Below are 57,671 nucleotides of genomic sequence, written 5' to 3' on the forward strand. Positions count from 1 at the left end.
TGTTTGGGGGTGAAACAATAGAAGACCCTAGCTAGGAAGCTAGAGTCTGCAACGGAATGTGAATTCCGAGAAGCTTAGATTGAGGAATGGAGGGGAATTTGATACGGTTTGGGCGGAGAAATCGTAGCCGGGGATTGTCTTTTTATCCAAGCGTGATATAATAATAGATAAATGGAAATGTGCGGAAGAACCGCCCTGATGGATCTTGCTTTAAGCAGGATCCCAGGGCGGTTTTTGCATTTTCGCAGCATGTATCCAATCTTGCGAAGGGCTTGTCATTCAGCGGGCAAGTCTGATTTACAGTACTGGAGGTAGCGATAACTATGGACAGATGGTTCGGAACGAAAGGGATCTGGTTTTTTTCATTGATGCCCGTTGCCTTGCTTGGATTTTTATTGTTTACGAGATTGTATGATGCCGGGGAATGGGAACCCTTCAGCTCAGTCAATGATGAAGTGAAGTCTTTGCTGGCCTCGGATTGGGCGGGTTCTGCAGATGAAGGCCAATCGTTGAACTCGGGCGGAGAAGGAGGCAGCCAAGCTCCGAATCCCTCTGCCGCCCCGGATACTACAGGCAAGCCTGACGGGATGACGAGCGATTCTGATTCGCAGGTGGCAGCCGTTGAAGATTCTAATGGAACCTCAGCTGCTCAAGCTCCGAATGCGGGTAACCCGCCCCCTAATGATGTAAATCCGGGGTCTACGCATCAGCCATCGGCGGTTTCCGCGGACTCGTCCTTGATTGATATCAACACGGCTTCCGTTACGGAGTTAACGGCTTTGCCGGGAATAGGTCCGAGCAAGGCTAACGCTATCGTAACGTACCGCCAGCAGAACCAAGGGTTTAAATCCATTAACGATCTTATGGAAGTGAAAGGGATCGGACAGAAAACCTTCGAGAAGCTGAAAGATCTGATTACGGTGAGCCCTTATCCCGGCGCCTCTTGATGGAGCCATTATCCTTCCGCCCGGCCTAACATTTATAAAGAAGGATTTGTAGGGAAATCTCTTTTATTTTTGTATAAATTGTGAGAATATAGGATTAGGCTACTAAAAAGGGAGGAATTCATTGAAATGTCAGAAGAACGTCAATTAGCACTGGAAACTTTGGCGATTCACGCCGGTCAGGAGATCGATCCGACAACACTGTCCAGGGCTGTACCGCTTTATCAAACGACATCCTACGGTTTCCGCGATACCGATCATGCGGCTGATTTGTTTGCCCTTAAGGAATTCGGCAACATTTATACCCGCCTCATGAATCCGACTACGGACGTGTTCGAGAAGCGTGTGGCCGCTTTGGAGGGCGGAGTGGGCGCTTTGGCGACAGCCTCCGGTCAGGCCGCCATTACTTACGCCATTCTTAATATTGCCGGCTCCGGCGATGAAATCGTATCCTCATCCAGTTTGTATGGCGGAACTTATAATCTGTTTTCGACAACGTTATCTAAAATCGGAATTGACGTCAAATTCGTGGATTCTTCCGATCCCGAAAATTTCCGCAAGGCCATCACTCCCAAGACTAAGGCGGTGTTTGCCGAATCGATCGGGAATCCGAAGGGCGACATTCTGGATATAGAAGCCGTTGCCAAAATCGCGCACGAGAACGGGATTCCTCTTATTGTCGACAATACGTTCCCGAGCCCTTACTTGCTGCGTCCGATTGAGCATGGAGCCGATATCGTGGTTCATTCCGCGACCAAGTTCATCGGCGGACACGGAACATCCATCGGAGGCGTTATCGTGGACGGCGGCAAGTTTGATTGGAAAGCGAGCGGCAAATTCCCGGGATTGGTTGAACCGGATCCGAGCTACCACGGTGTAATTTATACGGACGCGGTTGGCCCGATGGCTTATATTATCAAGGCCCGTGTTCAATTGCTGCGTGATATGGGAGCCGCCATTTCTCCATTTAACTCGTTCCTGCTGCTGCAAGGACTGGAGACCCTCCACTTGCGGATGGAGCGTCACAGCAGCAACGCACTTGAAGTTGCCAAATATTTGGAGGCGCATCCGTCTGTTGAATGGGTCAACTATCCCGGGCTGCCAAGCCACCCCTCCTATTCGCTGGCACAGAAATATTTGCCGAAGGGTCAGGGAGCGATTATGACCTTCGGGATCAAGGGAGGACTGGAAGCCGGACGCAAGGTGATCAACCATGTCAAGCTGTTTTCCCATCTGGCGAATGTTGGAGATTCGAAGTCGCTGATTATTCATCCGGCAAGCACAACTCACCAGCAGCTTTCTGAGGAAGAGCAGCGTTCGGCCGGTGTAGCTCCCGGAATGATTCGGCTTTCGATCGGTACAGAAGCGATTGCCGATATTCTGCATGATTTGGAACAAGCGATCCAGGCCAGCCAGAAGTAGGAGCAGACGATGAGCACTCGTAAAGATTGGGATACCTACTTCATGGATATTGCTTACATGGCCTCTACTCGATCCCAGTGTCCCCGCCGGCACGTTGGAGCTGTGCTTGTTCAAGGCAAGAAGCTGTTGGGGACGGCTTACAACGGTGCACCGATGGGAGTACCGGATTGCTCGGAAGCGGGCTGTATGCTTGTTGAGGAGTATGAGATGACTAACGTTGACGGCGAAGAGCGGATGGTCAAGAAGCAAAGATGTATTCGGACGATTCACGCCGAACAGAATTTGCTGCTCTTCACCGATCGGACGGACCGTGAAGGCTCTACGGTTTATGTTACCGATCAGCCCTGCTGGACGTGTTCCAACATGCTCGCGAATAGCGGGATTAAGGAAATTGTCTATCACCGTCCCTATCCTAAGGACGCAGATAAAGTAATGGAATTAATGCAAGCAAGGGGAATTGTAATCCGCACTCTGGAACGTTATGAGCCTCCCGCGGATACCGTTATGAACGTTACAGATTGACGAATCTGTCGGCCTACGATTTAGTTGTGCCGGACCTGCGGATGTTAAGAAGCCGTTCAGAATGAATTCCTATAAAAGTATATAAATGAGGAAGAACCTCTTTTATCGCGCTAAGCGAAGAGAGGTTCTTCTTTTTTGATAATTTTATAAGTTCCGGGGCTCCCCGCAAAGTATTGTATAAACCTTTATCGAAGTAAAGTCATGAAGAGCGACCGCGTTTAGAGGAAGGTTTAGACGCCGACTCCGTTGGAGTGGGGACGGAATACGCTTCGAAGGTCACATGTCACTTTGTGGGGTTATGAAAGGGGGGAGCATTTTGGTGCAGTTGGTATACAGCAGACCGCTGCTTACCGTTGCTTGTCTTTGGGTCATTGGTGGAGCGGCCGCCCTTCAGCTTGAGCATATAGGCATTCCATTAATAGCCGCCTTGTTGGCGGCAGCGTTAACCGCAAGTTTGTGGCTGCTCAAAATACCGGCGCGCAAACCGCTTTCCCTGATCCTGGTGCTGTTTACTTCCTTCAGTTATATTCAATGGTACGATGAGCGGAACCATTCCTCCTTGGGAGAAGAATGGGCAGATGCGGAAGTGAATATATCCGGCCAAATTATTTCTCCTGTGACCGTTGACGGTGACCGCGCCTCCTTCACGGTTAAGGTTCGGGAAATATCCCCTTTATCTCCGCTTAATTCGCAGGAGGCTTCGGATACGTTAAGTCCAATGCCGCACCTTCGGGAGAAAATGCAGGTATCGATTCGGCTCGTGAAGCCATCGGAGCAGGTTATAGCCTCTCAATGGAGCAGAGGGGATGAAATCAAGCTGGCCGGAAAGCTGCTTCTGCCGTCAGGAGCAAGAAATTTCGGCGGCTTTGATTACCGCAGTTATATGCGGTTTCAGCATATTCATTGGCAGATAACGGAGAAGGGGACGGAACGGATAGTTGTAACGGATAGCAAGCATTGGGACGTCATGACGGTTCTCCGCTGGAACGATCAGTTCCGGGCCCGTCTGGCCGGTGTATTGGACGGGCTATTTCCGGACAAGCAAGCCGGTTATATGAAAGGGATGCTGGTCGGGCTTCGCGAGGATCTGGATCCGGAACAATTCCAGCAATTTTCCCAGCTTGGGCTGACTCATATTTTGGCTATATCAGGACTGCATGTGGCCGTTTTTACGGGCGCAATACTAACGGTTCTTGGCTGGCTCCGACTAACCAGAGAGACGAAGCTGCTGATCGCGATTCTTCTGCTTCCTTTCTATATTGTTGTGACCGGTTCGGCCCCCTCCGTCGTTCGGGCAGGCATTATGGCTATGATAGCGCTATACGCCGCGAGAGCAAACAAACTTAAAGACGGACTCAGCTTGATCAGTCTGGTCGGACTTCTGATGATCGTTTGGAACCCTTATTATCTGGTCAATGTCAGCTTTCAGCTTTCTTTTCTGGTGACGATCGGGCTTATTGTCGGCGTTCCTCGGTTAAATGCCTTTCTTCCTAACCGCTACCCTGCCTTGAGCGGAACGCTCTCGGTGACTTTGGTGGCACAAGCGGCTTCTTTCCCGCTCTCGGTTTACTATTTTAATCAATTTTCGCTTATATCCTGGCTGGCTAATTTTATTGTTGTTCCGGTTGTCAGCATGGCAGTCATCCCTTTAGGATTTGTCTCTCTCGTCATCGGTTCTTTGTGGAGCTCGATTGGCCAATGGCCTGCATGGGTAGCGGCACGGATTAATGAACTGTGCTTTCAACTGGTCGATTGGCTGGACGGCTGGAGGTCGTTTCATCTTATTTGGCCCTCCCCATCTATTGGGTGGATGCTGGCGTATTATGGGCTATGGGCAGCGATAGTGGTCCAGGCCAACCGGATTCGGCAAAGGAAGAAGGAAGAGAATGGGCCGATGCTAACCGTCGAGCCGGGGACCTCCGAAATATCTCACAGGCGCAGACTTTATGCGCTTTGCGCTGTTCTGCTTCTCCTCCTTTTATACGGTTATAGCCCCGATTTTTGGAAGAGGGAAGGGGTCATTCAATTTCTGGATGTTGGCCAGGGGGATTCGATCCTTATTCGTACACCGGAACACAGGCATATCCTGATCGATGGAGGGGGGACGATGCGATTTTCCAAGCCGGGAGAAGAATGGAAGCAAAGATCGCGGCCTTACGAGGTCGGAGAGAGGTTGGTTGTGCCGCTTCTTAAACAAAGAGGAGTTCATCGCCTGGATTGGCTGATCATTTCTCATGCGGATACGGATCATATCGGCGGGCTGCAGGCGGTCATTGAGCAAATCCCCGTGGACCGTCTGTTGTTTAACGGGAGCTTGAAGGATAATGAAGGCACCCGTAAATTATTCCAAACGGCATTGGATAAAAATATTCCCATGCATGCGGCGGAAGCCGGGCAGAACATTCCGCTGGACCGATATTCAGCGCTGTATCTTCTCTATCCTGACCATAAGAAGGATGAGGGGGTTAGTTATTCCGCAGAGCAAAATGAACATTCCGTCGTGTTTATGCTGGACATGTATCAAGCGAGGGTATTGTTTACCGGGGATGTTGAGAAGCTGGGGGAATATGACATTCTGCATTCGCTGAAGGAGAGCCGTCTCGGCCCCCATAGCGGAATAGACGGGGCTGCCCTGGAGGAGAGATTGAGGCCTGTCGATGTGCTGAAGGTGGCGCACCACGGCAGCAAAACATCCACTACCGAGCAGTGGCTCGATTATTGGCAGCCTCGCCATGCGGTCATTTCCGCCGGGGTCAATAACCCGTATAGGCACCCTTCCCCGGTAGTGGTGGACCGACTGGAGAGCCGCGGCGTAAATCTGTTTCGAACCGACCTGCAAGGGGAGGTGCAAATGATCATCCGCAAGCAAGGCTACCGCTTCCGGACGATGCTGCAGTAAACGAATGAGTGCCGATGGGAATGAAAGGAACAATGTGTTATTTTATCGTAATAGGGATTGAAGTATCTATCACTTTCTTCATGCCGTTAGAGCTAAAGCTTGCTTTGACGCCAATCTCATAGTTTCCGGGACTTAATGATTCGGGAGCGGGGGATTTTTCCAAAAAGGTTCTGTAGTCTTTTAGCCCGCTTTTATCGTAGTTGAACGCCGAGACTAATCCGGAAGGAAAGCTCTTTTTATATTTTTGATTGGGTGTAATAGATTCAGTGGTATTCGAATCCAAGGTTGCCATTTCCCGGTAATTTCCAACTTCATCTTTGATATAGTAGACAATTAGAGGGTTGGCATGTTGAACTTCTATTGTTGTACTTCCCGAATAAATAAGCTCTGCCCATATATTTATGGCTTCATTACGAGTGTATTCTTTTTTTTGCGAGGCAAGAGATAGAGAGAAAGATCCTTCTTGTTTAACCGAGTTTAATTCAGAGAAGCGATTTTGATCTTCGGCATATTTTATGGATATTTGATTCAATTGCCCATCATAGCTTATTTCTCCGCCCATGTTTTCTACGATGTACCGAATGGGGACATAAGCATGGCCATTATAGTTCAATATAGTGTAATCATTACCGAGAACTTTGTTTTGGCCATTAAATTCGATCTTAACCGGAAATAAGAGTGCTTGAACATAATCAGAAGCATAAGCAACTGATGCTCCTAGAGAAACAACCCCGGCACAAGCGATACCGATCCAAAATTTTTTCATGGAAATCCTCCTCCCTCAATAAAATTATTTTTTAATTATCAAAATTCTATCTAGGGCTAGCTGAAAGTAACTATACTCGAACGGGCAATAAAAGCACAAAGCTTAGCAAAAGGTAATTTCTCTTTAGTCTTACGACACAACCTATGATATTCGATTGACTGTAAAATTAAGGTTCATTTAACCGCAGCGTGGCCCCTGGAATGATTATTTTCTTCTAAAGATTACTTTAGTAAGGCGGATACATTGTAATTTGTTCTCTGTTAGAAATAGAAAAAATTCAATCGTTCAAGGCGTACTTATTGACTCCGTCCAGTTTTAATCAGGATCAACTTCCGTTTCATCTTACCGGTTGGTTCAACGAATGAGATGCAATCCTTTTCCATATAGCTCTCCTCTACGGCCCGGTTCAGCAAGCCTCATTTATATAGACTCCATTAAACTTAATAATGTTTCGGTGCTTTTTTAGAACTATCTTTATTAAGTCTAAGATCTGCTGCCTTGCTGGAACTACTTTTATAATTGATGCATGCTGATATTATTGCAAGGTTACAGTCTAGGGTGGAATTATGATGGCATCTTATTTGTTATAATCTTTCTGAGAAACAAGTGTCCCTTTGAAGGAAATGTGTGCGAGAAAAATGAAGAAGAAATTTAACAGATGGCTTGATATCACAATACATTAAAGTGTGGTAAAAAATGAAAAAAAGGCTAATTGGAAATAAGGAGTGAGTCCAATCAAAAGTAACATTCCCTTTATTCAAATCCCCTTGCCGGAATGGTTTGAGCCGGTAGTGCGGACTGTTTGGGATAAAATGAAGCGCGATTCCACAGGACATGATTTTTTCCATGCGGTTCGGGTAATGGAACTGGCAGTGGAGATGTCGGACGAGCTGGCTGCGGATCGTGAAATCGCGATGACCGCAGGATTGCTGCATGATTATTATCGTGAGGAGGAGAAGGAAAGCGGCCTGCTATTCATGCGAAACTCCTGCACGGTTTTGGTTTTAACGGAACCAGATGACCTTAATCGCTCCAAAAGGGCCTTTCGGTCATTTTAACGGAACCAGATGACCTTATTCCCTAGAAATGCTCGCGAAAGTAGGATAATTCTATGAAATAAGCGCGTCTGGTTCCGTTAGTTTAAAAAAACGGCCTATTTTGACGAAATAGGGTCTCCCAGTTCCGTTACATTTTCGCTGTTGGACTTTTCACTAGTACAACATCCTGTTGTAATACCATTCCCACAATGAATCGACAGCCTTGGTTTTCCCGTTAGTTTTCGTTTTTCGCTCAAATAGGGCAAACTAGCTGCATGAAAGAGGCTGTCGATTTAATGTGGACACATTTTATTAATTACAAAATCGCCTCTAAATCGCCCTCTTATACGGATTTTTAATGCAGGTAAATCTCTTGTCGAAAAGAAAATCGATCTGAGGGCATTTGAGAAGCAAGTTAGAAAACTGTCCACAGTTAATAGACAGCCTCTGAAATCCAGTTAGCTATCCTGCTTCCTATCAGAAAGGCATCAGGCGGATGCTCCGGCAATAAAATTTCAACCGCCTAACGCATATAATCAGTTCAATCCATAGAGGACGCATCCAGGTCCTCCGAGAGCAAGGCTTGATTTTTCCGGAACTCCGTGGGGGAGGTTCCCGTCCATTTTTTGAACATCCGGTTGAAGGAAGTGACATTGCGATAGCCGATTTGCTGGCTGATTTCCGTTACGGTTAACGCCGTACTCGCCAGCAGCTCCTTGGCCTTCTGCATCCGGATGCCGTTCATATGATCAATGAAATTGATCCCGGTCTTCTCTTTAATATAAACCGATAGATAGGCGCTGGACATGTTCAGCTTGTCGGCGAGCATATCCAGGGAAATGTCTTCGCTGTACTTCGTGGACAGCCACTCCATAATATAGTCGATAATCGGATCTTGCTGCTCTTTCTTCGATTGGACAATCGAGGCTACCGCAGATATAAATTGGCGGAAATACTCCTTATATTCTTCGAGAGTATGGCAATCCCTCGGCTTGGATAAGAAATGGTCCAAATCCTCCGTCTTGTCGGAATCGAGATGATAGGTATCCAGGATCAGCAATGTCTTGGCCGCGATGCTTTCAGCCAATTGGCTGTACTGATGCACTGCCGCCTGTTTCTTGAACATCGTGTCGAGCATTCGGTTAATGATGGCCAGACAAGCGCTTTCGTTGCCTTCCTGCAGGTGATTGTACAGCTCCTGCTCCTGAGAGGGCGTCAGAACGAACGGTCGGCTCGGCGGCTTCGGTTCGTACAGCAATTGGGTTTCATCCAACAGCTCCGCTTGTCTGACCAAGGTCAGCACCTCTTGATAGGCCTCGTTGAACTGGGAGGTGCGGTCATAAGTGGAGCTGACGGCGATGAACGCGAAGCAGTAGGTTTTGTCCCTGTCGAGAATCTGCTTAAGCAGCTCCAGCATTTCCCTCAGTTCCTCGGGCTTGTGCTTCCCGCTTAACACGGTCAGGATCTGATCCTTCTCGATTTGGAACGTATGAGATCCCGGCAGGCGCTTGGACATCATTAACCGGATATGCTCCTGAATATAGTTGGCCGCTTTGTCCGGCTTCATATCGCTCTCCGCAAAAGATGCAGAACGGAAGACCAATTGATAGAGGACGATCGTAAATTCCTCTTCAGCGGCCATAAATTCCTTCCACTCATTTAAATCCGAATTAATCATTTTCAGCTTGTTGATATAGTTGTAACTCGTCAAGAAGGACTGGTTATGAACGAGTTCATTCTCGATTACTTCCTTCTCCTTGATCAAATCGTGCACCTTTTGATTAATGAATGCGAATTCCTGGATGCTGCTCTGCAGCTTGTCCGGATTCCGTTCCATAATGGACGATATGATTTGTTTGACCGGAGAATTGATCTTTTTGCTCAGGAAGAACGAGACGACCATTCCGATTGCGACCGATACAGCCAGCATCAAAGCCAGCACGAAGTTCAGCTTGCGCACCTGTGCCGCAATGTTCGAATAGGGGACGACGGACAGGAACGTCAGCTTGGTCCCCTCGTCCTGTTCTTTAAAATAATAATATTGGTCCGCCAGCTTGTAATCTGTGATGTCCGCCGCGGACGGCATTGATTCGGGCACCGTGCCGGACGAGCTGTAGATCACGTCCTCTTCTTCGTTCAATATAATGAAATGGGCGTTTTTATGCTCGCCATGGAACGCCTGAAGAAGTTTCTCTACTTCTATTAAAGCGACGATTTGATAATTGCTTCCCGGAATTAATAAAGAAAGCGGAATCATCTCACGGGTGCCGGAATCGTTCGAAGAGTGAATTCGGAATTCCGAAGCGGGATAGATTTTATAATTTTCCTGCCGGTCAAATTGCTGCAGCCAGAACGAATACGGATATCGGCTGCTGGCATAGAAGCTCGAGAAGAGCTCCTCGGCATCGCTGCTGCCTTCTTTCTCAATGGCGTACCCGTTGGAATGAAAGAAGATGATAATATTATCCAAATAATGAAGCGGATTATAGACATCGGACCGCAAGCTTTTCATAATATCGCCCGTGAGCAAATAATTGATCTCCAGTTCATTTTTGGTCAGTAGCTGGCGGTTGAAGGCAGCAAGCTTGTCATTATGATAAAGGTCAAATAAGAGCGTTTTCAAACGGGAGAAGTGAACTCCGTACCGTTCTGCCGCGTTTTGCAGAATCAACTGGTTGTATTGAATAATTTCCTTCTGGATGGTCGTTCTGAAAAAGGTGAAAGAAAGCAAGTTAAAAGAAGACAGCAGAATGATAACGATTAGAAAGCTGAAGAAGATTTTAACAAATAAAGAATTTTTTCTCTGTAACCACAACAACGGAATGGTCCCCCTTCATCGATAACCGAAACATACATTTAATCTGTTTTGCTATTCTTTCGGGTCGCGGTCAGCGCCCGTTTTTTTGTTTTTAAACTTTTTCAGTCCTTCCCGGCTCCCCGCAAGTACTATATTATCCTTTTTCGAAGCAAATCAAGAAGAGCGACCGCGATAATAGGATGGTTTACACGCTGCCCTGTTAATGGCCGGTATCGTTCAGGGTGAGCATGGAATAAGCTTCGAACGGTATGCGTCATTTGTGGGGCTATTTGCTGTTTTTTCGCGTAAAATGGCGGAGTTTAGCCGTTTTTTATAACCCTGCCTTTCCATTGGAATCTAAAAAAAATCAAGGAATCTAATAAAGTGTAAATTCAATTTTAACCCTGTTTCACTTATGATCGGGCTTATCGGCAGCTCCGCAAAACTACGAAAGCAGGTGAATCGCAATTTGGAACAAGCATCACTACGAATGAACACGACCAACCGTACCAAAAAATCATTCGCTTCACAAGTCCTAAAAAATTTAAGAAGAAACTGGAGCTTATATGTTTTATTTCTGCCCGTCATCATTTATTTTGCCGTTTTCCAGTATTTCCCGATGTACGGCGTGCAGATTGCTTTCAAAGATTTTATCGCGACTAAAGGAATTTGGGGGAGTCCTTGGGTAGGTTTCAAGCATTTTGAGCGTTTCTTTGACAGCTATTACTTCTGGCGGTTGATCAAGAACACCTTGGGAATCGGATTGTACGAGCTGGCTGTCGGTTTTCCCGTGCCGATCCTTCTGGCCTTAATGATTAATGAGGTTCGGTCGAAAACTTATCGGAGGTTCGTGCAAACGGTTACGTATGCTCCACACTTTCTATCAACCGTCGTCATAGTCGGAATGGTTCTTATTTTCCTGTCTCCGCAAAGCGGGCTCGTTAACCAAATAATTAAAGCGTTCGGCGGAGATCCGATTTCCTTTATGACCCAGCCGGGCTGGTTTAAGACGATTTATGTGTTTTCCGGCGTATGGCAGCATATGGGCTGGAGCTCGATTATTTATCTGGCCGCATTGTCGGGGATCGATCCGCAATTGCATGAAGCGGCCCGGGTGGACGGCGCCAGTCGGCTGCAGAGAATATGGCACATCAATATTCCGGGAATTATGCCCACCATCGTGATTTTGCTCATTCTGAACATGGGTTCCGTCCTCAGCGTCGGCTTCGAGAAGGTCTTCTTGATGCAGAACGACTTGAATATGCCGGCATCCGACGTTATATCGACGCATGTTTACCGCAGCGGTATTCTCGGAGCGCAGTACAGCTTCTCGGCAGCGGTCGGATTGTTCAATTCCGTTATCAATTTCATAATGCTGATTACAGTCAACTTCATTGCCCGGAAGGTCAATGAGACGAGTCTTTGGTAGGGAGGCAGCCAGATGGTAGAGACAACACAGGACCGGATATTTAACATCATTAATTATTCTCTTCTCATTATTATATCGATCATTGTCCTTTATCCTCTTTTCTTTGTCGTAATCGCTTCTATCAGCAGCCCGGGAGCCGTTATGCGGGGAGAAGTATGGCTATGGCCCAAGGATCTGACCTGGGTAGGCTACAAGCGCGTGTTCGCGAACAAGGAAATCCTGATGGGGTATTGGAACACCATTCTCTACACCGTCATTGGAACCGCCATCAATTTGGTGATGACGGTCGCGGCGGCATATCCTTTGTCCCGCAAAGACTTTATGCTGCGCAATACGTTCACGGCCATGATCGTCTTCACGATGTTCTTCAGCGGAGGAATGATTCCTACTTACCTGCTGATCAAAAACCTGGGCATGCTCAACTCCTTCTGGGTTATGGTTATTCCCGGAGCCGTCTCGGTTTGGAACATTCTGATCATGAGAACGTTTTTCCAGAACGGGATTCCTTACGAGATGCAGGAGGCGGCTTCCATTGACGGATGCACAAACATGCAGATTCTGACGCGCATCGTTCTGCCCTTGTCTATGCCGATCATAGCGGTCATGATTCTGTTCTACAGCGTCGGACACTGGAATTCGTATTTCACGGCTTTGATCTACTTGACCGATCGCGCCAAATATCCGCTGCAGCTCTTCCTCCGGGAGATTCTGGTACAGGGGCAGATGCAGGAAATGCTCGATATCAGTGCGGATTCGTTATCCAACAGCCTGATGGATGCGGAGGCGATCAAATACGCGATTGTTATTGTGGCCAATCTTCCGATTCTGCTGCTGTATCCTTTCTTGCAGAAGTATTTTGTCAAAGGAGTTATGATTGGGGCCATTAAAGGCTGACCCGGATTGGGCTTTCCGTAAAGTGCCGTATAAAACTTATTCGAAGCCAAGCCAAGAGGAGCGAGCGCGCTTAGAGGAAAGCTGGACGCCGACCTTATCAGGATGCAGACGAATGCTCTTCGAAGGCCATACGTCACTTTGCGGGATTATTCATAGATCACCGGCGCTAGGGCTGGCAAGGATGCGAGGCTTTAATGCCGGGGATACAACCCAAGATTCAAACATAAAAAAGGGAGGAAACTAACATGAACAAATGGAGTAAATGGACTTCAGTAGCGCTGACCGCGTCTCTCGGCGCCGGCTTATTGTCAGGCTGTGGAGGCAATGATAACGGCGGGAACGCCGGAAATAAAGGTGCAGAGGGAGGCGCGGAAGTCGCCAATCTGAACAAAACGGGCTTTCCCATTGTCAATGAGCCCATTGAGCTGACGTTCTTTACCGGTAAATCGGCCACTAACGGCAATAAGTTTGAAGAGACGCTCGTATGGAGCGAATATGAGAAAATGTCCAATATGAAAATCAAATTCGACCTGATCCCGTTTGACAGCCTGACGGAAAAGAGAAATCTGATCCTGGCCGGCGGAGATTATCCCGATGCTTTCTATTCCGCCCGGTTAGGCTCGGCCGATTTGATGAGGTACGGTCAGCAAGGGGTTTTCATTAAATTGAATGACCTGATCGACGAATATGCTCCGAATTTCAAGAAGCTGCTGGACACCTATCCGGATCTGAGGAAAGGACTGACGATGCCGGACGGCAACATTTATTCCTTCCCGTCCTTCTACGACCCGGATTTTCTGCCGATGCTGATTGGAACTCCGCTGTGGATCAAGCAGGAGTGGCTGGAAAAATTAAATATGTCCGAGCCGCAAACGACCGAGGAGTTCTATCAATACTTGAAGGCCGTTAAGGAAACGGATTTAAACGGTAACGGACAAGCGGATGAAATTCCATTCAGCGGTGCGGGTATCGGGCCTTTGCTCGATCATCTCAAAGGGGCCTGGGGCCTGGGGAATCGCGGTTTAGGCCATAAATTTGTGGATGTCGATCCGGAAACGAATGAGCTCCGGTTCATCAAGACGGATCCGAAGTACAAGGAATTGCTGGAATATGTGAATAAGCTTTATCAGGAAGGGCTGATTGACAGTGAAATTTTCACTATCAAGTCAAGCAATCTGTATGCCAAAGGGGGAGAAGGGACATTCGGCTCCACCATTATGCCCAATCCGAAAACATTAATGAACCAGGACGGTTATGTCGGACTGGGTGCTCTTAAAGGGCCGCATGGAGACCAGATGTACACTCATATTAAAGTCCCTATGGTTCATATCGGAGCTTTTGCCATTACCGATAAGAACAAGCATCCGGAAGCAACGGTCCGCTGGATGGATCATTTCTTCGGCGAAGAAGGAGCCCGATTCTACTTCATGGGACAGAAGGATGTCACTTATAAAGAGACGGCCGATGGCAAGCTGGAGTACGTTGACGAGATTACAAACAATCCGAATGGCCTGACCTATGACCAGGCGCTGGCGAAATATTTTACCTGGCTGGGCGGCAGCTATCCCGGATATGTCAAGGAGCAATATTTCAAAGGTTCGGAAACCCTTCCCGAATCCATAGCCACTGGCGAGAAAGCCGAGCCTCACAGAGTGCCGGAGATTTGGAACAACTTCAACTATACGGAGGAAGAAACCGAATTCATGTCTTCGATCGGTAAGGATATCACTTCCTACGTCAATGAAGCGGAAGCGAAATTCATCAACGGTTCCATGCCATTCAGTGAATGGGATAACTATGTCAAGACCGTTGAGAAGATGGGGCTGGAAGAATACATGCGAGTGTACAAACAAGCCTACGAAAGATACAATAAATAAACAGACATCCGTTGAAAGACAGCAATCGGGGAGGACGAGATGGTATGACAAAACAAAGATATGCGGCGGGGCTGGCCATAACAGTTCTGCTGTCCGGAGTCCTTCTCTCGTGCGATAATGATTCGAAGCCGCGGGATAAGGCGGGTGACCGGTCGGGCATGACTGGAGCGGATCTGGTTAACCTTACAGGCATGCCTATTGTTAAAGAGCCGATTACTTTGCATATTTTTGCAGGTAAATCTCCTACCTCTCACCCCGATTGGAATCAGGTAAGAATCTGGCAAGAATATGAGAGAATGACGCAAATTCATACGCAATTTCAGATGGTTCCGTTCGACCAGTTATCTTCGAGGAGAAATCTGGTATTGGCGGACGGGGACTATCCGGATGCGTTCATGACGTCCCGTCTGAGCTCGGCCGATCTGCTCCGGTATGGTCAGCAAGGGGTTTTCATCCGCTTGAATGATCTGATTGACGAATACGCCCCCAATTTCAAGCGGCTGCTGGAGAAATATCCGGAAATTCGCAAAGGGCTGACGATGGCGGATGGAAATATATATTCGTTTCCTTCCTTCTATGATCCCGATTTTATGTCCATGCTGATCGGTTATCCATTGTGGGTCAAGGCGGATTGGCTGGACAAGCTGGGCATGGAACCGCCGGAAACGACGGAGGAGTTTTATCAGTATTTGAAGGCGGTTAAAGAGACGGACCTGAACGGCAATGGCAAGGCGGATGAAATTCCTTACGGATCTGTCGGCACGAGTGCTCTCCTCAATCACCTTAAGGGAGCCTGGGGGCTGGGAAACCGGGGGATGGGCCATTCCAGGGTGGATATGGATCCGGAAACGAACGAGCTTCGCTTTATCCCTGCCGATCCGCGTTATAAAGAATTGCTGCAGTATGTTCACAAGCTCTATGCGGAAGGGCTGTTGGAGAAAGATATTTTCACCGTCAAAAGCAGCGCGTTATATGCTAATGGTACAAGAGGGGTCTACGGTTCGCTGCTGGTTCCCTCTCCCTTCACCTTAATGAACCAGACCGGATACGTAGGGCTTCCCGTGCTGGAGGGCCCTCATGGCGACCGCCTGTACTCCCACGTCAAGACTCCTTTGATCCATGTGGGCGCGTTCGTCATCACAGATCGCAATCCCTATCCGGAAGCAACGGTTCGTTGGATCGATTATTTCTTCGGCGATGAGGGCAGCAAAATGTTCTTCATGGGCATAGAAGGAGAGTCCTACGTTGAAACTCCGGACGGTGAAGTGGTCTACACCGACTCGATTCTTAACAACAAGAGCGGCAGGACATTCGAGCAGGAGCTCAGCAAATATGTCGTTTGGCTGGGAGGCAGCTATCCGGGCTTTGTTACCAAAAAGTACTTTAAAGGCTCGGAAAGCCTGCCCGAGTCGATAGAGGCGGCAGAAAGAGTGAGGCCATACGTAGTCAAGGAAATATGGCCGCCATTCACCTATACCCAGGAGGAAACGGAGAGAATGTCGATTCTGAGTGCGGACATTCATCCCTATGTGGATGAAATGGTAGCCAGATTCATTAACGGCTCGGTTTCCTTCAGCGAATGGGATAGTTATGTCAGCACTTTGAAGCAGATGGGGCTGGACGAATATATGAGGATCTACCGCTCGGGATACGAAAGGTATATGCAGGGCTCCAAGTGAACTTGTTTAAACGAAATCATAAAGTCCTATTCGGACAAAATCAGGCGAATCGGCTGTTCTTAACCGACAAAGCATCAAATGGATTCTAAAAAAGAGCGAGGCTAGCGGACAAATTTCCACTAACACTCGCTCTTACTCTTTCATCGTTACCCGCTTCGGTAATTGGCTTACGCTCGGTACAATTTGGAGAAGCTCTCCATTTTGCCTAAAATGACCGAAAACCGATGAGAATCAGTGCTTTTCGGCGACCATACGGTTGGTCAATTGACCCAGTTTCTCGATTTGAATAGTGACTGTATCGCCATCCTGCAGATAAACCTGCTTGTCTTCCGGATAACCGAGCACGACACCTTCCGGAGTTCCGGTCAGAATAATGTCTCCGGGCTCCAGCGTCATATATTGGGAGATATAGCTGACGATCTCGTCACAATGGAAAATCATATCTGCCGTATTGGAGCTTTGACGCACTTCTCCGTTAACATAGCATTCGATTTTCAAATCATTCGGATTTCCGACTTCATCGGAAGTGACCAGGTAAGGGCCGAGCGGACTGAAGCCGTCGCATGTTTTGCCCAGGAGCCACTGGGGGGTACGGAGCTGCAGATCGCGAGCCGACAAATCGTTGACATTGCAGTAGCCGAATACATGGGACAAAGCCTGCTCCTTGGAAACATCCTTCGTCTTCTTGCCGATGACGATGACAAGCTCGGCTTCGTAATCCACCTTCGTGCTTACCTTAGGCAGTGTGACATCATGACCATGTCCGGTCAGCGTATTATTAAACTTATTAAATAAGATAGGATATTTCGGGATAGGCGCATTCGTCTCTTCCGCATGCTTGCGGTAGTTCAAGCCTACACAAATAATTTTGTTAGGGTGAGTGACACAGGGACCAAATTCCAGCTTGCTCTCGTCCAGCAGGTAGGGCTGGTCTTCACCCTTGGAAGCGACGGTCTCGATTAGCTTCGATATAGCGCTGACCGCATCCTCGCCCCATGTAATCGCATCCATAATTGTGGCGGGAAGCTTGTTATCATTATAACCGCTATGAGCGGCTGCCGCCTGCACGTCGATGACCCCTGCCTCTGTCTTTACTCCTAAACGATACTCCCCATCAAGCCTGAAAGTTAACAGTTTCATTAAGTTGAACCTCCCACAGTTTGAGTAATGTTCAATGGGCTAAAACTATTTTCCCAAAATGGAACAACTTTACTAATCGTAACATGGCCGCCTATAGGGGTCAATCTTCCTTTCTTCCAAAATATCACTGCCAGATGGCCGAAGACTATAGGATGTCTCCCTTAAATCTGGTATTCTATATAGGTCCATAATGAATAAACTAGCATGCCGGATAATTAGTTTTCGTAGAATGCAACATTTTGCGGCGGCACGCCGTCTATATGTATGCAAGGGAGGGGGATCCCAGACTTGGTATCGCCAGAATTGATCCAAGCTGCTCAAGCGGGCGATCGCGACGCTCTGATAACTCTTTTGCGCGAAATAGAAACTCATGTTTACCGAACGGCCTACTATATTTTAGGCAACCAGGAGGACGCCTTGGATGCTTCGCAGGAAGCTCTAATTAGAATTTATACGAAAATTCACACATATGAGGAAAAGGCGCTTTTCAAAACATGGGTCCAGCGGATTGTAACCAATCTTTGCATGGATAAGTTCCGAAAAGCCAGGCCAGCGGTATCCATTGACGAGCACGAATTGGACTTCCATGCAGCGGATAACGTTGAAGATGAGGTTGTATCCCAATATGTAGCGAAGGATATCCAAGAAGCGATCAACAAGCTGCCGGAACATCATCGCACAGTGGTGGTGCTGCGTTATTTACAGCATTTTTCTTATAACGAAATAGCCGAATCCCTTGATTTGCCCATTAATACGGTTAAATCTTATTTGTTCAGGGCCAGAAAGCAGCTTCAAATTTACCTCCAAGAATATCAGAAAGGGGGTGTTCGAGGATGAAATGCCATGAGGTGGAAGAACTGCTGCAGAGACATCTGGATTCGGATTTGTCGCCGGAAGAAGAGATCAAGCTGTTTACCCATACCGAACAGTGTGAAAGCTGCGCGGCGCAATTGAAGATGCTCGAGAAATTGTCCGCCGGGCTGGAGTCTCTTCCGGAGGTTACGCCCCCAATTGGTATTGTCGATTCCATCCTGCCCAAGCTTATGGAGTTGGAGCCGGCAGCGAATCCCCAACAGGCGGAACCCGGGCTGCACGGCCGCCCCGAGATTTCAGCGAAGCCCCGTACAACAGGGAAGAGACCTCGAAGGCTGCTGTGGACCGCGGTTAGCGGAGTTGCCGCGGCGGGAATTGCCCTGGGAATTTATATCTTTGACCTGCCCGAGACCGGCACTCAGCGCGCCGATTTACCGCTTAGGGAGGAAGCGAGCCGCACGTATCATCTTCCTGCCCAATCTGAATCTGATGCCGGTACGAGTTCTTCATCACAACAACAAGAGAGCGAAGGTCACCAATCACCGGTTATGGGCGATCTATCGAAGGAGATCGGGCCTGCTCCGGCAGAGACGCCTTCTCCCGATACGGATACCAGTCAACAGAATAAGTTGGAGGAAGAACCCGAGATAGGGCTGCAGGAGCGGAGCATTACCGGGATGCGGAATCAGCAGCAGGAGAAGAATGACCCGGCTGCCAAGCTGCCGCGGGATAACCCGCCTGCGGAGCCTGAACCGAAGATGGATCAACCGGAAGGACCGGATTTTGCGGCCAGCCAACAAGTTCCGAATAACCTGACAAGTCAAGACGGGATTCAGGAGATGAAGGAAAAGTCATCTTACGGTCAGGATACGCCTCCGGCGGAAGCGGAGCGGGATGAGCTGTCCGATTCTACGGAGCAGGCTCCTATCGTCGAGAAGTCATTAGCGGGTGAAGCGAGCGAAGCGGATGCCGGCCAATACAGCTTTGGCAGCATGTCTATGGGAGCGGAGACGGAGAAGCTTCCTTCCCCCGATGGAAGCTCTGTTGCGGTGATTGAGGACCGGAGAGTAACCGTGAAGGATACGGAGGGCAATCTGCTGTTCAAATCGGTCCGTGAGTGGAAGCCGGAAGATCAACTGCGTCTGGTGAAATGGCTGGATGATCGCCAGTTGATTTACGAAGTCGAATCAGAGTCGGGAACGACCAGCTATACTGTAGATATCCTCGAACAAACCGAAGCAAAAAATTAGCCCATTTTGCGCACAAGGAGCGACCGGTGGACATATAGTATAGTAAAAAACGGTATCCGGATTGGACCTGATGCGGTTAGGCCGCCCGGGGGAAGGTTTCTAGAGCCTTCACCCAGGTGTTTATATACACAGCAGTCCATTGGGACAAAGGGAAGACGCAAAATCCATGGATTTTGACGTCTTCCCTTTGTTGCTGTTATGATGAACTTTGAGGTGGGAGCATGGATTACAGATCGATAGTCAAGGAGATTGAACAGGGCAAGCTGATGCCCGTTTATGTTTGCTACGGCCCCGAAGCGTTCCGGCGCCGCGAATTCATCCGGTTCATGCTGGGGAAGCTGGTGGAGCCCGAGCATGAAGAGTTTGCGGTGACCCGCTATGATCTTAACGAAACTCCGCTGGATGTAGTTCTCGACGATTCGGAGACGGTCCCGTTTCTCGTACCTAAGAAAGTGATCATCGCGGAGAATGCCCAATTTCTGACCGGGGCGAAAGAGAACTCCAAGGTGGAGCACCGATTGGAGCGGCTGACCGAGTATTTGAAAAATCCTGTCGATTATACCGTCCTTATCCTGATTGTCGACGCCGAGAAGCTGGACGAGAGGAAGAAGCTCGTCAAAGCTCTCAAGGAACGCAAATGCCTGCTGGCGTTTCAGACCTTGACGGCCGAGGAGCTGGCTGATTGGGCAGCACGCAGAGCCAATCGTCTCGGAATGACCTTCGGTTCCGGTGCCTTGGAGAAGTTCTTGCTGTACGGCGGCACGGATTTGCAGAGTCTCGCCATGGAGCTGGACAAGCTGTCGCTGTACGTGGGCAGCGGGGGAGAAGTGACGGCAGACCTGGTGGAGCAGATGGTGGCCCGGACGACGGAGCAGAACGTCTTCATTCTGATTGACGAATTGGTCAAGATGAATACGGGGAAAGCTCTGGAGATTCTGCAGGATTTATATAAGCAGAAAGAAGAGCCGATCAAGATTGTCGCTTTAATGGCGCGGCAGTACAGATTGATCGCCCAGGTGAAGGAGCTGGTTCAGACCGGTTATTCTCATCAGCAGATTGCCGGAGCTGTCGGGGCTCATCCTTATGCGGTTAAACTGGCGGCGGAGCAAGCGAGGAAATATGATGTCAACCGGCTTAACCGGATCCTGTCCAGGCTTGCGGATCTGGATTATCAGATGAAGAGCGGTCAAATCGATAAGAGCTTCGGACTGGAGCTTCTGCTACTGAATATGACCGTCTAGCGGGCAACAAGGATATGGGCAGGGTGGGAGGACTGCCCAACGCATGCCCCTGCAACGATCAGAGGCATGCCGACCGCCGGCTCATCTATCAAGGATAAACGGCTATCGCCGTCCTTAGGACGGGCGCGTTTACCGATGAAATAGAAGAACAGGGATAGATGAAAACCTATACTTATATTTTAAAAAAGTCCAAAGGGCTTCGATTAAGAAGTCTTTGGACTTTGCTCGTTTTATTAAGGTAAGCTGCTTCTTAAGAAGCGGTTACGCATTAAGCTTGCGCACTGATTTCGTTAAACTTTTTCGCCAGGCGAGATTTCTTGCGGTTGGCTGCATTTTTATGAATCAGGCCTTTGGTTACTGCCTTGTCTAATTTTTTAATGGCAACCTTCAGGGTTTGTTGAGCGTTCTCCACGTTGTTGCTGTTAGCTGCTTGCTCAAAAGCTTTCACTGCCGTACGGAGTGCGGACTTTTGGGAAGCGTTCTGCAAACGACGCTTTTCGTTCGTTTTAACCCGTTTAATAGCGGATTTAATATTTGGCATTGCGTTCACCTCCTAGTTCCAGAAAACCAGTTCGATCAAGTGGTTCACCCAAGTTTCTTGACAACTTTCAATATTTTATCACGGTGCCGGGCAAAAATCAATAGCGAACGTGCCGCTGCATAATAGAATCAAGTTTAAGACACAATAGGAAAAATTGGACAGCCAACAGATGCTTTGAAGGGAGATTCGAGAGAATGGATTTAAGCGCCTATTCGGTTAGAACCGATCTAGCGTTGGAAGCAAAGGAAATGGCCGCCAATGAGCTTGGCGATAATATTCCGGGCCTGGAGTCGGAAACGGATGAGCACGAAGGTATCCGCATTACTAAAATCAAGGTAGCATCTCCCGAAGCCGGCCAGGCCATCGGCAAGCTTCCCGGTCAATATATAACAATTGAAGTACCTAAGCTGAGGGAAAAGGATAGTGACCTGCAAAACCGCGTTACAACGAAGCTTGCTCAGGAGTTTGCGGCTTTTCTCCAAGAAATCGGCGTGACAAAGGAGCATAAGGTGCTCATTATCGGGTTGGGCAACTGGAACGTAACGCCGGACTCTCTAGGGCCGCTTGTGGTTGAGAATTGTTTGGTGACGCGCCACTATTTCGAGCTGATTCCGGATCAAGTGAGTCCGGGTTACCGTCAGGTAAGCGCGGTGGCTCCGGGAGTGCTCGGGATAACCGGCATTGAGAGCAGCGAAATTGTTAAAGGGATTGTAGAGATGACTAAGCCGGACCTCGTGATCGCGATCGATGCGCTGGCTTCAAGGTCATTGGAGCGAGTAAATACGACCATCCAAATTGCCGACACCGGAATACATCCGGGATCGGGGATTGGAAACAAGCGGAAGGGTTTGACGGAGGAGATCCTCGGGGTTCCCGTTATCGCCATAGGCGTTCCGACTGTAGTATATGCTTCAACGATAGTCAATAACAGCATTGATCTTATGGCCAGCCATTTCCACCGGTTGACGGATCAGACCGGGCAAATTCTCGGCATGCTGGACCAACTGCAGGAACAGGAGCGGCTGCAGCTGGTGAAGGAGGTTCTCGCTCCGCTCGGACATGATCTGTTAGTCACTCCCAAGGAAATCGATCAATTTATCGAAGATATCGCCCATATCATCGCCAGCGGCCTCAATGCCGCCTTACATGAGGCTGTCGATATGGAGAATGTTTCGGCCTATACCCATTGATGAATACGGAAGCTTAAGCAGAAACAGATGCAGAAGCGGAGCGGATTGAAGCTCTGCTTCTTTTTTTATCACATTAGAACTGCCGGATCTGAGGTTGGATTGGTCGGTTGATATCAATGAAACGGAACGCTATGCATACTACTGATATGGAAAATTTCTCATAAAAAATTTACACAAGCTTAACTTAATATGTCATTGAATGTGTCAGTGACATATAGTAAGTTCATGTTAGATCGAGCCGGATCATTAAAGATCATGCGCCGGTCTGCCAGTATGACAAAAAAGAGGAATGTCTCGAGATGAAACCCATTTCTTCGTCCAAAAGTACAAAACAACAATTGTATTTACAAGTAGCAGACAAGGTGCTGGCCATCATTGAAAGCCGCAAGCTTCAACCGCATGATCCCGTCCCTTCGGAAGGAGAGCTTGCGAAGCTGTTTGGTGTCAGCCGAATGACGAGCAAGCTGGCATTGGAACGGTTGGCGGAGCAAGGTCTGGTCTACCGACTGCCAAGAAGAGGTACGTTCCTTGCCGGAAATCGGGAAGGAGGAGTCAGCGTTGGCGAAGGCTCTAAGCAGCAGTCGCCGGCTAGCGCCGAGCGGAAATCAAGCAAACAGATCGCGCTCATCTTACCCCACATGTCCGACTACACTTCCAGAATTATTACGGCTGTCGAAAATGAGGTGCTGAAGCATGACTGCGACCTTATTCTGAAATTCAGCAAGGATAAGGACGACGAAGACCGTTATTTGCAGAGACTCGTCGACAGGGGTGTCGATGGCATGATTTTGTTCCCTCAGGGCCGCAAAACTTGCAGCGACCAGGTGCTCAAAATGAAGCTGGAGCGGATTCCGATCGTCATCATCGACCGCATCTTTCGCGAGGTGCAGATCGATTGCGTCTATCACGACCATTTTCGGGGCTCGTACGAGATGGCACAGTATCTGATCGCTAAAGGTCATCGGGAAATCGGGTATACCTCCAACGCGATAGAGAACATAACAAGCCGGGAGGAACGCTATCAGGGGTATATTCAGGCGCTGCTCGATCACGGGATACCGGTCAAAAACCAATATATCCATTTCCGCAGCGTGCCCTGCGACCCAAGCCGCGTCAACGAAATGGATCCGGAACAGGCACAGTTCATTGGCAGCAATCCGCTGATGACAGCGGTCATGTGCGGGGACGATCATGTGGCGATTTCCACTTTGTTTACAGCGCTTCACATGAGCGTCCCGGTGCCGGAGCGGCTATCGATCGTCGGATTTTCCGACATCAAGCTGTCGGCGTTGACGCCGGTTCCGTTGACTACGGTTCGGCAAGATACGGGACGGTTGGCCCGTTCGGCCGTTGAGCTGCTGATGAAGCGTGTGAACCGTTCGAAAGAGAAGCAGCTTACTATCAAAATCCAGACCGAAATTATAGAAAGAAAATCAGTGTCAGACAAAGGAGTTACTGTATGAAAGTTCATTTTCTCGGAAAGACGCCTCTCGGAGCCATCGTCTCCGGTACACTGGCCAAGAAGGAAGAGCAGTATAAAGTGAAGGCCGGCATCGTCAGTCCGGACATCGGCGTTCCGATGATCGTTGAACAGATCGCCATTGTGAACGGCACGAAGAAGCAGGCGACGGCAGAACGGTTCGTCGAGTGGATGGGCTCCGCCGAAGTGCAGGGCGAATTTGCCGCACAATTCGACGCAATGCCTGCGAATACGAAGGCAGTCGAGCGTGCCAACGAATCCGTTAAAGAGCTGTACGCCAATTTAAAGGCGCAGCCTCTCGATTGGGGCTTCATAGCGGACAATGTCGAGCTATGGGTCGAGAAAATTGAATTGCAGATCATGAAATAGACTAAGAAGCAGGGATAAAGATGATTACATTTCGAGATATACAAATTCATTTTGGGTCGTTCCATGCTGTGAAAAACCTCAATTTGAGCATTAACGAAGGCGAGTTCTTTACATTCCTCGGCCCGTCGGGCTGCGGCAAGACGACGATTCTCCGCAGCCTGGTCGGATTCATCGCGCCTTCCGGCGGAAGCATCCTGTTGAACGGCCGGGACATTACCCATGTTCCGATCGAGAAAAGGGGCATTGGCATGGTGTTTCAGAGCTACGCCCTGTTTCCGACCATGAATGTATACGAGAATATCGCTTTCGGCATGCGTGTCAAGAAAGCATCGAAAGACGAAATGGACAGGGATGTGCGGGAAATAGCCCGCAAGGTCGATCTTACGGACGATCAGTTGTTCAAGAAGGTATCCGAACTGTCCGGCGGTCAGCAGCAGCGCGTAGCGATCGCCAGAGCGCTTGTACTGAAGCCGGCCATCCTCGCGCTGGACGAACCGTTGTCTAACCTGGACGCCAAGCTGAGGGTGCAGTTGCGGAATGAACTGAAGCTGCTTCAGAAACAGTTCGGCATTACGACGATTTATGTCACGCACGATCAGGAAGAAGCACTGACCTTGTCCGACCGCATTGCGGTGTTCAACAACGGCAATGTCGAGCAGGTCGGAACTCCGCAAGAAGTATACGATCGTTCGCAGACGGAGTTCGTGTGCAATTTTATCGGTGACATCAACCGAATCGCGCCGGAACTTATTCTCGGCAGCAGCTTGCGGGAGAGGATCGCCCCGGGCAAAACGGCCTATATCCGGAATGAGAAGGTAAGCCTGCTCCCTCTGTCCGGCCCGGACGTCATCCATCTGCAGGGGACAGTGGCCGACCGCGAATTCTATGGACTATATAGCAAATATGTTTTGCAAGTGGCCGGAGGGGGCCTGCTCAAAACGATCGAGAAGGAAAGCGGGCTGGATCAGCGTAAGGTCGGCGACGCCGTTGATATTTTTATCCGATCAGGCGATATTTTGCAGTATTGAGGGACTGGGGGTAGGACTTTGAACGCGCAAACATGGAGGAACAGACTCGGGTCCATTCATCCGGCCGCGCTCATCATGTACGGTCTGATTGCTTGGTTCGTCGTGGCATTTCTGATTTACCCGAATTTGAACATTTATTATGAAATTTTTTTCAAGGGCGGCACCTTTTCGTTCGAGCCGGTGGAGAAGCTGCTGTCGTCCAAGCGGGCGATGACAAGTTTGTATAACAGCTTTCTGCTGGCTGTGTCGCTGGTCATTACGGTTAACATTGTCGGCATCACACTGGTGCTCATTTCAGAGTACTTCGCTATCAAAGGTGCGAAAATATTGCGGCTCGGCTACTTTACGACCTTGATCTACGGCGGCGTCGTGCTGGTATCGGGATATAAGTTCGTCTATGGAGAAAACGGTTTCATGACGAAGCTGCTGTCGAGCGTGTTTCCTTCCTTCGATACGACCTGGTTCCACGGTTACTGGGCGGTGCTCTTCGTCATGACGTTCGCCTGCACGTCAAACCATGTGTTGTTTTTGGGCAATGCAATTCGGAAAATTGATTATCAAACGATTGAAGCGGCAAGAAATATGGGGGCTTCCACATTCTATATTTTGTGGCGGGTCGTTCTCCCTGTACTAAAACCGACCTTGTTCGCGCTCACGATTTTGGTTTTCCTAACAGGTCTGGCCGCGACGTCCGCTCCTTTAATTCTGGGCGGTACCGAGTTCCAAACGATTACGCCGATGATTTTGACATTCTCCAAGAGCATGACCTCCAGAGATTTGGCCGCCTTGCTGGCGCTCATTCTCGGCTTGGCTACGCTCATTTTGCTGACGATTATGATTCGTCTCGAACGTAGGGGCAACTTTATGTCGGTTTCCAAAGTCAAGTCGGAGCTGGTCAAACAGAAAATCGAAAACAAGTTTGCCAATATCGCTGCTCATGCGCTTGCGTACTTTCTGTTTATTCTATACATCATACCTGTCGTGCTGATCGTTATTTTCTCGTTTAGCGATGCGCACAGCATCGCGACGGCTACACTGAGCCTGAGCAGCTTCTCCTTGGATAACTATGTGCTGGTGTTCTCGAATATGGCTGCGTTCAAGCCTTACCTGGTAAGCATCGCGTATGCCGCATCCGCGTCCATCGCCGTTGTCGTACTTACTTTGGCCGCTTCGCGTATTTTGCACAAGTATAAAAACAAGTGGGCAACAGCTTTGGAATATGCGCTGCTGATTCCGTGGATGCTGCCGTCTACGTTGATCGCCATCGGCCTGATCGTCACCTTCAATGAGCCGCGGCTTGTCATCGGGAATTCGGTGCTGGTAGGAACCGTCTGGATGCTGTTTCTCGGCTATGTGATCGTACACATCCCGTTCACGCTGCGGATGGTCAAAGCGTCTTTCTTCAGCCTGGACAGCAACCTGGAGGATGCGGCAAGAAATTTGGGGGCGAAGACGTTCTACACCTTCCGCAGAGTGCTGCTGCCGATTATCCTGCCGTCGACGCTCGCCGTTCTGGCGCTAAACTTCAACAACACGTTGGCCGATTACGATTTGACCGTATTCCTGTACCATCCGTTGTACCAGCCGCTCGGCATCGTCATCAAAAACAGCACGGACGCGCAGGCGCTGGCCGATACGAAGGCATTGACGCTCGTCTATTCCGTCATCTTGATGATTATGTCCGCCATAACGCTCTATTTTGTGTACGGAAGAAGGAAAAGTTCGTAAGAAGGGACAAAGAAGCAGAATAGTCTGCTTTTGATTTGGCCAAGTCAACCGTTTGAGGAGGACTGGAAGGTTGCGGGTTTTGCAATATTCATGGCTTAGGTTTCCAAGCACTCTACGGGTGGCTTGCGGCGGGTTTGCATAACTGTGCAGACACCGCCTATTTTATTGTCTCCTGCCTCTGTATGGATTTCCCCGGTTTCCGGGTGCCGTCTCACTTTTCTCCGTTTGATCCTCCGAGTACTGTATAAACCACTATCGAAGCGAAGCAAGAAGATCGACCTCGTTTAGAGGAAGGTTTAGACGTCGACTCCAAGTAGAGTGCGGACGGAAGGAATACGCTTCTAAGGCCACACGTCTCTGTAGGGGGACTCAATCTGTGGCTTCGGATGACCGCAAAACAGGGCGGGACAAAATAATGGATTTTACATTGGAAGAGGAAATATTTTAGAATATGGTATATTCTAATCTTTTAGCCGGCCATTCAGATAGCAGATTAAGGAGATAGAATCATGACCAAGCAAACATTATTATTCGATCTGGACGATACATTGATCCATTGCAATAAATACTTTCAAGGGGTTATCGATCATTTTGCCGAGCAGCTGGCCCTGTGGTTTGCAGAATACCGGCTCGGCATAGACGAAATCAAGCAGAAGCAGCTGGATATCGACATTTCCGGAGTCACCCGGTTTGGGTTTACTCTGGAGCATTTTCCGCAATCGCTGGTGGACACTTATTTGCACTTCGCCGCGGTTTATGGGCGGCCGGTCTCGGAACGGGAAACCGCTTGGCTGAAGGAACTGGGATGGTCGGTTTACGATCAGGATGCCGAGCCTTATCCGTACATGGCGGAAACTCTGGAGGAGCTGCGGACCGACGGGCATCAGCTATGCTTGTATACCGGCGGGGTTCCGGCCGTCCAGCAGAAGAAGGTGAAGAAGGCGGGGCTGGAAGCTTTCTTCGAAAACCGCATGTTCGTCCGCCGGCACAAAAATACAGAGGCGCTAGACGAAATATTGAAATCCGGACCCTTTGACCGCAAGCGGACCTGGATGATAGGCAACTCTATAAGAACCGATGTGCTTCCCGCCCTGGAAAACGGGATTCATTCCATCTATTTGCCTTCTCCCAACGATTGGGAGTTTAATCTGGTAGAGGTAAATGCCGAGCCGCAGGGAGCTTTCCTTACTCTATCCTCGTTAAAAGAAATCCGGTATGCCATCAGAGAGTATACAAGCTCCGGATAGGGGTGTTCCCGAAAGCAGCCATTTGGTTAAATACCGCTTTTCTGCTGGTGCCGTGCAAGCGGAATGGCGCGTCTAACTGTATTTTGTACAGGTAGATTCAAGCGAATGGGCGAAAATGATCAAACTAACTGGATAAACTACAGTTAAAATGGGCAACTTTGGGCGAAACGGCTGTTTTGGCGCAAACTAGCTGTAGGTTTTCCAGTTAGTTTCCATATTTCTTCCGAATATAGAAATCTAACTGTATGGAATCCATTTAGTTTTCAAATTTCACACTATTGAAGCAATTCAACTCTATTCTACCTGGAAAATCCATCCATTTTCATCATCTGATGGTGTCGCGGTCAGCGGCATGGGGGTCTAGATGGAAAAAATGTACTTAGAATCGAGTTTTTTTACTGATATCGTCCTTTTAGCACAAACTAGCTGGAGGTTTTCCCGTTAGTTTTCTTTTTTTACCTGAAAGGAGCAAAACTAACTGGATGAAATCCAGTTAGCCCCCCCAGGCCTCTTTATCTACTTAAACAGTGGATTTGGAGGTTTTTTTTGGCCTGTTAAGCTCGATTCCTGAAGTCTCATAATCTCTCAATAATTTGTCCGGGCCGGTTCTATCTTCCGTTTTCGTTTCATAGATTGCTTAGTAGACAAACAGCTGCAGCATTCTACGAGACTAACTAACGGGATCGGAGGAAGTAATATGAAATGGACAGCGTTCACGATGGATTTAAGCAAAATACGCAAAACCGCGCAAAATGTCCGGGTAATGAGCAAAAATCTGATGATTCTATCTCTCAGTACGCTGTTATTTTTTCTATTTCTGGGATTGGCGGGCTATGCTCAAACCTATTTGAAGAACTCTCCGCTCTCCTCTATGAAAGGATTGGCGGCGCAGGTTTCCAACGATTTCTTTATCGACATGATCGGACTGGAGATTCCGCAGCTTAACCGGGAGAGGGAATCTACCTTTTCGGGGGAGAATGTGTTCGGGTTTCTGTTTCGTTTGGTTACCGATATTAACCCGAAGGATCCCAAAACCTTGCTGGCGAGAGAAGTTCCCGGCTTAGGGAATGCGAGCGCAACACCCATCCGGGGAACCGGTACAGGAGCTCCGCCCCAGGATTATGGCCCGCCTCCGGCTGACGACAAACCGGGTTCGCAAGGTGAGAATCCTGCCGTTCAGCCCCCGGAAGAGTCGCCGAGCCCTGCTCCATCGCCGGAGCCTTCATCCCAGCCTCCGCAGGAGAAGCCGACGACAGGGGATAAGAAAGTGGTGCTCATCTATCACACTCATTATGAAGAGTCTTGGGTGCCGGAGTTAGGGATCGAAGAAGCGGATAAGGCTTACGACGAGAAGCTCAACATTACGCTAGTAGGCAAGAGATTGGCCGAGAAGCTCGAGGAGAAGGGGGTAGGGGCAGTCGATTACAGCCCCGAATACAAGAAAACACAGGCGGACTACAGCTGGTATAAATCCTACAAATATTCCCGAAATACCGTGAAGGAAGCTTTTGCCGCGCATCCGGAAATTAATTTCGTGTTCGATATTCACAGAGATTCCCTTCCCCGCGAGAAAACGACAGCCCGAATTGACGGCGTAGATTATGCCCAGGTCTATTTCATCATCGGACAGAAAAATCCGGATTGGGAAAAGAACGAACAGTTCGCCTCCCGCATTCACGACAAGCTGGAGCAGAAAATGCCCGGGCTGTCCCGGGGAATCTGGGGGAAATCGGCTCACCAGGGAGATGCCGAGTATAACCAGTCCTTGACCCCTAACAGTGTGCTCATTGAGATTGGCGGTCCCTTCAATACGTTGGAGGAAAGCTACCGCACGGCAGATATATTGGCCGACGTGATTTCCGAAATCTATTGGGATGCGGAGAAGGTGGATGCTCCCGCCGGCGCGTCCAACGGATGAGGTGGCAGGATGAAGCGCTTCTCGTACCGCTTGTTATTCGTAGCTTTAGTGTTCGCTGCAGGTATTTTCTACGGGATAGATGTGGTATCTACGGACCATGAACCGGCCGGAGCGGCGCGCTTGCTAGAACCCGACCGGCCGCCCGGCGGCTCTGCTACCTCGCCTTCGGATGCCGCAGCGGCTTCCTCCGTCCGTTCGGAGGGAACGAACTCCTCAAGCTCTCCCGGCGGTGTCCGTACCTCTGATACGGGCCGCCAGCCTCAAGACGGATCAGCCTCCTCATCCGCAGCCAAGAATGAATTCGGCAGGGAGGGGGCTTCCCCGGCCGGGCCGTTCCGCCCGGAGCCGGAGCTTAAGATTAGCGAATCCTTCTTGAACAAGCTGCTGAACAAAATCGGGGAAGCGGTCCGTTGGCTTTCCGAGTTGGGCATGAGAGCGGTTATCGGGTTAGTGGATTGGATATTTGGTTGAAGCTATTCGGCTAAAGCTATTCGGTCAATAGCCTCTTTTTTGCAATTTCATTGATGCGGGTTCCCCCGGCATGCTATAATGATTGTCATTGTATATTGCTCTTTTGGGGGTAAGCATGACGGACATTCGTGTAAGACAACAAAACATTAGAAATTTTTCAATCATTGCGCATATCGACCACGGGAAATCGACGCTGGCCGACCGGATTTTGGAATATACCGGAGCATTGACGACGAGGGAAATGCAGGATCAGGTGCTTGATCAGATGGATCTGGAACGGGAAAGAGGAATTACGATCAAGCTGCATGCCGTCCGCTTGAACTATAAGGCGGATGACGGCAATGTCTACATTCTCAATCTGATCGATACTCCCGGACACGTAGACTTTACTTATGAGGTGTCCCGAAGCCTGGCCGCCTGTGAAGGGGCTCTGCTGGTCGTCGATGCGGCGCAGGGAATCGAAGCCCAGACTTTGGCTAACGTGTATCTGGCGTTGGACAATGATCTGGAAATTCTGCCGGTCATTAACAAGATTGACCTGCCCAGCGCCGAACCGGAGCGGATTAAGCAGGAAATTGAGGATGTCATCGGTCTGGATGCCAGCGAAGCGGTGTTGGCTTCCGCCAAGGCCGGGATCGGGATCAAGGAAATTCTCGAGCAGATCGTGACCAAGGTTCCCGCTCCCCAGGGAGATCCGGATGAGCCGCTTAAAGCGCTTATCTTCGACTCTCATTACGACCCTTACAAAGGGGTTATCGTCTACGTCAGGGTTGTGAACGGATCGATCAAGGCCGGGTCCAAAATCAAATTCATGGCGACGAACAAAACGTTCGAAGTCATTGAGGTCGGAGCGTTTATGCCGAGGATGTCGATCGTGGACGAGCTCTATGTCGGCGATGTCGGGTTCATTGTGGCCGGGATCAAGAATGTTAAGGATACACGGGTAGGGGATACGGTCACCGATGCCAAGAATCCGACGGCCGAGCCGCTGCCCGGCTACCGCCGCATCAATCCGATGGTGTTCTGCGGAATGTATCCGATTGAAACATCCGATTACGATGATCTGCGCGAAGCCTTGGAGCGTCTGGAACTGAATGACGCCTCCCTCAGCTACGAGCCCGAAACCTCTTCGGCGCTCGGCTTCGGATTCCGGTGCGGATTCCTCGGTTTGCTTCATATGGAGATTATTCAGGAACGGATCGAGCGAGAGTTCAATATTCCGCTGATCACAACGGCCCCGAGCGTTGTCTTCAAGGTGACGCTGACCAGCGGGCAGACGGTCGAAATCGATAATCCTTCCAATTATCCCGAGCAAGGGAAGATCGAATACGTGGAAGAGCCGTTCGTTAAAGCTTCGATTATCGTTCCCAATGATTTTGTCGGTGCGATTATGGAGCTGTGCCAAGGCAAGCGCGGGGAATTCATCAATATGGAATACCTGGATACCAACCGGGTAACGTTGACCTATGACATCCCGCTGTCCGAAATCGTCTACGATTTCTTCGACCGGCTGAAATCGTCCACCAAAGGCTACGCTTCGTTCGACTATGATTTCTCCGGTTACAAGCGTTCCAATCTGGTGAAGATGGATATCTTGCTAAATGGAGAGCAGGTAGACGCATTGTCGTTCATCGTGCACCGCGACCGGGCATACCATCGCGGGCGCCAAATCTGCGAGAAGCTGAAGGAACTGATCCCGCGCCAAATGTTCGAAGTGCCTATTCAGGCGGCGATCGGCCAGAAGGTGCTTGCCAGGGAGACGGTTAAGGCGATGAGGAAGAACGTATTGGCGAAATGTTACGGTGGGGATATTTCCCGTAAACGTAAATTGTTGGAGAAACAGAAAGAAGGAAAGAAGCGGATGAAACAGGTCGGAAGTGTAGAAGTGCCGCAGGAGGCGTTCATGGCGGTTCTCAGCCTGGACGACAATTGACGGTAGACACACCGGCTGCCGCTGCTGTTCCGGCAGGAGGCTTACAGCCTTCCTGCCTTTTTGTTAGTATGGATCCATTCAAGCAGGATTCCATCTAATCTATGCTTCCAGTCAGAAGCAATCCCGAGGAAAGTGAGGATGCCCTTATGAAGCCGTTCTTCACCCCCGCTTCGGCGGTATATATTCATATCCCATTCTGCACCAATAAATGTCACTATTGTGATTTCAACTCTTATGTGCTTAAAGGACAGCCTGTGACCGAATACCTGGATGCGCTGGAACGGGAAATGGCGATGACGGTAGAGCGTTTCCCCGCCGGGAGGGTGGAAACCGTATTTGTAGGCGGCGGTACTCCTACGGTATTGCTGCCTGATCAGATGGAGCGGTTTCTGGGCCTGGTGCAGACGTACTTTCCGGATCGGACGGACCGTTTCGAATTTACGATGGAGGCCAATCCCGGCACGACCGATGCAGAGAAGCTTGCGGTCATGAAAGCCGGCGGGGTTAACCGGATCAGCTTCGGGGTCCAATCCTTCGATCCTGAATTGCTGAAACGGATCGGTCGTATCCACTCGGTGGACGATGTATATGAAAGCATTGAGAATGCGAAACGGATCGGCTTCTCCAATCTGTCCATCGACTTGATGCTCGGTCTGCCGAAGCAAACGGTCGGGATGATGAGCGATTCCCTGGACAAGGCGCTTGAGCTGGATTTGCAGCATTATTCGATATATGCGCTCAAGGTGGAGGAGAATACCTTATTCCACAAGCTGTATCAGAGAAATGAGCTGCCGCTTCCCGAAGAAGAGGAAGAGCTGTCCATGTACTTGATGACGATGAACAAGCTGAAGCAGGCCGGATATGCCCAATATGAAATCAGCAACTTTGCCATTCCCGGATTCGAAAGTCGGCATAATTTAATGTACTGGCATAATCGCAGCTACTACGGATTAGGAGCCGGTGCGCACGGTTATATGGAAGGGGTGCGGCATATTAATGTCAAAGGCATCCAGCCCTATATCGACGCAACCCGGCAAGGGCTTCCGATTCTGGAGGCCAATGAAGTCAGCCGCGGCGAAGCGATGGAGGATTTTATGATGGTCGGCTTGAGGGTGCTGAGCGGGGTCTCGGAAGACGATTTTGCCGATCAATTCGGCGAAAGCCTGATGGAAGTGTTCGGCCCGGTTATTAACCGTCTGACAGAGCAGGGGTTGCTGGAAGCAGACGAAGGCAGAGTCCGGTTATCCGATAAAGGAATACTGCTTGGCAATGAAGTTTTCGCCGAATTCATCGGAATTTTATCTTGAATTGATTATTCATAGTGTTGTATATTTATACGTAACTCTTTTAAAAGTTCAGGAAAAGGATTTCAAATATTCAAGAGCAAATTCAAGAGAAAGCCAAGGGAAATCCAACGGATAACGGGCCAAGACTTTCTCTTACTCGGATCTGGTCGAAGCAGTCTGATAATCCTCCGGACTTCTAAATAAGAACGTTGTAACAGTATTTGGATTTGGCGGTGATGACGATGGCTGTAATCTGTAGAAAAGCGGCGGAGCATGATTTGGATGCTTTATATCAGCTAATTGACGGCTATGCCCAACAAGGAATTATGCTGCCCCGTTCCAAGGAACTGCTTAAATATTCCCTAGACAGTTTTGTCATTGCGGAAGAGGAAGGCCGTTTGCTGGGCTGCGGCTCCCTGTGCCAGTTAGGACAGGAGTTGGTTGAAATCCGTTCTCTGGGAGTGGCCGAGGGCTGCAAGGGCCGGGGAATTGGCCGAAAGCTGGTCGATTATTTAATCCGGGAAGCGAGAGAGGAAAAAATTCCCAAGATTATGGCTTTAACCTACGAGGTCGCTTTTTTTGAAAAAATGGGCTTCACGGTTGTACCAAAGGATATTTTCCCGGAAAAGGTATGGACCGACTGCATTCATTGCAAAAAGCAGCATTGCTGTGACGAAATTGCCGTGCTCAAACGCTTGGATTAACTTGACAACTTGCGTTTGGGTCTGGTATTTTTGTAGTATCACTTAGCACTCGTTTGAGTGGAGTGCTAACGAAGGACGCGGCAGCTTATCCGCGCCTATAACGGCTAACCGCACTCGCAACTGCATGGGAGGGATTGACATGTTGTCCGAGCGCCAGAGAAAAATATTGAACGCCATCGTTGATGATTACATTCGATCCGCTGAGCCTGTCGGCTCCAGAAGCATTTCCAAGCGGGGAGATGTGGCTTTCAGCCCGGCAACGATCCGTAACGAGATGTCCGATTTGGAGGAAATGGGTTATTTGGAGCAGCCGCACACTTCTGCGGGCCGAATCCCATCCCATAAGGGATACCGTTATTATGTAGACCATCTAGTCAAGTATGGAACCTTATCCAGTCACGAGCTGAATGTGATGAAGGTTTTTTTTGCTGAGAAAATACAGGAGATGGAACAGATCTTCCAGCATGCGGCAACCATTCTTTCCGGATTGACCAATTATACGTCCATTGTTCTCGGACCCGAGGTGTTCAGCACTACGCTGAAGCATCTGCAAATCATTCCGCTGGATGAAAGGACCGGGGTGGCGATTTTTGTCACGAATACCGGGCATGTGGAGAACCGCATTGTCCAAATTCCGGATGGCATGTCGATCTCGGAAATCGAGAAGGCGGTTAACATCCTGAATGCCAAGCTGACCCAGGTCCCGCTCTTTCAGCTGAAATCCAAGCTGTATAACGAGATAGGCGCCGAGCTGAGCAAGCATGTCACCCAATACGAAGAGCTCATCCGCACGGTCGAATCCGCTCTGGAACATAACGAGCAGGATCGAATCTATATGAGCGGGGCAACCAATATGCTGATCCAGCCGGAGTTTAAGGACGTCGATCAAGTCAAGCTCATTCTCGATACATTGGGAGAAACTCCGGCGATCATGAAGCTGCTGGACGACCTGCCGGAAGGGATTCAGGTCCGGATCGGAAGCGAGAACTCGCTGGAGGCGATGAGCAACTGCAGTCTGATCACAGCCACTTACTCCTTGGACGGACAATGTCTCGGAACGGTTGGAATTCTCGGCCCGACCCGAATGGAGTACGGCAAGGTAATCAGCTTGCTCGATTACGTCTCCAAGGATATGGCGCTGCTGCTGGCGCGTTGGTATAAATAATAGAGGAAGGATACCAGGCGAATGAGTCAAACGAAGCAAGGCCATTCCGAAGGAGAGGAACGGCATTCCGCGCTGTTGAACAATGCGGGTGCCGTAAGGGCCATTTGTTCGGCCGTAGAGGGAACGCTCGGCCCCAAAGGGCTTGATACGATGCTCGTGGGCGGTCAGGGAGATGTCCTGATTACGAACGACGGCGCGACGATTCTCGAGCAGATGGATGTCTCCCATCCCGCCGCCCGGCTGATGGTGCAGGTCGCCCGGTCGCAGCAGCTGTTGGTTGGCGATGGCACGACAACGGCTACCGTGCTGTCGGGAGCGTTGGTCGCCGAAGGAATCGCCGAGGTGCTGAAGGGGGTTCCCGTGGCTAAGGTGGTAGCCGGAATTCAGGAAGGAGTTCGGCTTGCCATCGGCTATTTGCGGGAGCGGACACGTCAAGTGTCCGGCACGGACGATCCGATTTTATACCGGATCGCGTATGTGGCGGGCCGTGAGCGCGAAGAGATCGCCAACCTGGTGATCCGGGCCGCCCAATATGCCGGCACCCGAAGATTGTGTGAGGAAACCTACCGGCTGGCGGATGCCGTCGTTCCATCCGCAGCCGAACACAGCGAAGTATGGCCGGGAATCCTGATCAACCGGCAGCCGTCCATGCTGCCATGGCTTGCAGAATTGCCGGAACAGCGAATCCTGGTCCTTCAGGATGCGCTGGAGCCCGAACAAACCGAGGAAGAAGCTTTAAAGACCGAATCGGGATTTAAAGAATATATGCTCCGAAGGAACAGATTCCGAAGCCAGCTTGAACAATTGGCGAAGCTGGGGATCGGCGTCATCGCGGTCGACCGCGGTGCCGATCCGGAAGCGGAACAATTTTGCGCCGACCGCGGAATCTTCCTACTGACACGGGTTCCCCGCCGGGAGCTGCGGTTATTGTGTGAATTTACCGGAGCCAGGCCGGTCCGCCGCGCCGCTTTGGAGAAATCACCGGAAGAATTAGAGGTCTTTCTTGGCCGCGCCGGCAAAATCGGGTATGACGAGCGGCTGGAGAAGGTTAAAATAGCAGAAGGCGGAGGCCGTCCGGCCGTCTCGATTCTGGTGGGAGCCAGCACCCGCGAAGTCGGCGGCGAGCTGTCACGGATCGCGATGGATGCGGCCGCTGCAGTCCAGGCCGCACTTCGCGGGGGGTATGTACCCGGCGGAGGAACCATCGAGCTGGCAGCCGCAAGGGAAATCGAACGGTATCGCGAGACGGTTCACGGAATGGAGGCGTTCGGCTTGTCGGCCGTCGCCCGCGCTCTGCGCAAGCCTCTTGCACAAATAGTCGTTAACGCAGGCTACAACCCGCTGGAGAAGGTGGAGCTGGCCAAGGCTAGCCAAGCGGAGACGAATTCCGATGCCATCGGTATCGATTGCGATACCGGGGAGCTGATCGATTGTCTCGAGAGGGAGATTGTCGATCCGGCTTTGGTCAAGATCCATGCCATCCAAGCGGCGGGGGAAGTAGCTTCGGCCATTCTAAGAATTCATACCGTTGTTAAGATGAAGCCGGGTTACACGGAACGTGATTAAGTCAGAAATTCTGGAATGTGGAAGTCGGATTTATAGCGTTGGAAAAGTTCTATAAATCATCAATGCTTCCAGTGTAACGCTATTAAGGAGGTGAAACATTCGTGAGTGAACAAGAGAAAGATGCAGCCGTTATAGAAGAGGATAACAACCTGAAGAAGGATAACATAGAAGGTGAAGCCGGATCAGACAAGCCGGAGGACAGCCGGACGGAAGCCGCTTCGGACGGGTCGGCCCAGGCAAGCTCTGCCGGAGAGCAGGCAGATGCCGAGGAGGGCGCCGACGAACGTATGGAGGAGCTTCGCAGGCAGGCGGAGGAAAACTACCAGCGCTATCTGAGAGCCCAGGCCGATTTCGATAATTTCCGCAGAAGAACCCGTCAAGAGAAAGAGGAGTTTGCCAAATATGCTTCTTTGAATCTGATCGAGCAGCTTCTGCCGGTTGTCGATAATTTCGAACGGGCGATCGAATCCAGCAAGGGAACTAAAGATTTCGATGCGCTCGTCAAAGGACTGGAGATGACCTTCCGCCAATTGGATCAAGTGCTTCAACAGGAAGGACTGAAGCCGATTGAAGCGGTAGGCCAGCCTTTTAATCCGGAGTACCACCAGGCGGTTATGCAGGTGGAATCGGAAGAATATGAAGAAGGAATCGTTGTTGAAGAATTGCAGAAGGGCTACGTGCTGAAAGAAAAGGTTATTCGTCCTTCCATGGTCAAGGTCAGCATGTAAGCTTTTCGTGCACTAAGCGGCATTCAACGGCATATGACATATTTGAGGAGGTAGGAGTAGTATGAGTAAAGTAATCGGTATTGACTTGGGAACAACAAACTCATGCGTGGCTGTAATGGAGGGCGGCGAAGCGGTTGTTATTCCTAACCCGGAAGGAAACCGCACCACACCTTCGGTCGTCGGCTTCAAGAAGGACGGCGAACGACTGGTCGGTGAAAGCGCCAAGCGTCAGGCGATTACCAACCCTGATGGAACAGTCGCATCCATTAAGCGCTATATGGGGACTAACCATAAAGTGAGCATTGGCGGCAAAGACTACACAGCTCCGGAAATTTCCGCGATGATTCTGCAGAAGCTCAAGGCCGACGCAGAAGCTTATTTGGGAAGCACGGTATCGCAAGCCGTCATTACCGTACCTGCTTATTTTAACGACAGCCAGCGTCAGGCAACCAAGGATGCGGGCAAAATTGCAGGACTTGAAGTGCTGCGTATCGTCAACGAGCCGACAGCCGCAGCTCTGGCCTATGGTCTGGAGAAAGAAGAGGAGACCATCCTGGTTTATGACTTGGGCGGAGGAACGTTCGACGTGTCCATTCTCGAACTGGGCGATGGAACTTTCGAAGTGCTGGCCACCAGCGGTGATAACAAGCTGGGCGGAGACGATTTTGACCAAGCGATCATGGATTATATGGTTGCAGAATTCAAGAAAGAGCAGGGCGTTGATCTAAGCAAGGACAAAGCCGCTGTTCAACGGCTGAAGGATGCGGCGGAGAAAGCGAAGAAAGAGTTGTCCGGCGTGCTGACGACGACAATCTCTCTTCCGTTTATTACGATGGTGGACGGAGTGCCTCAGCACTTCGAGATGAATCTGTCCCGCGCCAAGTTCGAGGAATTGACAGCTCATTTGGTAGAGAGAACTCTCGGACCGACCCGCCAAGCGTTAAGCGATGCCGGCCTCAGCGCTAACGATATTCAGAAGGTCGTACTGGTCGGAGGCTCAACGCGTATACCGGCCGTTCAGGAGGCAATTAAGAAATTGACCGGCAAAGAGCCTCACAAAGGAGTTAACCCGGACGAAGTGGTTGCACTGGGTGCAGCGATTCAAGCGGGCGTATTGACAGGTGATGTCAAAGATGTCGTTCTTCTCGACGTTACTCCGCTTTCCCTTGGAATCGAAACCGCAGGCGGCGTCTTCACCAAGATGATCGACCGCAATACGACGATTCCGACCAGCAAATCGCAAATTTTCAGCACCTACGCAGATAATCAGACGAGTGTGGAAATCCACGTTCTGCAAGGGGAAAGAGCAATGGCAGCGGACAATAAAACGCTGGGCCGATTCATGCTCGGAGATATCCCTCCTGCACCGCGCGGCATTCCGCAAATCGAAGTTACGTTCAATATCGATGCCAACGGTATTGTGAACGTATCTGCATTGGATAAAGGCACGGGTAAAAGCCAGAAGATTACCATTACATCTTCCAGCGGTTTGACGGATGAAGAAATCGACCGCATGATGAAGGAAGCTGAAGCGCATGAGGAGGAAGACCGCAAGCGCAAAGAAATGGTGGAAGCGCGCAACGAAGCGGATCAATTGGTATACACAGTCGACAAAACGATCAAAGATTTGGGAGATAAGGTAGACCAGTCTGAAATCGACAAAGCCAACCAAGCGAAGGATAAAGTAAAGCAGGCTCTGGAAGGCAATGATATAGATGCGATTAAGAAAGCGACCGAAGAGCTGACCCAGGTTGTTCAACAATTGTCGGTTAAGCTGTATGAACAGGCTCAACAGGCTCAAGCCGGACAGAATCCGGAGCAAGGGGCTAAAGAAGAGGCCAAAGGCAGAGAGAATGTAGTGGACGCCGATTACGAAGTGGTGGACGACAAGGATAAAAAGTAATATCCGAATTGTTCTTTGGTTGTGGATTTGACTGAAGGAGGTCAAAGTCGGGACCGGCCTGACTTTGACTTTCCTTGCTGTAGGGAGCTTTTTTGACATTCTGTCATCATTCTTAGGATAAGGCAGCCTCCAGAACACCGGCGGAAAGAGGTGAACAAGTGAGTAAACGCGACTATTATGAAGTGCTTGGGGTGGATCGTAACGCGACTCCCGAGGAGATCAAGAAATCGTTCCGGAAATTGGCGAGACAATACCACCCGGACGTGAATAAAGAAGCGGATGCGGAAGAGAAGTTTAAAGAAGTTAAGGAAGCTTATGATGTTCTGAGCGATTCCCAGAAACGGGCCACTTACGACCAGTTCGGCCATGTAGATCCTAACCAGGGAATGGGTGGCGGCGGTTTCGAAGGAATGGATTTCGGAGGCTTCGGAGATATCTTCGATATGTTCTTCGGCGGAGGCGGCAGAAGGAATCCTAACGCCCCCCAACGAGGCAGCGACCTTCAATATTCCATGACGATCGAGTTCAAAGAGGCGGTATTCGGGAAAGAGACCGACATCGAAATCCCGCGGACGGAATCCTGTGATCATTGCCATGGCTCCGGGGCAAAGCCGGGAACGCGGCCGGACACCTGTCCGGGCTGTAAGGGAACCGGTCAGCAGGAAGTCATTCAGAATACGGCGTTCGGACGTATTGTCAACCGAAGGGTCTGCTCGCAGTGTAATGGGCAAGGGCAGATCATTCGGGAAAAATGCGGCGAGTGCCACGGTACGGGCAAAGTGAAAAAACGGAGAAAAATTCACGTTAAAATCCCGGCCGGTGTGGATGAAGGTGCTCAGCTTCGGGTATCGGGCGAAGGGGAGCCCGGAACGCGCGGAGGCCCGCCTGGAGATTTGTACATCGTTATTCGTGTGAAGCCTCATGAATTTTTCGAGCGTGAGGGCGACGATATCTATTGTGAGGTTCCCCTCACCTTCACCCAGGCCGCGCTGGGCGATGAAATAGAAATTCCTACACTGACGGAGAAGGTTAAGCTGAAAATCCCGGCGGGAACACAGACAGACACCTATTTCCGATTAAGAGGCAAAGGGGTTCCGAGATTGCGGGGCTACGGCCAGGGAGACCAGCATGTGAAGGTCGTTGTGGTCACTCCGACCCATCTGAACGAAGAACAGAAGGAATTGCTTCGCGCCTTCTCCAAGCTTAGCGGAGAGAAGACGCACGAGCAGAATCAATCGATTTTCGAGCGGATGAAGAAAGCATTCCTCGGGGATTAATAGCGGAATCATTGAAGGGACCGGTCGTCTTGGACGATTCGGTCCTTTTTGCATGGATTTGAAACCCTAGCATGATTATGAGCCTTGTGTGTCTCGCCAAGGAAAACGAATCGGGCGGATCTTGTCAACGAACTAAATAAGCTGGTCCGCATTCCGACGAACAGGAATTTCACATCGTTCATTTGGCTTCCCTAAGTTATCCTTCAACAAGCACTTATAGAACAAGAGCCTGCTCACCGACAGCCATCCTTGTTAGTTGATTTTGCCTCAATTGGACAGATTATTGCATGAACCGGGGAAGGGAAGGTTAAACTATGCGGGATCAGGGAAATCCGCCCCGGCAGAGGCCATTGCAAACCCAGGGAAATCTAAATGTCATGACAAAGATAGTGAAAAGTCCAACAGCGAAAATGTAACGGAACCGGGAGACCCTATTTCGTCAAAATAGGCGTTTTTTTAAAATATAAGAAAGTATAAGTTTTCATCTATACCTGTTCTTATATTTCATCGGTAAACGTGCCCGTCCTAAGGACGGCGATAGCCGTTTATCCTTGGATTAACGGACACAGCTGCGCTTATTGCTTGGAATTCTCCTACTTTCGTGTGAATTTCTTGGGAATAGGGTCATTCGAGTCCGTTAAAATTACCGAAAGACCATTCTGGAGCCATTAAGGTTTCTAGGGTCCGTTAAAACTCCTATACATCGTTATAAGCGATACCGGAAGGCGGCAGGCATAATGGAACAAAAGCGGCGCGAAGTTTTTAACTTAAGCAGGATGCCGCTGGTCTCAGAGATTTAGAGGAAACAGTGATAAGGGAGGATGGACAAAGTGATGAAGGAAAGAGAAAACCCGCAAGACCTGCAAACAATGAATGACAAGAACTTGCCGATAGCCAGAAATGAGGATGTTGAATTCTCGAGAGAGCTCGCCGATGAAGACGATCTGGAGGCTTTGGCAAGAGCGGAAGCGGCGGACGAAAGGGCGGAGTCCTGATGGCGGAGAAAAATATTTTGGCCTATTTCAAAAGCCCGGAGGAAGCCGAGGAAGTGGCGTCCAAACTAAAGGCGATGCGTGCGGTCGACGTGCAGATCGATCGGATCAGCCGGTTTCCCGGCGAGCCGGTGGAAGAAACGTTCAATCCTCTAACGGGGAATGTCAGCGGACTTGGAGCTCTGACCTCCGATGCCGATGTGTCCAATAAGGATGTGGGTGTACTGATTGCGGCCGATGTAACCGCAAGCGGAATGAGCGACGGCCGCCAGGAGGATGTGGTTACGGGCAGGGATATTTTGCTCACGGCCGTCGTTGAGGAAGATATTCACCAGCAAGCTTTAAAAGTAATCGAGGAAAGCGGCGGCCTTGTTTGAGAGCCGTAGGGGCCCTATATTGGAAAACAGAGAAACGGATGCTCGGCATTCTCCTTACCCAGATGCTCTAAATCATTAAAGACGGACGAAGGCAGGCTTATCGAAGCGCATCCCCCTCATGCTGCAGGCATGTCAATCTGTCAAAACCGGGGTTTTTCCCCGGTTTTCTTCAAATATAAGACAGGTATAAGTTCACCTTATACCTGTCTTATATTTCATCGGTAAACGCGCCAGTCCAAAGGACGGCGATAACCGTTTATCCTTGTGCCGTAACAAACATTAGCTCCTATATGCCATATTCATATTTATCTGCCAAAAAAGTTTTACTGGTGTATAGGATGTAGTACAATAGACCTTAATGTATTTCCCGGCGTAGTTGCCGAATGGATAGGAGGGTTTTCATGCGTTGGCATGAAGTTACGGTAGATACGACAGAAGAAGCCGTTGAAATGATTACTAATTTTTTGCATGAGCTTGGGGCGGGTGGAGTTTCGATTGAGGAATCCGGAACGCTCAACAAGCCTCGCGACACATCGTTGGGGCAATGGTATGAGCTTCCTTTGAACGATATTCCGGAGGGCCGGGCCATCATTAAAGGCTACTATCCCGAAGGAACGGACATGGATAGCCTGTTGGCGAAGCTGAAGCAATCGGTAGCGCAATTGGAAGAGTTCGAAATTGACACAGGCTCGCCCGTATTCGGGCATACCCTTGTGGATGACGAGGATTGGGCCACTGCCTGGAAGCAGTACTATAAGCCTTTGCGGATTTCGGACCGATTGACGGTCAAGCCAACGTGGGAAGACTATACTCCGTCTCCCGGGGAAATTGTTCTGGAGCTGGATCCCGGTATGGCCTTCGGTACGGGAACGCATGCGACAACGGCTCTTTGTCTTAGAACATTGGACAAGGTCATTCGCGGCGGTGAGGATGTGATCGATGTCGGCACCGGCTCCGGAGTGCTTGCGATTGCCGCAGCCAAGCTGGGAGCGAGAGCAGTGCTCGCGCTTGATCTGGATCCTGTGGCCGTTTCCAGTGCGGCGGAGAATTCCAGATTGAACGGTCTGGAGGAGCAGATTCACGTCATGCAAAGCGATCTTCTCGGGGCTTTGAAAGGACAAGCCCCGGCTTCGGAGGCAGCGCAGGTCCGGCTCCCGGTGCAGGTGGTGGTAGCCAATATATTGGCGGAAATCATTTTGCAATTCGTAGGGGATGTTTACGAAGCCCTGCAGCCCGGAGGAGTCTATATCGCATCCGGGATCATAGCGCCCAAGCAGGCGGCAGTGGAACAAGCGCTGACAGAGCATGGCTTTGTTATAGAGGCAACTTACCAGGAACAAGATTGGGTCGCTCTTGTTGCGCGAAAATTGTAGAGGGCGGAGGGACCCGTTTTGGAAAATTTTTTGAGATTTCCGCTGGAGCAAATTCCGTTTGTTTTTCTCGTGCTCCTGATCGCTTTCACGCTGCACGAGTTCGCGCATGCTTACGCCGCCGACAGATTCGGCGATCCGACCCCGCGCTCGATGGGCCGGGTCACATTAAACCCAAAGGTTCATCTGGATCTTCTCGGGACCATCCTTATCTTTCTGGTCGGCTTCGGCTGGGCCAAGCCGGTGCTTGTCAGGCGAAGCAGCTTCCGCAAACCGCGTTTAATGAGCATCATTGTTTCCGCCGTCGGGCCGCTTGCCAATCTGGTCATAGCTTTTATCGGTATTCTATTAACATATCTATTGGCTTATTTCGGCTTGTTTGACCTGATGAGCCCCGGTGTATTCGAGGCGGTGCGAGTCTTTTTGAGCCTCTTGATCTTTATGAACCTGATTCTGTTTCTGTTCAATCTGCTGCCCTTGCCGCCTCTCGACGGATACCGGATCGTGCAGGAGTTCCTTCCGGTCCATACCCGGTTGAAGCTGCAGCAATTTGAGCAGTGGGCCTTCTTTCTCTTTTTGCTTATTGTTTTCATCCGACCGCTGTACAACGTCACCTTGGGGCCGTTTTTCTCTTTATGGGTGCCCCTGTTGTTCGGGATGGACTCTGTTTTTCAGGTCATCTTCGGCAAGGCCATCCATTGGGCCACTTTTCTTAAGATCGGTTGATTCGGGAGTAAGCTTGGCCCTCGTTCCGCAAGAGTAGAGAGGACCGGCCTTCGTTCGTCGGCTTCCAGCCCGTTTTCGACACGGCGCTGGGAAGCCCCCTTCCGGTTGAAATTGGTACGCGATACGGGACACTGGCAGTAGCATTTAAGGCTCAAAAGTTGTATGATGAAAGGTGATATTTGTTTAGAAAGCGAGCAAAGCTATGCAGCGATACTTCATACCGCCGGAACGGTTTACGGCCGATTCCGTGGAAATAACGGGAGACGATGCCCGACATCTGATCCGGGTCATGCGGGCCGGGATCGGTGATCAAATCATTTGCTGTGACGGCATCAGCCGGGAGTGGATTGCGGAGATTTCCGCCCTGGAGGAGCAGCGGGTGCAGGCGGTTCTGGTCCGGGAGCTGGGATCGGATAGCGAGCCGTCTGTCCGGGTTACGATTGCGCAAAGCTTGCCCAAGGGCGACAAGATGGAGATCGTCATTCAGAAAGGAACGGAGATCGGGGCAGCAGGCTTCCTTCCGTTCGTTTCGGAACGGACGATTGTTCAATATGACGTGAAGAAAGAAGCCAAGCGTTTGGAAAGATGGGCCAAAATTGCCAAGGAAGCCGCAGAGCAGGCGCATCGTACCCGGATTCCCGAGCTTAGCCTGCCGGCAACGTGGAAGCAGGTGCTTAAGAGGGCCCGGGAGGCGGATCTGGCTCTCTTTTGTTACGAGAAAGAAGAAACCCGGCAGCTTCGTCCCCTGCTTCGGGACAGGCTGGCCCAAGCCCGCGATCACGGGCAAGAACTGCATGTAGTTATCCTGATCGGCCCCGAAGGGGGATTTACCGAACGGGAGGCTTCCGAGGCGGAGGCGGCAGGATGCATTCCGGTCAGCCTCGGCAAGCGAATTCTCCGTACCGAGACGGCCGCTATGGTGGCTTTGGCTTGCATATTATACGAAAGCGGAGAGATGGGAGGTTAATTATGCCAAGTGTTGCTTTTCATACTTTAGGCTGCAAGGTTAATTTCTATGAGACGGAAGGAATTTGGCAGCTATTCAAGAAAGAAGGCTACGAGCAGGTCGACTTCGAGACGAAGGCCGACGTTTATTTAATCAATACATGCACCGTAACCAATACCGGCGACAAAAAAAGCCGGCAGGTGATCCGCCGGGCAATCCGCCGCAATCCGGATGCGATCATTGCGGTCACCGGCTGCTATGCCCAAACTTCGCCCGCAGAGGTCGCGGCGATACCCGGGGTAGATATTGTGATAGGCACCCAGGATCGGGACAAAATCATCCCCCTGGTTGACCGTTTCCGCCAGGAGCGCCAGCCGATCAATGCGGTGCGCAACATTATGAAAACCCGGGAGTTCGAGGAGCTGGATGTTCCGGAATTTTCAGACCGTACCCGGGCATTCCTGAAAATACAGGAAGGCTGCAACAATTTCTGCACCTTCTGCATCATCCCCTGGTCGCGGGGCCTTCTTCGCAGCCGCAGACCGGAAAGCGTCTTGGCCCAAGCCAGACAATTGGTGGACGCCGGGTATAAAGAGATCGTCCTGACCGGGATTCACACCGGAGGCTATGGCGAGGATCTGGAGGGCTACAGCCTGGCGAAGCTGCTATGGGATCTCGACAAGGTTGACGGGCTGAACCGGGTCCGGATCAGCTCGATAGAGGCGAGCCAAATCACGGACGAGGTACTCGAGGTGCTGCAGGGCTCGGATAAAATGTGCCGGCATTTTCATGTACCGCTGCAGGCGGGAGATGACCGGGTGCTGAAGCGGATGCGCCGCAAATATACGACGGCTGAATTCGGCAGCAAGATCGAGAAGATTCACCGGATCATGCCGGACGCTGCGATTACGACCGATGTCATTGTCGGCTTCCCGGGTGAAACGGAAGAAATGTTCGCGAACGGATACCGGTTCATGGAGCAAATGCAGTTCGCGGAAATGCACGTATTCCCCTATTCCAAGAGGACTGGCACGCCGGCCGCCCGAATGGAGGATCAGGTGGATGAAGAAGTCAAGAACCGGAGAGTCCATGAACTGATCGATTTGTCTGAAAGAATGCAGCTGGCTTATGCCAAGCCGTTCGTCGGGCAGGTGCTGGAGGTTATTCCGGAGCGCCCTTATAAAGAAGCGCCGGACAGCGGCCTTCTGATGGGCTATACAGATAATTATTTGCAGGTTGTGTTCCGGGGGAGCGAGGATTTGATCGGCCAGCTCGTGCGTGTAAGGATCGATGAAGCAGGGGTTAACGAATGCCTCGGCTCTGATGTTACTACGCTGGATTCGGCCCGGTCTGCGGTCGTTTAACTTGAGGAACGAGCCGCATCATAGCGCGCCAACCGTACCAGGATTTCGTTCTGTTCGCCAGAATGAAATCCTTCTTAATTTTCATAATGAAAGGGAGGAACGCCGGTGGAGGTATCAGCGGGCGGTGTTGTCTTTAAAGAAGAGGACGGAAGGTATTGGATTCAAATGATCCAGGACCGTTACGGTAAAATCACTCTGCCGAAGGGAAAGATGGAGCCGGGTGAGACGAAGGAGCAGACGGCGTTGAGGGAAATCGCCGAGGAGACCGGCATTGAAGGCGAGATCATCGAGCCGATCGAGACGATTTCCTATCAGTTCTCCCATCCGAAGCACGGCAATATGGATAAGGAGGTCCATTATTTTCTGGTTCGCGGCATCGGCGGGAATCTTCAGGCCCAGGTGGAGGAAATCCGCGGAGTGGAGTGGCTGGAGCCTGTGGAAGCTTGGCGTCAGCAGATCCAGTATGGCTACAGCAATAACGATTCCGTACTGTGCAAAGCGTTGAAGAAGCTGGGAATAGAGGTGAGCAGCGATGGAATGGAATAGAAGCACTCTGGCCCGGACGATCGATCATACACTGCTTAAGCCGGATGCACGGGCAGAAGCCATTCGTACCCTGTGCGAAGAGGCTGTTCGTCACCATTTCTACAGCGTATGCGTTCATTCGGGGTGGGTGGCTTATTGCCGGGAACAGCTCCAAGGCTCAGACGTTCGCATAAGCGCGGTTTGTGGTTTTCCGCACGGCGCCAACGGCAGCGAGGTCAAGGCGTATGAGGCTGCCCAGTCCGTGAAATGGGGTGCTGCTGAAATCGATATGGTGCTGCCCATCGGAATGCTGCTGGATCATCGTTTCACAGAGGTGGAAGCCGATATTCAACAGGTGGTTGCAGCGGTGGAGGGACAAGCCGTAGTCAAGGTCATTCTGGAGACGGGATATTTGAACAGCGAGCTGGTAAGAGCGGGCTGCCGCCTGGCCGAGCAGGCCGGTGCAGGCTTTGTTAAGACAAGCACCGGATTCGGCCCGGGAGGAGCAACGGCAGAGGTTGTCCGGTTAATGAGGGAGTCTGTGTCTTCTTCCATGGGGGTCAAAGCATCCGGAGGCGTACGCGACGCCGCAACGGCGATAGCGATGCTGGAGGCGGGAGCCACTCGGATCGGCACCAGCTCCGGCATCGCTATCGTTAGCGGGCTGCAGGGAATGGAAGATTACTAGGCCGGGGCTCCCGCCGGCCGATCACTTCAGTCTTCTAATAAGCGGTGTATAACAGAGCGGAAGAGCGATCAACGAACAAGCGATATTGAAAATCGTCTGGGCCCGGGCGACCTGCAGGGAAGGAGAATCCGCCATCCAACTGACGATGGTGCCGAGGGAGCCTATCAGCGGGTAGAACAGAAGGGCCCCGCCGACGTTAAGCAAAATATGCGTCCAGGCTACATATCCGCCGTACCGGCTTCCGCCGATGCTGGCAATGAGGGCCGTTACGCAGGTTCCAACGTTGGCGCCGATGATGATGGCGATTCCGACGTCCAGGGAGATGACTTGGACGGAGGCCAGCGACATAGCCATTGTAATGGTCAGTACACCGCTGTGAATGATAGCGGTCAGGATGGCCCCGGCAATCATCGCCCACAGCAGACTGCTCTGGGATTGCTGCACGAACCAGGCGAACAAACCGCGCGAACGCAGATGGGGGATAATGGACTGCATCACTTCCAGACCTAGCAGAATGCAGGAGAAACCGACAACAGCCAACGCCCCGTTGCGGACATGCCTTTTCCATAATTGCGGATAAGCGGGAAGGTCGGGCAGGACGAATGTGGAAAGCCAGATCACAAGCGAGACCATGAATATGCTCAGGGAATGCTTGTGCAGATTCAGGCCGATCAGCTCCGTGGTCAGACACGTTCCGATATTCGTACCCAGTATGATGCCGAGCGTTTGCGGAAAGCGCATCAGCCCTGCATTGACGAGGCCGATCGTGATCACGGTAACGGCTGTGCTGCTCTGCATCGCCGCAGTAATGCCGGTGGAAGCGATCATTCCGCGAAGCGGTGTTTTTGTAAATCTCTCCAGCAAGGTTTTCAGATATTGACCGGCCCATTGATGGAGCGCGGCTTCCATCACTTTCATGCCGAGCAGAAAAACAGCCAGCCCCAGCGCCATAGGGATAAATATAGTCGTAAACATGACGGCCTGTCTCCTTTTTCATAGTTAGTCCATGTATATGTCTGAAAAAGGAGATCCATGATACAAGCCAGCCCTTAGCCGCTTAATCCCATTTATCCAATTGTGTCTTAACGGTTTCCAAGTATACTTTGCTGCGCTGCAAAAGAGGACTGGGAACCATTTGATTATATTTTCTGATGTTAAGGTTAATTTCCTCCAACTCCCGATTCAGTTCCGCATCCTCCTTCTCCCCCGCTTCAATCCGGTTGCAGATACGGAGCAGCCGGCCGCGTATTTCCATACGCAGCTCCACCCATGGAGGAAGGTAGTTGGCGTTCTTGAGAATGGAGCTCAGCACATCGCCATCCTCCAGCTTCAGAGGCTTGCCCTTGCCTGGCAGGTCGTCCATGCCGCCCCTCTCTTCAAAATCCCGGTAAATTTCCTCCATCCATGTGTGAGTCATCTTGTCGGACGACGGTACAGCATCCTCAGCGAGCTGCTGGGGCAGCGGTTGTTCCGAACCTTCGGCAGGATTGCGTTTTTTGCTCATCTGTTCATCCGTCCTTTCCTTTAATCGGATTTCTGAATAATAAATTCATTGACGTGAATCCGGTTCGTTTCCGAATTTCCTCAGAGGCAAAATAGCTCCCCGATCGTCCCGTATAACGAGAATGCTGACATTAGGCTGTGAAGGATTCGGGATGGATTTGTGGGTAGCAGGGAGCCAGGAGCTAAAGGGCTTACAACAGGAGTATGACTGATGCAGGAAAAGGTTCATGCAAAGATCAGTTGGAATTCGAAAAGGTATTCGAAAGCGTAGGAGGCTTCTTGTATATTTTAGCACAGGAATTTACTGGATGATTTGGATGCAGTGAATCAATTGTGAACGGATATTGAAAATTCATAAATTTTCATTTGATCCGGCCTGGAAGGCAGGACAGGGCTCTCTATCTCCAGTTTTTGGACCGGGTCTGATGGGAACGGATGATCTCCCTATCTGCAAGGAAATATGATAGAATAAATAGACAAAGCGAAGGGGGACGACGCATGGATATCAGGATGGTCATCGGTCGGGCGGGCAGCGGCAAGAGCGAGCTGTGTCTGACGGAAATCCGCGAACGGCTGGAGAAGGAACCGGACGGCAGACCGCTTATTCTCCTTGTCCCGGAGCAGGCAACCTATCAGGCGGAGCAGGCGCTGGTGTCCGCACCCGGTTTATCCGGAACGATACGTGCTCAAGTATATAGCTTTCCAAGACTGGCTTGGCGCATCATGCAGGAAACAGGAGGAACCGCGGGGATTCCGATTGACGAAACCGGGAAGACCATGCTGCTGCAGCGGATTCTTAACAAGCATAAGGATAATCTCCGGCTATTCCGGCATTCTGTCGCACAGGTCGGATTTGCCAAAGAGGTGCTGTCGCTGTTCAGCGAACTGAAGAGACAGTGCATCACTCCCGATGAACTCGCGCAGCAGCATGAGCGGCTGACCCCGTTGTTGGCGGAGCAGCCCGGGACTCTGGAGCAGAAGCTGGAAGATTTGCTGAAAGTATACATAGATTACGAGAAGGAATTAACTAAACAATATTTGGATGCGGACGCCTTCGTGGAGCGGATGGCGGCTCAGCTTAGGAATTGTCCCTGGATCCGGGAGGCGGATATTTGGGTGGACGGCTTCTTCGGATTCACTCCGTTGGAGCACGCCGCTCTGGTCCAATGCATGCTTCATTGCCGCAGCGTTACGGTCACCCTCTGTCTGGACAAGCCTTATGATGCGGGGGAACAGCCGAATGAGCTGGATTTATTTTATCCAACGGCGATGACGATGATACGGCTTCGGGAGCGTATGGAAGCCGTTGGTCTGCCGAATCCGCGGATTATCCGGCTGGCGCAGGAAACGCCTCCGCGTTATGCCGCGAATGCGATGCTGGCTCATTTGGAACGCCATTATGAGCATCGATTGTCCGCGGCCAAGCGGGCTTACCGGGAACGGCAGCTTGACGGGACCGAGCCGCAAGGTTTGTCGATCCGGTCGGCGGTTCATCGCAAGGCGGAGGTAGAAGGGGTGGCCAGACAGATGCTTCGGCTGGCCGCGGACCGCGGGCTCCGCTGGCGGGACATGACCATTATGGTAAGAGATATGGACGGGTACGGGGATTTGCTGACCACCGTTCTTCAGCAGTTCGGTATCCCTCATTTTATAGATCAGAAGCGCCCGATTCTTCACCATCCGCTGGCGGAGTTCATCCGTTCCGCATTGGAAGTCGTCATCCGGAATTGGCGTTATGATGCGGTATTCCGCTGTGTGAAGACGGATTTCTTCCTGCCGCTGACGGAATCCGGGGAGAACCCCGTTACGAGACACGCTATGGACGAGCTGGAAAATTACGTTCTAGCGGCCGGAATTCAAGGATCGCGCTGGCTGGATGACAGGGCATGGGAGTTCAGGGTGCAGGCCGCCCTTGAGGAGGAAGACGGGATAACCGGATATCGCCCCGATCCCGAGTATGTTGCACGAATTCAAGCCTGCCGCAGATTGGTGACGGAGCCGCTGTCCGCTTTCCAGAGAAGCTTCTCGCAGGCGGAGAACGTCCGGCAAATGGCAGAAGCGCTGTATGCGCTGCTGATAGATTTACAGGTCCCCGAACGATTGGAGCGATGGAGCGAGGAATGCATCCGGAATGGCAACCCGGAGAAAGCCCGCGAGCATTCCCAGGTATGGGACAGGATAGTTGAACTGCTCGACCAGCTGGTGGAGATGCTGGGCGAGGAGAGTATCGGGCGTGAGATGTTTGCGGAGATGGTCGATTCCGGACTGGACAGCATAAGGATGGGGCTTGTTCCTCCTTCGCTGGATCAGGTGCTGATCGGAACCATTGACCGGACCCGTTCCACACGCGTGAAGTATTGTTTCGTACTGGGAGTTAATGACGGTGTGCTGCCGGCCAAGATCAACATGGACGGAATACTGTCCGAGAATGAACGCGAGTTTCTGCGGGAAGCCGGAGTGAAGCTTGCAGACGGAGGCCGGCGCAGGCAATTGGATGAGCAATTGCTCATCTATTCGGTTCTATGTGCACCTTCCGAGCACCTGTGGCTGAGCTACCCGCTTGCGGACGAAGAAGGAAGGGCGCTGCTGCCTTCAGAAATCATCCAGCAGATTCAGGCTCTGTTTCCATCCGTCAAGGAGAAGCTGCTGCTGGCCGAACCGGACTCCTCCTTGTCCGAGGAGGAGCAAATGCAGTTTATTTCCCCTCCGGGACAAGCCGTCTCCCACTTATTCATCCGGATGAAGCAGTGGATGAAGGGGGAGGAGATGGCCGAATTTTGGTGGGAGGTCTACAACTGGCTGCAGCAACGGCCCCAATGGCGGGACAAGCTGGAGATGATGGTCCGGGCACTTGACTTTAGCAATGCCGAAGCCGCACTGTCCGCAAGCTCCAGCCGGCTTCTCTACGGCGACCAGCTGAAAGCCAGCGTATCGCGCATGGAGCGGTTTGTCGCCTGCCCGTTTTCCCAGTTTGCCTCGCATGGGCTGAGGCTGGCGGAGCGCAGGGTCTACCGGCTGGAGGCGCCTGATATCGGCCAGCTGTTCCATGCGGCTCTCAGCGGGCTGATCGGCTCCCTGCAGCAGGAGCAGGCCGACTGGGCGCTGCTCAGCAGAGAGCAGCTGGAGCATCGGGCCTCCGAAATGGTGGACAGGCTCGCCCCGCGGCTGCAGAGCGAAATTTTGCTCAGCTCCCCCCGCTACCGCTACATAGCCAGGAAGCTTAAAGGAATCGTCGGGAAGGCTTCCGTCATTCTGGCCGAACACGCGAAGCGAAGCGGATTCGTACCGGTCGGGCTTGAACTCGGATTTGGGCCCGGGGAGACGCTGCCCCCGCTTACCTTCCGGCTGAACAACGGCTGCACGATGGAGATTGTGGGCCGAATTGACCGGGTAGACCGGGCGGAGAGCGAGCGCGGACTGCTACTCAGGGTCATCGATTACAAATCGAGCCGAACCTCGCTGCATCTGGCCGAGCTTTATTATGGATTGTCCCTGCAGATGCTTACCTATCTGGATGTCGTTCTAAGCCACTCCGAGGTTTGGCTCGGACAGAAGGCGCGCCCGGCCGGGGTGCTCTATTTCCACGTGCATAACCCGCTGGTCCGCACCAAATATCCGATTTCCCGGGAAGACGCCGAAGCGGAGACACGCAAGCAATTTAAGATGAAGGGGCTCGTTCTGGCCGACGAGGAAGCGGTGAGGCTGATGGACAGAGACCTGCAGAGCGGCTATTCCCAGTTGATCCCCGTTGCCTTGAAAACGGACGGGAGCTTCTATTCCTCCGCATCGGTGGCCACTCCCGAGCAATGGGACCGGCTGCGGGGGTATGTCCGCAGCAAAATCCGCAGCATCGGCACGGAAATTACAGAGGGGAATGTCAGCATCACCCCGTTTCGCCTGGGGGGGAAATCCGCCTGCACCTTCTGCCCCTTCAAGCCGGTCTGCCAGTTCGACCCGCTGCTTAAGGGCAATGATTTCCGCATTCTCGAGAGAAAGGACAGCGTGGACATCTGGACAAGTCTGGAGGACGCTGCATCGATGGACAGCTTAAGTAAAGGAGGGAAGGTCGACAATGAACCGCAATGAAGAGCAGGAAAATAACTTGTCGGATGTGATTGAGGCCAAGGCCCCGCCTGTCAAGCCGGCTCAATCGGCCTGGACGGATGAGCAGTGGGAGGCCATTACCCGGACGGGACAGAACATTCTCGTTGCCGCAGCCGCAGGATCGGGTAAGACGGCGGTGCTCGTAGAGCGGATCATTCGCCGGATATCCGACGAAAACCATCCGGTCGATGTCGACCGTCTGCTGGTTGCCACCTTTACGAAAGCGGCCGCTTCCGAAATGAGGCAGAGAATTCGCGACGCCTTGGAGAAGGCTCTGTACGACAAGCCGGATTCCGCCTATTTGAAGAAACAGCTGGCTCTCATTCACCGCGCTTCGATTACGACGCTGCATTCCTTTTGTCTGGAAGTCATCCAGCGGCATTTTCAACGAATTCCGCTTGATCCCGGCTTTCGGATAGCCAACGAGACGGAAGCGGCACTGCTGCGCCAGGATGTGCTGGAGGAGCTGTTCGAGCATTATTACAGCCATGAGGACGAAACCAGCGAATTCTGGAACATGCTGGAATGGTTTGGAGGGGACCGAAGTGACGAGGCGGTGTTTGCGCTGGTCCTCCAGCTTTATGATGCCTCGCGCAGCCATCCTTTGCCAGACCGGTGGCTGGACCAAATGTGCGAGTTTTTCAATACGGATACGATGGAGCCTTCGCTCTGGTTTGACAGCCTCATACGCGATGTCCGGCTGGAGCTGGAAGGAATAGCCGGATTGCTGCAGGAGGCGTCCCGTCTGGCTGAACAGCCGGGAGGCCCGGCACCGTATTTGGCCAATCTGGCGGATGAAACGGCGATGATATCTCAGTTAATGGGATTATGTGGAGAAAGCTGGGAATCGCTCTATGAACGGTTCCAGACCGCTTCGTTCGGACGGTTGAAGCCATGCCGGGGGGAAGGTCTGGATAAGTCGCTGCAGGAGAAGGTCAAGGCCATCCGGGATACGGCCAAGGAGCGGTTCAACGCCCTGCGCGAAGAGCTGTTCACCCGCTCGCCCGAACAGTATAAAGCGGAGCTGAAGGCGATGCATCCGGTCATGGGCATGCTCGTGGAGCTTGTGCGCCAGTTCGCCGTCCGGTTCTCGGAGGCGAAACGGGGCAAAGGCTTGATCGACTTTGCCGATTTGGAGCACTATTGCTTGCAGGTGCTGAGCGATCCGGATGCGGGAGGCGGATTGAAGCCGTCGGAGGCCGCGCTGGAGTACAGGGAACAGTATGTGGAAATATTGCTGGATGAATATCAGGATACCAACCGGGTGCAGGAGGCGATAGTCGAATTGCTGTCCCGCGAGGATCGGGGTAACCGGTTTATGGTGGGCGATGTCAAGCAGAGCATCTATCGCTTCCGGCTGGCGGAGCCCAGCTTGTTTCTGGAGAAATACCGCTCCTTCCGGCAGGATGGAAGCGGGAAAGGGCGACGCATAGATCTTGCCCGGAATTTCCGCAGCCGAAGACAAGTGGTGGACGGAGTCAATTTTGTGTTCAAGCAGGTCATGAACGAGACGGTAGGGGAGATCTCCTATGACCGGGATGCCGAGCTTGTGTACGGGGCTGAATATTATGAGCAGGCCCCCGGAAAGCGGGAGCTTCCGGTGGAATGGATGCTGATCGACCGTGCCGGCGGGGATCGTGCGGTGGAGCCGGAGGACGGCCCGGATGAGGCGGAGGAAGCGGCGGGGCAGGGCAAGGAGAGCTCCTCGTTCGCCGAGGAAATCCGTGAGATGGAAACGGCTCAGTTGGAAGCCAGGTCCATCGCCCTGCAAATTCGCAAACTGATGGGCGGAACCGGGGAGGAGCCGTTCCAGGTATATGACAAAAGAGAAAACGGCCTGCGGCCTGTACAGTACCGGGATATCGTCATTTTGCTGCGGGCAACGCACAGTTGGGCGCCGGTTTTCATGGAAGAACTGAGGCAGCAGGGCATTCCCGGCTATGCGGATTTGAATACGGGATATTTTATGGCGACAGAAGTGGATATTATCCTTTCTCTGCTCAAGATCATTGACAATCCATATCAGGATATTCCTCTTGCTGGGGTGCTTCGCTCCCCGATTGTCGGACTCCGGGCGGATGATCTGGCCATCGTTAGAACGGCTGACCGCAAAGGGGATTTCTATAAAGCATTGCTGCAGTTTATCGAAGATCCGGACGACGGGCATCGGGAGCTTCGCCATAAGCTTCGGGTATTTATTGAACGTCTGGAGAGGTGGCGGACCGCCGCACGCCAGAGCTCCCTGGCCGATTTGATCTGGTCGCTGTATCAGGAGACCGGGTATTACGATTTCGTCGGGGGGATGCCGGGAGGGGTTCAGCGCCAGGCCAACCTGCGCGCTCTGCATGATCGCGCCCGGCAATATGAAGCGACCTCGTTTCGCGGGCTGTTCCGTTTCCTGCGGTTTGTCGAGCGGATGCAGGAGAGCGGCGGAGATTTGGGAACTGCCAGGGCATTGGGCGAGCAGGAGGATGTCGTCCGCATCATGTCCATTCACAAGAGCAAAGGGCTGGAGTTCCCGGTCGTATTCGTGGCGGGCATGGGCAAGGCGTTCAACCGTCAGGACCTGAATTCGCATTTTCTCATTCACAAGGAATTGGGGCTGGGCCCTTATTATGTCGATTTGGACAAAAGGATCAGCTATCCTTCGCTGCCTACTCTGGCCATACGCCGGAGAATGCGGCTGGAGATGCTGGCCGAGGAGATGCGGGTGCTCTATGTCGCGCTGACGAGAGCGAGAGAGAAATTATTTCTGCTCGGCACGGTGCGTTCGCTGTCGAGACAATTGGAATTATGGGCGCGCAGCGATTTGCAGTCGCCGGTACTCCCGGATTACGAGCTGGCCCAGGCGAAATGCTACCTGGATTGGATCGGGCCGGCCTTGATCAAGCACGAGCATTGTCAGCCGCTGAGAGAGATGGGGCATATGCTGAATCCGACACCGGATTGGGCGGCAAGGGACCGTTCGGAGTGGAAGGTGTCCGTTATTTATCCGGCAATGCTCGTTCAGGAGGCGGCGGCCGTGGAAGAAGCTTCCGCTCTGCAGGCGGAGAGAATGGAGGCGGTCCGGCACCTGCAGCCGGTCGAATCGGCAGAATCCGCGGATAGGGAAGAAGTGAACCGGCGGCTTTCCTGGTCTTATCCGTTCGCGGATGCCGTGAAGCTGCTGTCCAAAACGTCCGTATCCGAAATCAAACGAATGCATGAAGAGAAAGTATGGAGCCTGTCGGACGATATCGCCGCTCCTGCGGCAGCCCCCTCTTCGCTGCAGGCGCATCTGTTTCGCCGTCCGCGATTTATAGAGCAGTGGCAGCTCAGTGCGGCGGAGAAGGGAACGGTCTACCATGCAGTTATACAAAGACTGCGGCTTCATCCGGAACTGGACGAGAAGGATATTCTCGAGGAAATGGAGCGGATGGTGGAGCTTCGCCTGCTGACCGAAGAGCAGCGCCAAGCGGTGGATCCGTCGGTCATTTCCGGATTCTATCAAACGGTTGCAGGCAAAAGGATGCTGCGGGCGGGAAGGGTTCAGCGCGAGGTGCCGTTCAGCTATGGACTTCCCGCCGGCGAAGTGTATCCGAATACGTCTTCGGGTGCCAAGGATGAGACGATACTCATTCAAGGGGTGGTCGACTGTCTGTTTGAGGATGAGGAAGGGCTTGTGCTGCTGGATTACAAAACCGATGCGATGAAAGGGCGCCCGCCGGAAGAGCATGCCGAACGGTATAAGGTTCAGCTCGGCTTATATGCGCGGGCTGTCGAGCAGATTTGGAAACGGCCGCTGTCGGACATTTATCTGTACTTCTTCGATGGCTCCCATCTCGTGGAGATG

The 57,671-nt window shown here is 51.3% G+C and carries 43 protein-coding genes and 1 pseudogene (1 of these 44 running past the window's edge); 38 read left to right on the top strand and 6 right to left on the bottom strand.

The window, feature by feature from the left end:
• The first annotated feature begins 323 nt into the window (after positions 1-323).
• From FS806_RS26620 to FS806_RS07395, 4 genes are all read left to right on the top strand, one after another.
• The gene (locus tag FS806_RS26620; protein WP_144934030.1) at positions 324-947 is read left to right on the top strand and encodes a ComEA family DNA-binding protein; all 624 of its coding nucleotides are present in this window, start codon (positions 324-326) and stop codon (positions 945-947) included.
• A gap of 126 nt (positions 948-1,073) precedes the next feature.
• Complete coding sequence (locus FS806_RS07385; protein WP_144934032.1) at positions 1,074-2,366, top strand: homocysteine synthase; 1,293 nt, start codon at positions 1,074-1,076, stop codon at positions 2,364-2,366.
• A 9-nt stretch (positions 2,367-2,375) separates the two neighbouring features.
• On the top strand, positions 2,376-2,888 hold the full coding sequence (locus FS806_RS07390) for a deoxycytidylate deaminase (protein WP_144934034.1): 513 nt from the start codon (positions 2,376-2,378) through the stop codon (positions 2,886-2,888).
• Between the two features lie 319 nt (positions 2,889-3,207).
• A complete protein-coding gene (locus tag FS806_RS07395) occupies positions 3,208-5,787 on the top strand; it encodes a DNA internalization-related competence protein ComEC/Rec2 (RefSeq protein ID WP_260982025.1) in 2,580 nt (859 codons plus the stop codon).
• A 37-nt stretch (positions 5,788-5,824) separates the two neighbouring features.
• Here the strand turns inward: FS806_RS07395 and FS806_RS07400 are convergent, their stop codons facing one another.
• Positions 5,825-6,553: a stalk domain-containing protein gene (locus FS806_RS07400; RefSeq protein ID WP_144934038.1), complete on the bottom strand. Its 729-nt coding sequence runs from the start codon at positions 6,551-6,553 to the stop codon at positions 5,825-5,827.
• A 725-nt stretch (positions 6,554-7,278) separates the two neighbouring features.
• Between FS806_RS07400 and FS806_RS07405 the strand changes: the two genes are divergently transcribed.
• Positions 7,279-7,611 (top strand): HD domain-containing protein, encoded by a 333-nt coding sequence (locus FS806_RS07405; protein WP_144934040.1) that lies wholly within the window; start codon positions 7,279-7,281, stop codon positions 7,609-7,611.
• Positions 7,612-8,131: 520 nt separating this feature from the next.
• On the opposite strand, the gene FS806_RS07410 is transcribed toward FS806_RS07405, so the two are convergent.
• Complete coding sequence (locus tag FS806_RS07410; protein WP_144934042.1) at positions 8,132-10,408, bottom strand: helix-turn-helix domain-containing protein; 2,277 nt, start codon at positions 10,406-10,408, stop codon at positions 8,132-8,134.
• Positions 10,409-10,877: 469 nt separating this feature from the next.
• Here FS806_RS07410 and FS806_RS07415 point away from each other — a divergent pair, with 469 nt between their 5' ends.
• From FS806_RS07415 to FS806_RS07430, 4 genes are all read left to right on the top strand, one after another.
• Positions 10,878-11,816, top strand: coding sequence for an ABC transporter permease (locus FS806_RS07415; RefSeq protein ID WP_144934183.1), 939 nt, complete (start codon positions 10,878-10,880; stop codon positions 11,814-11,816).
• 12 nt (positions 11,817-11,828) lie between these two features.
• Entirely contained in the window at positions 11,829-12,710 is an 882-nt protein-coding gene (locus FS806_RS07420; RefSeq protein ID WP_144934044.1) for a carbohydrate ABC transporter permease, read from the top strand.
• Between the two features lie 245 nt (positions 12,711-12,955).
• The gene (locus FS806_RS07425; protein WP_144934046.1) at positions 12,956-14,587 is read left to right on the top strand and encodes a type 2 periplasmic-binding domain-containing protein; all 1,632 of its coding nucleotides are present in this window, start codon (positions 12,956-12,958) and stop codon (positions 14,585-14,587) included.
• Positions 14,588-14,631: 44 nt separating this feature from the next.
• Positions 14,632-16,266, top strand: coding sequence for a type 2 periplasmic-binding domain-containing protein (locus tag FS806_RS07430; RefSeq protein WP_144934048.1), 1,635 nt, complete (start codon positions 14,632-14,634; stop codon positions 16,264-16,266).
• A gap of 231 nt (positions 16,267-16,497) precedes the next feature.
• On the opposite strand, the gene FS806_RS07435 is transcribed toward FS806_RS07430, so the two are convergent.
• Positions 16,498-17,406, bottom strand: a complete 909-nt coding sequence (locus FS806_RS07435; RefSeq protein ID WP_144934050.1) for a fumarylacetoacetate hydrolase family protein — start codon at positions 17,404-17,406, stop codon at positions 16,498-16,500.
• 288 nt (positions 17,407-17,694) lie between these two features.
• On the opposite strand from FS806_RS07435, the gene FS806_RS07440 reads away from it, so the two are divergent.
• The 3 genes from FS806_RS07440 to holA all read left to right on the top strand — a co-directional run bounded on the left by FS806_RS07440 (position 17,695) and on the right by holA (position 20,710).
• Positions 17,695-18,243 (top strand): RNA polymerase sigma factor, encoded by a 549-nt coding sequence (locus FS806_RS07440; RefSeq protein ID WP_144934052.1) that lies wholly within the window; start codon positions 17,695-17,697, stop codon positions 18,241-18,243.
• Positions 18,240-19,469, top strand: coding sequence for an anti-sigma factor family protein (locus FS806_RS07445; RefSeq protein WP_144934054.1), 1,230 nt, complete (start codon positions 18,240-18,242; stop codon positions 19,467-19,469). Before FS806_RS07440 ends, FS806_RS07445 begins: the two co-directional genes overlap by 4 nt.
• Before the next feature lie 221 nt (positions 19,470-19,690).
• On the top strand, positions 19,691-20,710 hold the full coding sequence (gene holA, locus FS806_RS07450) for a DNA polymerase III subunit delta (protein ID WP_144934056.1): 1,020 nt from the start codon (positions 19,691-19,693) through the stop codon (positions 20,708-20,710).
• 268 nt (positions 20,711-20,978) lie between these two features.
• Here holA and rpsT read toward each other — a convergent pair whose 3' ends face one another.
• On the bottom strand, positions 20,979-21,251 hold the full coding sequence (rpsT, locus tag FS806_RS07455) for a 30S ribosomal protein S20 (protein WP_144934058.1): 273 nt from the start codon (positions 21,249-21,251) through the stop codon (positions 20,979-20,981).
• 194 nt (positions 21,252-21,445) lie between these two features.
• Between rpsT and gpr the strand changes: the two genes are divergently transcribed.
• The 24 genes and pseudogenes from gpr to deoC all read left to right on the top strand — a co-directional run bounded on the left by gpr (position 21,446) and on the right by deoC (position 48,232).
• The gene (gene gpr, locus FS806_RS07460; protein ID WP_144934060.1) at positions 21,446-22,441 is read left to right on the top strand and encodes a GPR endopeptidase; all 996 of its coding nucleotides are present in this window, start codon (positions 21,446-21,448) and stop codon (positions 22,439-22,441) included.
• A 299-nt stretch (positions 22,442-22,740) separates the two neighbouring features.
• On the top strand, positions 22,741-23,904 hold the full coding sequence (locus FS806_RS07465) for a GntR family transcriptional regulator (RefSeq protein ID WP_144934062.1): 1,164 nt from the start codon (positions 22,741-22,743) through the stop codon (positions 23,902-23,904).
• A gap of 14 nt (positions 23,905-23,918) precedes the next feature.
• Positions 23,919-24,290 (top strand): annotated as a pseudogene (locus FS806_RS07470) (extracellular solute-binding protein); the annotation flags it as partial.
• Between the two features lie 20 nt (positions 24,291-24,310).
• Positions 24,311-25,318 (top strand): ABC transporter ATP-binding protein, encoded by a 1,008-nt coding sequence (locus FS806_RS07475; RefSeq protein ID WP_144934064.1) that lies wholly within the window; start codon positions 24,311-24,313, stop codon positions 25,316-25,318.
• Between the two features lie 75 nt (positions 25,319-25,393).
• Positions 25,394-27,046: an ABC transporter permease gene (locus FS806_RS07480; RefSeq protein WP_186328261.1), complete on the top strand. Its 1,653-nt coding sequence runs from the start codon at positions 25,394-25,396 to the stop codon at positions 27,044-27,046.
• Positions 27,047-27,555: 509 nt separating this feature from the next.
• Positions 27,556-28,293 carry an HAD family hydrolase gene (locus FS806_RS07485; protein ID WP_144934068.1) on the top strand — a complete coding sequence of 246 codons (738 nt, stop codon included), beginning with the start codon at positions 27,556-27,558 and terminating at the stop codon, positions 28,291-28,293.
• A gap of 697 nt (positions 28,294-28,990) precedes the next feature.
• The gene (gene spoIIP, locus FS806_RS07490) at positions 28,991-30,211 is read left to right on the top strand and encodes a stage II sporulation protein P (RefSeq protein WP_144934070.1); all 1,221 of its coding nucleotides are present in this window, start codon (positions 28,991-28,993) and stop codon (positions 30,209-30,211) included.
• A gap of 9 nt (positions 30,212-30,220) precedes the next feature.
• Positions 30,221-30,682 (top strand): hypothetical protein, encoded by a 462-nt coding sequence (locus FS806_RS07495; RefSeq protein WP_144934072.1) that lies wholly within the window; start codon positions 30,221-30,223, stop codon positions 30,680-30,682.
• Positions 30,683-30,797: 115 nt separating this feature from the next.
• The gene (gene lepA / locus FS806_RS07500; protein ID WP_144934074.1) at positions 30,798-32,615 is read left to right on the top strand and encodes a translation elongation factor 4; all 1,818 of its coding nucleotides are present in this window, start codon (positions 30,798-30,800) and stop codon (positions 32,613-32,615) included.
• Between the two features lie 146 nt (positions 32,616-32,761).
• The gene (gene hemW, locus FS806_RS07505) at positions 32,762-33,922 is read left to right on the top strand and encodes a radical SAM family heme chaperone HemW (RefSeq protein WP_144934185.1); all 1,161 of its coding nucleotides are present in this window, start codon (positions 32,762-32,764) and stop codon (positions 33,920-33,922) included.
• A gap of 221 nt (positions 33,923-34,143) precedes the next feature.
• The gene (locus FS806_RS07510) at positions 34,144-34,605 is read left to right on the top strand and encodes an N-acetyltransferase (RefSeq protein WP_186328257.1); all 462 of its coding nucleotides are present in this window, start codon (positions 34,144-34,146) and stop codon (positions 34,603-34,605) included.
• Positions 34,606-34,744: 139 nt separating this feature from the next.
• Entirely contained in the window at positions 34,745-35,770 is a 1,026-nt protein-coding gene (hrcA, locus tag FS806_RS07515) for a heat-inducible transcriptional repressor HrcA (protein WP_144934078.1), read from the top strand.
• 21 nt (positions 35,771-35,791) lie between these two features.
• A complete protein-coding gene (locus tag FS806_RS07520) occupies positions 35,792-37,336 on the top strand; it encodes a TCP-1/cpn60 chaperonin family protein (protein WP_144934080.1) in 1,545 nt (514 codons plus the stop codon).
• A 101-nt stretch (positions 37,337-37,437) separates the two neighbouring features.
• Positions 37,438-38,064, top strand: coding sequence for a nucleotide exchange factor GrpE (gene grpE, locus FS806_RS07525; protein ID WP_225312721.1), 627 nt, complete (start codon positions 37,438-37,440; stop codon positions 38,062-38,064).
• A 61-nt stretch (positions 38,065-38,125) separates the two neighbouring features.
• A complete protein-coding gene (dnaK, locus tag FS806_RS07530; protein WP_144934082.1) occupies positions 38,126-39,967 on the top strand; it encodes a molecular chaperone DnaK in 1,842 nt (613 codons plus the stop codon).
• Between the two features lie 158 nt (positions 39,968-40,125).
• Entirely contained in the window at positions 40,126-41,244 is a 1,119-nt protein-coding gene (dnaJ, locus tag FS806_RS07535; protein ID WP_144934084.1) for a molecular chaperone DnaJ, read from the top strand.
• Between the two features lie 833 nt (positions 41,245-42,077).
• Complete coding sequence (locus tag FS806_RS07540) at positions 42,078-42,239, top strand: YfhD family protein (RefSeq protein WP_144934189.1); 162 nt, start codon at positions 42,078-42,080, stop codon at positions 42,237-42,239.
• Positions 42,239-42,613, top strand: a complete 375-nt coding sequence (locus tag FS806_RS07545; RefSeq protein ID WP_144934086.1) for a hypothetical protein — start codon at positions 42,239-42,241, stop codon at positions 42,611-42,613. The genes FS806_RS07540 and FS806_RS07545 overlap by 1 nt, the downstream gene beginning before the upstream one ends.
• Before the next feature lie 401 nt (positions 42,614-43,014).
• Positions 43,015-43,986: a 50S ribosomal protein L11 methyltransferase gene (gene prmA / locus FS806_RS07550; protein WP_144934087.1), complete on the top strand. Its 972-nt coding sequence runs from the start codon at positions 43,015-43,017 to the stop codon at positions 43,984-43,986.
• Positions 43,987-44,004: 18 nt separating this feature from the next.
• A complete protein-coding gene (locus FS806_RS07555; protein WP_144934089.1) occupies positions 44,005-44,709 on the top strand; it encodes a site-2 protease family protein in 705 nt (234 codons plus the stop codon).
• Positions 44,710-44,911: 202 nt separating this feature from the next.
• Positions 44,912-45,676 carry a 16S rRNA (uracil(1498)-N(3))-methyltransferase gene (locus FS806_RS07560; RefSeq protein ID WP_144934091.1) on the top strand — a complete coding sequence of 255 codons (765 nt, stop codon included), beginning with the start codon at positions 44,912-44,914 and terminating at the stop codon, positions 45,674-45,676.
• Between the two features lie 2 nt (positions 45,677-45,678).
• Complete coding sequence (mtaB, locus tag FS806_RS07565; RefSeq protein WP_144934093.1) at positions 45,679-47,019, top strand: tRNA (N(6)-L-threonylcarbamoyladenosine(37)-C(2))-methylthiotransferase MtaB; 1,341 nt, start codon at positions 45,679-45,681, stop codon at positions 47,017-47,019.
• A 165-nt stretch (positions 47,020-47,184) separates the two neighbouring features.
• The gene (locus FS806_RS07570) at positions 47,185-47,565 is read left to right on the top strand and encodes an NUDIX domain-containing protein (RefSeq protein ID WP_255453008.1); all 381 of its coding nucleotides are present in this window, start codon (positions 47,185-47,187) and stop codon (positions 47,563-47,565) included.
• Positions 47,552-48,232 carry a deoxyribose-phosphate aldolase gene (deoC, locus tag FS806_RS07575; RefSeq protein WP_144934097.1) on the top strand — a complete coding sequence of 227 codons (681 nt, stop codon included), beginning with the start codon at positions 47,552-47,554 and terminating at the stop codon, positions 48,230-48,232. The genes FS806_RS07570 and deoC overlap by 14 nt, the downstream gene beginning before the upstream one ends.
• Before the next feature lie 21 nt (positions 48,233-48,253).
• Here deoC and FS806_RS07580 read toward each other — a convergent pair whose 3' ends face one another.
• Positions 48,254-49,207 carry a Na/Pi cotransporter family protein gene (locus tag FS806_RS07580; protein ID WP_144934099.1) on the bottom strand — a complete coding sequence of 318 codons (954 nt, stop codon included), beginning with the start codon at positions 49,205-49,207 and terminating at the stop codon, positions 48,254-48,256.
• Between the two features lie 82 nt (positions 49,208-49,289).
• Entirely contained in the window at positions 49,290-49,736 is a 447-nt protein-coding gene (locus FS806_RS07585) for a DnaJ family domain-containing protein (RefSeq protein WP_222126608.1), read from the bottom strand.
• Between the two features lie 497 nt (positions 49,737-50,233).
• Between FS806_RS07585 and addB the strand changes: the two genes are divergently transcribed.
• A complete protein-coding gene (gene addB / locus FS806_RS07590; RefSeq protein ID WP_260982024.1) occupies positions 50,234-53,821 on the top strand; it encodes a helicase-exonuclease AddAB subunit AddB in 3,588 nt (1,195 codons plus the stop codon).
• Positions 53,808-57,671, top strand: the 5' portion of a protein-coding gene (gene addA, locus FS806_RS07595; protein WP_144934103.1) for a helicase-exonuclease AddAB subunit AddA. 36 nt of this gene lie beyond the right edge of the window; only the first 3,864 of its 3,900 coding nucleotides appear in the window; its start codon is at positions 53,808-53,810; its stop codon lies beyond the right edge, outside the window. The genes addB and addA overlap by 14 nt, the downstream gene beginning before the upstream one ends.

Origin of the sequence: Paenibacillus sp. 32O-W (assembly GCF_007679495.1) — a bacterium.
In the GTDB taxonomy this organism is placed as follows: Bacteria; Bacillota; Bacilli; order Paenibacillales; family NBRC-103111; genus Paenibacillus_L; species Paenibacillus_L residui.

What these genes read in the sequence shown, in the direction of transcription:
- FS806_RS07385 (WP_144934032.1), top strand. Translation starts at nt 1,074, where the DNA reads ATGTCAGAAGAACGTCAATTAGCACTGGAAACTTTGGCGATTCACGCC.
- FS806_RS07495 (WP_144934072.1), top strand. Translation starts at nt 30,221, where the DNA reads ATGAAGCGCTTCTCGTACCGCTTGTTATTCGTAGCTTTAGTGTTCGCT.
- FS806_RS07465 (WP_144934062.1), top strand. Translation starts at nt 22,741, where the DNA reads ATGAAACCCATTTCTTCGTCCAAAAGTACAAAACAACAATTGTATTTA.
- FS806_RS07560 (WP_144934091.1), top strand. Translation starts at nt 44,912, where the DNA reads ATGCAGCGATACTTCATACCGCCGGAACGGTTTACGGCCGATTCCGTG.
- FS806_RS07445 (WP_144934054.1), top strand. Translation starts at nt 18,240, where the DNA reads ATGAAATGCCATGAGGTGGAAGAACTGCTGCAGAGACATCTGGATTCG.
- lepA (WP_144934074.1), top strand. Translation starts at nt 30,798, where the DNA reads ATGACGGACATTCGTGTAAGACAACAAAACATTAGAAATTTTTCAATC.
- FS806_RS07415 (WP_144934183.1), top strand. Translation starts at nt 10,878, where the DNA reads ATGAACACGACCAACCGTACCAAAAAATCATTCGCTTCACAAGTCCTA.
- prmA (WP_144934087.1), top strand. Translation starts at nt 43,015, where the DNA reads ATGCGTTGGCATGAAGTTACGGTAGATACGACAGAAGAAGCCGTTGAA.
- FS806_RS07400 (WP_144934038.1), bottom strand. Translation starts at nt 6,553, where the DNA reads ATGAAAAAATTTTGGATCGGTATCGCTTGTGCCGGGGTTGTTTCTCTA.
- FS806_RS07510 (WP_186328257.1), top strand. Translation starts at nt 34,144, where the DNA reads ATGGCTGTAATCTGTAGAAAAGCGGCGGAGCATGATTTGGATGCTTTA.
- FS806_RS07540 (WP_144934189.1), top strand. Translation starts at nt 42,078, where the DNA reads ATGAAGGAAAGAGAAAACCCGCAAGACCTGCAAACAATGAATGACAAG.
- FS806_RS07485 (WP_144934068.1), top strand. Translation starts at nt 27,556, where the DNA reads ATGACCAAGCAAACATTATTATTCGATCTGGACGATACATTGATCCAT.
- hemW (WP_144934185.1), top strand. Translation starts at nt 32,762, where the DNA reads ATGAAGCCGTTCTTCACCCCCGCTTCGGCGGTATATATTCATATCCCA.
- FS806_RS07435 (WP_144934050.1), bottom strand. Translation starts at nt 17,406, where the DNA reads ATGAAACTGTTAACTTTCAGGCTTGATGGGGAGTATCGTTTAGGAGTA.
- deoC (WP_144934097.1), top strand. Translation starts at nt 47,552, where the DNA reads ATGGAATGGAATAGAAGCACTCTGGCCCGGACGATCGATCATACACTG.
- holA (WP_144934056.1), top strand. Translation starts at nt 19,691, where the DNA reads ATGGATTACAGATCGATAGTCAAGGAGATTGAACAGGGCAAGCTGATG.
- rpsT (WP_144934058.1), bottom strand. Translation starts at nt 21,251, where the DNA reads ATGCCAAATATTAAATCCGCTATTAAACGGGTTAAAACGAACGAAAAG.
- FS806_RS07420 (WP_144934044.1), top strand. Translation starts at nt 11,829, where the DNA reads ATGGTAGAGACAACACAGGACCGGATATTTAACATCATTAATTATTCT.
- FS806_RS07580 (WP_144934099.1), bottom strand. Translation starts at nt 49,207, where the DNA reads ATGTTTACGACTATATTTATCCCTATGGCGCTGGGGCTGGCTGTTTTT.
- FS806_RS07475 (WP_144934064.1), top strand. Translation starts at nt 24,311, where the DNA reads ATGATTACATTTCGAGATATACAAATTCATTTTGGGTCGTTCCATGCT.
- addB (WP_260982024.1), top strand. Translation starts at nt 50,234, where the DNA reads ATGGATATCAGGATGGTCATCGGTCGGGCGGGCAGCGGCAAGAGCGAG.
- FS806_RS07570 (WP_255453008.1), top strand. Translation starts at nt 47,185, where the DNA reads ATGATCCAGGACCGTTACGGTAAAATCACTCTGCCGAAGGGAAAGATG.
- mtaB (WP_144934093.1), top strand. Translation starts at nt 45,679, where the DNA reads ATGCCAAGTGTTGCTTTTCATACTTTAGGCTGCAAGGTTAATTTCTAT.
- FS806_RS26620 (WP_144934030.1), top strand. Translation starts at nt 324, where the DNA reads ATGGACAGATGGTTCGGAACGAAAGGGATCTGGTTTTTTTCATTGATG.
- FS806_RS07480 (WP_186328261.1), top strand. Translation starts at nt 25,394, where the DNA reads ATGTACGGTCTGATTGCTTGGTTCGTCGTGGCATTTCTGATTTACCCG.
- spoIIP (WP_144934070.1), top strand. Translation starts at nt 28,991, where the DNA reads ATGAAATGGACAGCGTTCACGATGGATTTAAGCAAAATACGCAAAACC.
- dnaK (WP_144934082.1), top strand. Translation starts at nt 38,126, where the DNA reads ATGAGTAAAGTAATCGGTATTGACTTGGGAACAACAAACTCATGCGTG.
- FS806_RS07430 (WP_144934048.1), top strand. Translation starts at nt 14,632, where the DNA reads ATGACAAAACAAAGATATGCGGCGGGGCTGGCCATAACAGTTCTGCTG.
- FS806_RS07585 (WP_222126608.1), bottom strand. Translation starts at nt 49,736, where the DNA reads ATGAGCAAAAAACGCAATCCTGCCGAAGGTTCGGAACAACCGCTGCCC.
- FS806_RS07520 (WP_144934080.1), top strand. Translation starts at nt 35,792, where the DNA reads ATGAGTCAAACGAAGCAAGGCCATTCCGAAGGAGAGGAACGGCATTCC.
- gpr (WP_144934060.1), top strand. Translation starts at nt 21,446, where the DNA reads ATGGATTTAAGCGCCTATTCGGTTAGAACCGATCTAGCGTTGGAAGCA.
- hrcA (WP_144934078.1), top strand. Translation starts at nt 34,745, where the DNA reads ATGTTGTCCGAGCGCCAGAGAAAAATATTGAACGCCATCGTTGATGAT.
- FS806_RS07425 (WP_144934046.1), top strand. Translation starts at nt 12,956, where the DNA reads ATGAACAAATGGAGTAAATGGACTTCAGTAGCGCTGACCGCGTCTCTC.
- FS806_RS07390 (WP_144934034.1), top strand. Translation starts at nt 2,376, where the DNA reads ATGAGCACTCGTAAAGATTGGGATACCTACTTCATGGATATTGCTTAC.
- FS806_RS07545 (WP_144934086.1), top strand. Translation starts at nt 42,239, where the DNA reads ATGGCGGAGAAAAATATTTTGGCCTATTTCAAAAGCCCGGAGGAAGCC.